Consider the following 42,251-nt stretch of genomic DNA (forward strand, 5'->3'; position numbering starts at 1 on the left):
TTTGTTTTGAAAAAAATCAAAGCCTGTGAAATTTTACTGCTCGTAAAATTTCACAGGCTTTTTAGGTTCTAGGAGGGGTTTTGTCCCAGCCTCTTATTTTTCTTTTATGCTATGCCTGCCTATTGATATAATAGGGGCAAAGACTGAAATTAATGGGGAATCTACATGAAAAAATTATTATCACTCTATCAAAATTCCATCTTTTTTCCCAGCAAGCCGGAAAATCCATCTGAACGCTTCATCTATTTCTGCAATGAATTACAGGATGAATGGATTGGAATCCCTAAAACAGATCTCAATGAAAGGGAAATAAATCTCCTTCAAACATTCTATACTCTAGTGGATTTTCCAAGCTCCACCCTCCATCCTACTGTTAGAGAATGGCATAGTTTCTTATTTTCAAATGGTCCCTTACCTAGTCACTTTCTCGGAAATACGCTTAGAATCATTCAATTTGATATTAGTGGAGGCCGAGCAAATCAACCTGAAATAGAATCTGCTTTAAAAGGATTTTTCACTGAAAATGTGTTGATTATATGGGAAAGTGGTAACCGAGGAATTGTGGTTGAAGCAAAAAATACGTTTTCCCTTTCAGAAGAAGATATCCATTTAATGTCCGAAACATTAGAAAGCGATTTCTATTTAAAGGTTTCTTTTTATATCGGTAAGTATTACCTTGTTTCGGAACGGTTACCCAGCAAATTTCTTCAAGAAAAGGAATATTTTATATTCGCCATCACAAAGTTACACCTGTCAGAAATATATACGTTTGAGCGGGTATTTCCTGCTTATTTAGCCTATCAATTGCCAGCCGATTTACAGAAAAAAGTGAGTCAAGAAATAGTAGGTTTATTCTATGAGGATCATGAAATGTTCTCTTCCATTAAAGTTTTTCTTGAAAACAATTTAAATGCCAGTCTGACTGCCAAAAAGTTATATATCCATCGAAATACATTACAGTATCGGATTGATAAATTTATCGAAAAGACTGGAATTGATCTTAAGGATTTTTATGGAGCTTTTACTGTTTTTTTAGCTTGTCTTCTTTATGAACAACAGAACTGACAACATGCCCAAAAAAGCGTTTTCTTTTTTTGTGCATATTGTCCATATGTAAATGTTTTCATTCCCTGTAAACTAAAGATACAACTTATTCAGGGAGGAAGAGAGAAATGGCTGAATTAAAATTAGATCATATTTATAAAATTTACGATAATAAAGTAACGGCGGTACAGGACTTTAACTTACATATCGAAGATAAGGAGTTTATCGTTTTTGTTGGACCATCAGGCTGCGGTAAATCAACAACACTACGTATGATTGCAGGTCTTGAAGATATTTCTAAAGGCGACTTCTACATTGATGGAAAAAGAGTGAATGATGTAGCTCCAAAAGACCGTGATATCGCCATGGTATTCCAAAACTATGCTTTATATCCTCATATGACTGTTTATGATAACATGGCTTTCGGATTAAAATTACGGAAATTTCCAAAAGACGAAATTGACCGTCGTGTGAAAGAAGCAGCGAAAATCTTAGGTTTAGAAGCATACTTAACCCGTAAACCGAAAGCACTTTCAGGTGGTCAGCGCCAGCGTGTTGCCCTAGGTCGTGCCATTGTTCGTGATGCAAAAGTATTCTTAATGGACGAGCCATTATCAAACCTAGATGCGAAACTTCGTGTAGCGATGCGTGCTGAAATCGCCAAGCTTCACCGTCGTCTTGACACTACTACCATCTACGTTACCCATGACCAGACAGAAGCGATGACAATGGCGACACGTTTAGTTGTAATGAAGGATGGAATCATCCAGCAAGTTGGTTCACCTAAAGAAGTATATGAAAAGCCAGAAAATGTGTTTGTTGGCGGTTTTATCGGCTCTCCTGCTATGAACTTCTTTAATGGCAAATTACAAGATGGAAAATTTGTGATTGGTAATTCTACGATTTCTGTTCCAGAAGGAAAAATGAAATTCCTTCGTGACCAAGGTTATGTTGGAAAAGAAATAATCCTTGGTGTACGACCAGAGGATATCCATGATGAACCAGTCTTTATTGAAGCATCAGTTGGCACAACAATTAAAGCACATATCGATGTTGCTGAGTTAACAGGAGCTGAGTTAATGGTTTACTCTAGTCTCGGCGGTCAAGACTACGTCGCCCGTTTAGATTCACGTGCAGATGTTCACCCTGGAGATACTGTAGAACTTGCCTTTGACTTAAATAAAGCACATTTCTTCGATGTTGATACTGAATCACGAATTAGAACGGTTAATGAAAGATAATTAAGAAAAGCGCAAGCGCCTTGGTCAGCCCCGACAAGCATAAGCCACTCCCAAAAGGAAGGTGCTTTTTGCCTTCATTTTGGGAGTGGCTTTAGACCATCGAGGAGCTAGGCGCTGGAGCTAGACAATTCTCAAAGTCGAAATTAATACTTTCTTATCATTTAAGAAAACGCCCCGTTATCACAAGGTAACGGGGTTTATTCTTTTATAAATATCACTTCATCGTTATGACAAGCGGGACATCTATAAAGATGCGGACATTTTTGACCGCAATTTGTATCAGGATACCCATCCTCCAATTTCATTAAATCAATTTCCATGTACGGACTGTAATCATCAAAAAAATCAATTAATCTGCCTGCTTCCAACAATGGTTCACCACAATGGGTACACAGTAAGTAGACTTCCCTAAGACCATTACAAACTGGGCATATAGACATTTATATTCACCCTTTAATAAAAGATATTATTAGTGTGTGTTAACTTATCCACCATATGTAATGTAATAAATTCCCAATTAGTTTTTTTGAATAGAACTTCAAAATTTAATCATAATAAGATTACAAAGCAACAATTACACCGATGGATGAAACCAACAAACAGGGTAATCCGGTGCAACTCCGGATCATCCAACCAAATGAATTATCTCCAATTACTAATATTCTTTATCAAAGCCATTGATAATATGGGTTAGGCCAGGTGGCAATATTATGGTTCAATTCCATACTGACCCCAAAATTAATAAGAGGAGTGTTATTCAACTATGGCAAGTAACAACAACTCTAATCAACTTTTAGTACCAGGCGTCGAGCAAGCACTTAGTCAAATGAAGTATGAAATCGCTCAAGAATTTGGCGTAAATCTTGGAGCTGACACTACTTCACGTGCTAACGGATCTGTCGGAGGAGAGATTACCAAGCGTCTTGTAGCTATGGCAGAATCTCAACTTGGCGGCGGCTTCTCTCGCTAATCTTTAACAACTTTTAATTGTACAAATTAATAATATGGCTAAGCCCCCTCCTTCAAAGGAGGGGGCTTTCATTTTGTTTATAGAAAAAGACTACAGACAAGTCTCGAGCCTATGATTTCATAAATGTATATCCTATATAATAAGAAAGTATTAAAAAACTACCAATCGCTAAAACCACTGAATATTCCGACATATTCATCCCACCCTCTTATTTTAACTTAAAAATATCATAAAGAGTGGATGCAGAAAGTGATAAACATTACACTTTTTGTGATTTTCATCATAAATTATTTGTTGTCCTACTGAAAATTATGTTTAATTATTCGTTATGGGCTAATTCTTTAAATCGCTGTTTTGTCAGTTTTTCATCAAAGCTTGAGAATATGCGGTAGTTCTGTTCATCTAATATCCGAAAGTGCTTGCTTAAAATATTTTGCTGCAGGATATAACCGTTTTTTTGTGAAATACCTCTCCACCAAACTCGCCCGCCTAGTGTTTTTCTTTTCCGAAGATCGATTCCGTTTAGGGCAACTGTCTCTAATACCTCAAGGGGTTCATTTCCAAATAAAAACTGAACTGTTTCGGTTTCTCGAAATAGGGCACAAATGGAAACAACGGTCGACCAGCCTGCTAAGACTCTGCCTTTTTCTATCTGTACAAGTGTTTTCTTTGAGACCCCAATTATATCCGCCATCTTATCCTGTGTATATCCAGCTTCTGTCCTGATTAAACGAAGCTTTTCAGAAACCATCATAATTATTTCATCCCTGTTCACAGAAAGCCCTTCCTTCAATTTCCTCTAGTGTAATTTTACACAAGTTACTTTAACTATTCAAATTACATGAATAAAAAACTGCTATATTTGACTATAGCAGTTTTGAATACTTTATATTTAATAATTGTCTAGCTCCAGCCTATTGGCTATGGCGCCTATACATTTCGTGGTGGAATGCTGCACTGACTGGAACAAGAATTTTTCAAATCACAGGCGGCGCATTTTCCCTTTTTGGACCTATTAATGAATTTTACTAAAGCCCAAGTGGCGTATCCAAATATTGCCACACCAATCACTATACTGGCAATCATTAACTCCACCCTTTCTTGATGTTACATTAACCCAAACAACTTTCCACCTTGGTAAATAACCAACGATAATACGTAGGCAATGGCGAACGCATAAATCATTGAAAAAGCGGTCCATTTTTTTGAGCCAGTTTCCTTATAAATGGTTGCGGTCGTAGCCAAACATGGAATATATAATAAAATAAAGACCATAAAACTATATGCTGCAAGCGGAGTATAGTAATGAGCTAGTAACCCTTGAAGGCTTGCATCATTAGGAACAAAGTAAATGATATTCATGGTTGAAATAATCGCTTCTTTTGCCAAGAAGCCTGTTATTAAAGAAGCTGCTGCCTGCCATGTTCCAAAGCCAATCGGATTAAAAATAGGTGCTATCGTATTACCGATAAGAGCTAAATAACTATGATCCATATTAACCTTTAACCCATCAGGTCCTGCATAGGATAACAACCAAATAAAGACAGAACCAGCAAAAATAAATGTTCCAGCCTTTCTAACGAATCCCTTCCCTTTATCCCATGTACTTCTCCATAACGATTGAAATTGTGGAAGCCTGTAAGGAGGCAGTTCGATAACAAATAATGATGTTTCTGACTTTAATAATGTTTTTGAAAAGACCTTTGCTAAGGTTAACGCCACTACAATTCCTAACACATATAGGCTTAGGACAACGAAAGCCTTATGTCCTGCAAAAAAGGCTCCAACAAATAAGGCATATACCGGTAGACGAGCTGAACACGACATTAACGGTGTTAAAAGGATGGTCAAGAGTCTCTCCCTAGGAGTTTCAATTGTTCTTGCAGCCATAATCCCGGGAACATTACACCCAAAGCCAATCATCATCGGGATAAATGCTTTTCCATTTAATCCTACTGATTCCATAATACGGTCCATTACAAGGGCCACACGAGCCATATATCCAGAATCTTCTAATAAGGAAATAAAGAAAAAAAGGATAAAAATTTGCGGTACAAATACTAGTACTCCGCCAACCCCTGCAACTAGTCCTTCAATAATAAGTGCATGAATAAAATCTGATGCGTGAATGGCGCTCAAAACTGACTCGAATCCGGTCGTGACTGGTCCCGTTAAAAGAGCATCCAGCGAATCCGATAATGGTGTGCCCAGCCAATCAAATGTCAGCATAAACATCAAATACATGAGCAATAAAAAGATTGGCATTCCTAGAAATCGATTGGTCACAATACCGTCGATTTTTTCAGACAGTGGTAAACCAGAGTCGTTCCTGTTTGCTACTTCAGCAACGATTTTTTCAATGACTTCTTTTCGTTTCGCATAAATAAAATTGGAAAGTGACTTCGCATTTAATCGCGCTTGCAGCTTGTCTTCCAGGTTGTTTAAAATTTCGTCTATTTTTTGAGGATTCGCAATACTGTGAACATAGTTTCGAACATATTGATTTCCCTCAAAATATTGAACGGCAAGAAAACGGCTGGAGTGGATCGTCTTCCCCATAATTTCTCCTGTAAATGACGAAATCGCCTCTTCTACCTCTTTGCCATAGTACACAAGGTGTTTATTAGCAGGCTGAATTGATTTTGTTGAAATTACATCTACCAGCTTGTCACAGCCTTTTCCGCTTCGAGCTACCACTGGCACAACCGGTACACCAAGAACCTTTGCAAGTTTTGAAGCATCAATCTGAATACCGCGATTATTTGCAACATCAATCATGTTTAAACCAATTAGCGCAGGCTTTTCATACTCAAGCAATTGCAGTGTCAAATGTAAATTCCGTTCTAATTGCGAAGCATCTAATATATTTAATAAGCGATCGACAGATTCATTCAAAAAGAAGGAGGTAACAACACCTTCATCTTTTGATAAAGGATTAAGAGTATATACACCAGGTAAATCTATCAATTTACCAATGTTATTCTTGAAAACTCCAACTTTCTTCTCAACCGTCACACCGCTCCAGTTACCAACATACTCATAGGAACCTGTTAGATTATTAAATAATGAAGTTTTTCCAGTATTGGGGTTTCCAATTAAAGCAATTTCCATTATATTCTCTCCACTTCAATATGGACGGCTTCTTTTCTACGAATCCCTACACATTGTCCGCATGATTCGATCATTATAGGTCCACCAAACGGCATCACACATTTCACACATACTTCAGATCCTTCAGTAATTCCTAAATCGAGTAAACGTCTTTGTACGAGGTGACCAACATTTGAAATATCAATAATTTTTCCCTTATCTCCTGCTTTAAAAGAACCAAACATGCCTATCACCCTATCTATGTTAATTGAGAATGATTATCTTTCTAAATGTATTTTATCACTTTTTCTAGATGAAAAGCATAATAAATTTGACAATTGTTCGAAAAAAATTGGCCAGTTGTTTAATTTATGTAAAATTAAAAATAATTTCTTTAAATATAAAAAGGATTTTTTCAATCATCAGCGAATTTTAATCATGATAATCAGTTTGGAAAAACCATAGGGGGAAACAACATGTTTACGGGAGAAGAAACGGATTTAATCGCCTTTTATTCTCAAAATAAAGAGCAATTAGTACAAGAATGGGAAAATGCCATCATGATCCATCATGGTGATCCCTTTAAAGGTAAAATTCGTGAAAATGGAGAAGCATTACTTAATGTCATCTTAACGATGGATCGTATAACAAAAGAAGAATTGTTAGAGATTATCGAAAAAATCGCTATCGATATATCAGAAGAACGAGTGATGGCGGATATTAATATTGGTGATTTTGTCTACAATGTCAATATTGGCAGAACTATTTTATACAGTTACTTAAGTAAAACAGGGTTAGAATGGTCCAAACTGCAGAAGTCGATTAACGATATTAATTTTTGCTTTGATAAGTTTTTATATTATGCTGTATCCCACTACTCTGAGGCAAAAAATAAAATTATTGAAGAAAAGACCATGTTTATTGACTCTACCCACCAAGATCGTTTAACCCTTCTCGGCCAAATGACCTCAAGTTTTATTCATGAATTTAGAAACCCGCTAACATCGGTTCAAGGTTTTATTCAATTGCTTAAAGCTGATTATCCAAATATGAGATATTTAGACATTATTTCAAGCGAATTAGATCAGCTTAATTTTCGCATTTCTCAATTCTTATTACTTTCAAAAAAAGAGCTGATTGGTAAGGAAAAGGTAAACTTCAGTTTAATTCATTTAATTGATGAAGTTTTAAACTTCCTGTACCCTAGTATTCTGGATGGCAAGGTAAAAATTCAAAATCATTTAACTGATGATTTTGAATTAAACGGCTATGCAGATGAAATAAGGCAGGTGTTTATTAACATCATTTTCAATGCAATTGATGTTCTCAATCACCATGAAGTCACAAACCCAACCATTGAGATTAATTGTTTGTTAGAAGATGAAAATACCATCAAAATTAGCATTTCAAATAATGGTCCGGTAATTCCTCACGAATTGCATAAAACCATTTTTGAACCTTTTTTCACTACAAAAAAACTCGGAACTGGCTTAGGTTTGTTTGTATGTAAGGAAATAATTGAAAAGCATAAAGGAAAATTAACCTGTGACTCTTCACATGATAAAACAACCTTTTCTATTTATTTACCATTAGCATCGGAAGCATCCGATGAGTAAGAAAATAATCCAAACACATCAATCCCACTTTATTAAGCAGGGATTTTTTTTCTATTTAAAATTCCTCACTCCCTCTGGCCTATTGTGCATATGATGTAAGAAATCATTGTTCAGGAGAATAGGCCAATGTTTACATTAAAAGTGGATCATGAAATCGAACTTCAATTGTTTCAAAGACAACATGCTTTAACACTCTTCCAACTTATCGAAGAGAATCGTGAACATTTACGGAAATGGATGCCATGGGTCGAAAGTATGACCACCCCTTATCAAATCGAATCCATTATCCCTGTATGGCTTAATCAATTTGCTGAAAACAGCGGATTGAATGTGGGGATCCTTTTTCGCGGGGAACTGGTGGGCTCACTAGGCTTGCACCAAATTGATTGGTATAACAGTATGGCGAGTATAGGTTATTATTTGGCTAAAAAAGCAGAAGGTCATGGGATTATAACTAGGTCAGTTAAAGCCCTGTTGAATTATGCCTTTTTTCAACTCGGTTTAAACAGGATTGAAATTCGCTGTGGAGTAAAAAATAATAAGAGCCGGGCCATTCCTGAGCGGCTGAGATTTGTTACTGAAGGAACAGTTCGGGATGGGGAACATTTAAATGGGCATTATCACGACCTTGTTATCTACAGCATGCTAGCGAGAGAATGGAATCCCATGCAAGCCTAGATGCTGACCCAAAAGGTCGTTGAATAACGACTCTTTTGGGTCAGTTTTTTATTTACTTTCCCTTTTTCGTGCTAATTCGAAAACTGGAATGATTCTAGAGGGATTTTCCCTATATTTTTTTGCTATTTTTGTTTTTTTTGGTACTTCATTAAATTATGTGCAACACAAATAAGACCCCAATCCGTTGTATTTTTGGATAGGCCTCTTTAATACAAACCTCTTTAACTCCTGATTGTGTTTAATTTGTCTAAATACCGGCTTCGAGGTCGATTAGACGCGCAAGATGTTGTTGGGGAATTAATACTTGAATATTCCATTGGAAGAGATAATTGCTTCGTGTTATACTGTTTGTACATAAGAAAATCGTTTCTTTCTCGGTTAGTTGGTTGTGGTGACTTAATTATACCAGAGAGAACGATTTTCTTATTTTTTTTGCATAAAAAAGGGGTGCCCCCCTAAAAATTATACTTTTGGGACACCCACATACACCAAGGTATATATAATAAGGTTTTTAATTAGTTACTGATTGAGTTTTGTTCGAACTTATCTTACACAATTTCATTTTTTTATCGAATAATAACTACCTATATTTAAATATTTCCTCTGAATTCAAGCGTTTCACTTCATAAAAAAATACTTGAATAAATTTTTTGGTATTTACTCGGGTTTGAGATGCATGTATTGTTGTATTTCTTTGCAATTCCTTGATCCTTTGGTGGACGACGGTAAAATCAAAAAATTTTGAAGCATAATTTTCAAACTTCGGATTTGAAAAATCTGTTAAACCCAGAGACGCTAAATGATTTAACGAATGAGTAATGGCCCTGCGAATGCGTTGTTCGGAAGCTTTTATCTCTCGATTGATATCGACTTGTGTAGCTGATAGTCCAAGTTTTTTTTTCGATATTTGTACAAATATATCTTTAAGGGTTGGAAAATGTTGTTCAAAAGTATGAGTAAGTTCATACTTAAATAAATACTGAAGAATTTCTATTAAATCTTTATGACCATTTTCTCCTACGATCCCTAACTCAGCCAAAAGAAATTCCCCGACCTCTAGAATTCTTTTTTCATTTAGAATATTGGATTTGTCAACTTTTGGCTGATTCAAATTTAATAAACTATTTAATGAGGTTTGGATAACATTAATCGATCTTTCTAAATTGATCCGTTCAATAACTTTTCGAATAACTGTTAATACTTCAATACGATTAATTGGTTTGCTAATATAATAATCGATCCCGAGAGAGTAAGCTTCACCAATTAGTTCTTTTGATTCAACTTGTGAAATCATGATAATTTTTCCAGAAAACTCATCTTTTATATGACGAATTGTTTCAATACCATCGCGGATTGGCATTAATAAATCAATAAATAAAATATCAATTTGTTTTAAATTCAAAATGTGTCCTTCTAATAGGCAGCCATCTTCCGCTTCCTCCACCACCTCTCCTACATCTTCGTCTTCAATTATTTGACTTAAGATTGAACGTATAGCTCTATCATCATCAGTTATAAAAAAACGCATGGAACCACCCTTATCCTTTCTGTATCAAATTAATAGTTGGTAACTGGATTGAAAAGACAACGCCGTTGTTATGATTATTCTGAAATAACATCTCTCCCCCAAGGTCTTTCACTACTTCTTTTACATATGAAAGTCCAATCCCTGTTGAAGGTGTTCCTAAATGATCATACTTCGAGGTAAATCCAGGCTGAAAGATAGCATCTTCATATTTTGCAGGGATGCCAGGTCCAGTATCGGAAACTTGAAATTCAACAGTATCGCTAAGTTCACGCAACCTTAAACTAACGCTTCCCTTTTCTATAATTGCTTCCACTGCATTCGCTACTAAATTATTGATGAGAGATAACACGGTATAAACATGATAATTTGGATGCTTCCCTTCTACCGAATATAAAAATTTAATCTCTTTTCCTAGTGAATCGGCATATTTTTCATTTATTCGTATAATTAATTGAATTAAATCAGCAGGATTCATATAGTCTTGAAAACTCTCATTAGTTATTAATTTTGAGAGCCCTGCAAAAATCCGTTGGTTATCTTTTTTAACTTCATGAATTTCACCAGCAATACGTAATAACTTTTGACTAAACTGCTGTTTAAATACATTATGTCGTTTTTCCTGTTCTTTTAAATTGCGATATAAATCATAAGATTCCTTTGTAATATTCTCTGTATTTTTTAATGTTTTTTTTAAATAAATCTTTTCCTCATATAAATTGGAAATAAGCATTAACATATGTTCATTTTGTTTTCTAATTTGTCTTTCCCTCTTCTGTACTTCATACAGTTTCATCATATTAAAAAAGCTTAGAACAATAAAACTGTGGGTAAACGCTATCATGATCATCTCATTTAGTTTTGCGAAGGTTATGGTTGTTTCTAACACGAAATATTGAATAATTAGTTCTACAATGTCGGACACAATTTCAATTAAAAAGCCAATAAATCCAATCATCAAGGGTCTATTTTGAAAGCGGTTGGTCTTCACTAAAAAAAAGAGGAAAGAATAAGTGAAATAATAGAAAAAACTTGGATACTGGGCTTGGAAAGAGGATGTCCAGTCAAAACTCTCCTGCTCAATAAGGTCTAAAAGAATGCGAAAATTAACAACCGCTGTTCCTGTTAAAAAACCTGGTAAAACTGCTGGTGTTTTCTGCAGCAATAACAAAAAAAAGAAAAATGCTGGGGCACCTAAGCTTACTCGAAATGTTTCATTTAAAGGATAAAACTTTATTTCACCTGCTAGTGGAACGGTTAACACCATTAGAACAAGAATATAGACGTCTTTTTTAACTAAAGTACTTAGGCTCAAGGAGTCACCTCCGAGTTTTATTTGAAATCAGTATACAGTCTCATCAACCTCAATACAACGCTTAAATTATTATAAGAAATCTATTAATAAATGGGCTAACCCTATTTTTGAAATATATTTTGTAGTTTTTTTGTAGTTTTCAGTCGGATTATATAGTTCAAATTATAAATTAAAGTTATATTTTTATGGAAATATTGTGTAAGCGCTTAAGTTTTTATGCTTTTTATACCAGTCTATTATTATTTTTTCAGTAGAAGGTATTAAAGGTATGAAGTTTTAATTCAAAAATAAGAGAGGTGGAAGGATATGGTTGAAGAGATGATTAAAGACCAAAACGATAAGCTTTATAGTCAAACGAATGCTTCTTTAGATGAATGGGTTGCACATTTTAAATCTCATGCTATTAAAGGAAAAACCGCCAATTATATTCCTGCTTTAAGAAAGAAAGACTCATCGCATTTAGGCATTTCCATCATAAGACCGGATGGAACAACGATAAAGTCAGGGGATTATGAAGTATCTTTCACATTACAAAGTATATCAAAAGTGCTCAGCTTTATAGCCGTATGCTTGAGCTGTGGTATTTCTTATGTGTTAGAGAGGGTTGATGTAGAACCAACTGGGGATGCCTTTAATTCAATTATTCGTCTAGAAATGCATAAGACGGGAAAGCCGTTTAACCCAATGATTAATGCCGGAGCGATTACCATAGCTTCACTTCTACCAGGAGAATCTTCATACAAAAAATTAGAAGTTCTTTATAAATTAATCGAAAAATTGATAGGGAAACGCCCGGCTATTAACAACGAAGTGTATCAATCTGAGTGGAAAACATCTTACCGAAATAGAGCTTTAGCTTACTATTTAAAGGAAACGAATTATTTAGAATCGGATGTAGAGGTAGCTTTAGAAGTTTACATGAAACAATGTTCGATAGAAGTTAACACAGAAGACATAGCCTTGATTGGACTGATTCTAGCACACGATGGATTTCATCCTATTCGTCAAGAACAAGTCCTGCCTAAAAAAGTAGCTAAATTAGCCAAAGCTTTGATGCTTACTTGTGGAATGTACAATGCTTCGGGTAAATTTGCGGCATTTGTCGGTTTGCCAGCCAAAAGTGGTGTATCTGGGGGCATTATGGCACTAGTTCCCCCAAACGTCAGAAGTGAACTACCTTTTCAAAACGGATGTGGTATTGGTATATATGGACCAGCTATTGATGAATATGGGAATAGCCTAACAGGTGTTATGCTATTGAAGCATTTAGCACAAGAATGGGATCTAAGTATTTTCTAATGGGCATCATGTAGAAACTTTGCTTCTGGTGAGAACTAAAAGGAAGACAATAAGTCGCTAGATTTTTATATTCTGATATCAATCTAATAAACTTTTACTGGAGTGATGAACATGCAACAATTGCATGATATTATTATCTTTTCAAATGATTTTCTATGGTCAAAGTTATTGATTATTATGCTAGTTTTATTCGGTCTTTATTTCACTTTTAAATCGAAATTTGTACAGTTTCGAATGTTGAAAGAAATGGTCCGCGTTTTAATGGAGGGGAGAACTGGTTCTAAAGAAAGCATTTCCCCATTTCAAGCGTTCTGTGTTGGAATGGCGGCACGCGTTGGAACAGGTAATATCACAGGAATTGCAATTGCGATTGCATTAGGCGGTCCTGGAGCGGTATTTTGGATGTGGATTATTTCTATTATTAGCTCAGCATCCAGCTTTATAGAAAGTACGTTAGCACAAGTCTATAAAGTAAAAGATAAAGACGGTTTCCGTGGCGGCCCATCCTATTATATGGATAAAGGATTAAACAAACGTTGGATGGGAATATTTTTCTCCATTTTAATTACACTTTCTTTCGGTCTTGTATTCAATTCTGTACAATCAAATACGGTTACAATTGCTTTTGAAAACGCATTCGGTACAGATCGTTTAACTGTAGGGATTATCATGGCAGTTGTTTTCGCTGCGATTATCTTTGGCGGTGTGAAGAGTATTGCAAAACTGGCTGAATACAAGGTTATGCTTTTAGCTGTGTTATACATTGGTGTTGCATTGTTTGTCATAGCTGCGAACATAACTAAAGTGCCGGAAATTCTTTCTCTTATTGTTAAAAATGCGTTTGGCTTTGAACAAGTGGCAGGTGGTTCACTTGGAGCTGCGCTCATGAATGGAGTTAAACGCGGCTTATTCTCGAATGAAGCTGGTATGGGGAGTGCGCCAAACGTTGCCGCAACAGCAACAACAAGTCATCCGGTAAAACAAGGACTTATTCAAGCATTTGGCGTATTAACTGATACACTGATTATCTGTACAAGCACAGCATTTATTATTTTACTTTCTGATGCTTACAAACAACCAGGGCTAAATGGTATTGCACTTACACAAGCAGCATTAAGTGAACATATTGGTTCATGGGCATCAGGCTGTCTTGCCATCTTTATTTTACTATTTGGATTCGGTGCGTTAATTGGTAACTATTATTACGGGGAAACAAACATTCGCTTTTTACATAAAAGTAAAGCATGGTTGATGCTATACCGAATAAGCGTATTCGCCATGATCATATTCGGTTCAGTTGCAAAGATTCAACTTGTATGGGATTTAGCTGATTTATTTATGGGTTTAATGGTGATTGTAAACCTAATTGCCATTCTTCTATTATCAAAAGTGGCATTTAGTGCATTAAACGATTACATTAAACAGAAAAAGGATGGTAAAGATCCGGTATTTTATAAAGACACTATTAAGAATCATGAGAACATTGAATGTTGGGAACTCTCTCAAGTTGATTCAACCGTAGAAAAGGAAAAGGCCATATAATAATAAGACTTTTATATACATTATAGGCTGATATCTGTATTTTTTCTGGTAGAATCCTGCATATTTATCTAAAACAAATCCACTACTTTGACATTCAAGTAGTGGATTTCAAATTTATTTTTACAATCCTATCAAATTTTTGGTTTATTTTTATGACACCTAAAGCAGAGAACATCATCTTTTTCCTAAACTATCAAAATTAAATAATGAATGGACAAATGAAAGCAAAACTTTGAATTTCGTCCCATTTTCCTTCTAGTGATCATGAAAAGGTTCTTAAACAGCAGCTGAAGTAAAACAATGATCATTAAAATAAATAATCTCGGAAAGAATCTTGTATCCTTTCATATTCTTGAAAGCTTCCCTTGCCTCTTTTTCTGTATCAAATTCGAACATCGACGTTTTTTCGTTTGAATAGAGAGTGATTACCCACATTAAAAATTCCCCCAATAAAAGATTACTGTTCCTCTTTTCTCATTCACTGATAGATTATTCCTAATACTGTAGCTTTAATTTATTATAGGATCTACACAATCATACAGAAGAATACAAAACAACTTAAAACTTTCAAAACATATTAGTGTTATATTAGTCATTAACAAAATCTAAAAATCATCGCCTTCAATGAAGAAGAGTCAGAACAATATTAAGACTCGATACATAAATTCCCTCTATAAGGTAATATTACAAGTCGAGAAATGACTTTTTATTAATGACAATATTTTACAGGAGATGCTCCTTATGTCAGCTGCAGACATGGGATCTTTATTAGGTGATAAATATGTGGACAATGATCGTTTCCTATCTTCCAGACTGGTATGCTTTTATGCAAGCTTTTATTGCGTTTTTCATCCCCTATTCAATCTCGAAATTTTTTAGTTGGATCATTACATTAGAGGAAGAGTGATGAAAATCTGGAAATCAAAGATCAGAAATACAAGAAACCATACAAATGAAAGTGAAAAAAAGGAAGATTATAAATCTTATGGATATCCAATAGGTCATTTTACGGGCGATTTTACCTCGGATTTGGAACTTATTAAGCAAGAAATCAGTCATAACTCGGATGTGCACATTCGGGAGTTTAGGATCGGGCGTACAGGCATTCGGTCGGCCATCATTTTTGTAGAAGGACTGTCCGACAAAGATCTCATCGACAAACATATTATGAAATCATTGATGGCTGATTTTTTCAACGAATTTAAACAGGAACCATCTTATGTAAAAGGAACCTTTTCAAAAGAGTTTATTAAAAATCAAATTCTTTCTATTAGTGAAGTAAAAGAAGTCAATCATATTAAAGAGTTGATAGCAAAAATATTGACAGGTATGACAGCCCTTTTGATTGATGGACTATCAGATGCGTTCATTCTTGGTACAACCAAAGCAAACAAACGGAATATTGAAGAGCCGGTGTCAGAAGGACTGGTCAGAGGTCCACGAGTTGGTTTTACTGAAATCTTAACCGATAATACCGCCCTTTTACGACGACATGGTGAAAACGTGAACTTAGCATTAATAAAATTCCAAATAGGAAAACGGGCAAAAAAAGAATTGGCCATCGTCTATATGAAAGAGATTGCTGACCCGGAATTAATAGAAGAAGTAAAGAAAAGAATTCAGAAAATCGATATTGATCATGTACCGGAATCAGGCTATGTAGAACAACTGATCGAAGATAATTTCCTTAGTCCCTTTCCTCAAGTACAAAGTACAGAGCGTCCTGACCGTGTAATTAGCGCATTGATGGATGGACGAGTGGCAATCTTATTAGACGGAACACCTTTCGCTTTGATTGCACCTGTTACGTTTAGTATGTTATTGCAATCGCCGGAAGATTATTATGAACGATGGATTCCTGGCTCCCTCTTCCGTCTTTTACGGTTTGGAGCAGCTCTTCTTACGTTGTTTGCACCTTCACTTTATATTTCTTTTATCTCGTTTCATCCGGGATTAATCCCAAGTAAGTTAGCCATTTCAATTACAGGAACTAGGGAAGGTGTTCCGTTCCCCTCACTAATAGAAGCACTGTTTATGGAAATAGCTATTGAAATTTTACGGGAAGCTGGGCTGCGCTTACCTAAACCCATTGGCCCAGCGATGGGAATTGTTGGCGGACTAATCATCGGTGAAGCAGCCGTCCAAGCAGGGATTGTTAGTAATATTATGGTTATTGTAGTAGCAATAACCGCCATTTCTTCCTTTGCCATTCCTAGTTACAGTGCAGGCATCCCCTTGCGTATTCTTCGCTTTGTAGCCATGTTTGCTGCTGCATTGTTTGGATTGTACGGAGTCATTCTGTTTTTCCTCTTACTTTGCAGTCATTTGGTGAAACTGAAGAGTTTTGGTGTACCTTATACCAGTCCTGCTGTACCTTATCGATTAAGTGACTTGAAAGATTTCATGGTCCGCATGCCTATTCAGATGATGAAACGTCGTCCGAAGATGATACATACGAAAGATCAATTTCGTAAAGAATAGCCTACTTCGAAGGAAGTGAACCCGAGATGACTCTTGGTCCCAAAGACCGAATAACCACTCCCCAAGCAGCCGTTATCGTCATCAATTTTATTCTTGGTACAGGGATCCTCACACTGCCCAGGGCATCTGTAGAAAAGGTAAAAACACCTGATGTTTGGATTACCGTTATTTTAGGCGGACTAATCGCGATAATAGCTGGGGTTATGATTGTGAAATTAAGCCAACTGTTTCCCGAAAAAACCTTTTATCAATATAGTCGTATAATCGCAGGGAAATGGGTAGGCGGGCTTCTCAGTGTTCTTATTATATGTTATTTATTATTAACTGCCGGGTTTCAAGTCCGTGCCATGGTGGAAGTAACAGGGGTATATTTACTGGAAGGCACCCCTAATTGGGCAATCACTATGTCATTTATTTGGGTAGGTCTCTATTTGACCACTGGAGGCATCAACCCAATGGCCCGGCTGTTTGAAATTATTTTTCCTATAACAGTTATCCTTTTTTTGCTGGTTGCCTTTATGAGTTTCGGAATATTTGAGATGGATAATCTCCGTCCAGTATTAGGATTGGGAATCATACCTGTATTAAAAGGGGTAAAGACAACGGCTCTCGCATATACAGGTTTGGAAATCATGTTGTTCCTTCCGGCATTTATGATACATCCGGATAAAGCAGTAAAAGCTGTAATAGTCGGAATTACCATACCCTTAATTTTTTATGTAATAACCGTCATTATGGTGATCGGGGCGTTATCCGTCGATGGAGTGGTCACAAGAACGTGGCCGTCCCTTGATTTGATAAGAAGTTTTGAAATCCCCGGCTTAATCTTTGAAAGATTTGAGTCCTTGTTACTCGTAATATGGATCATGCAAATATTTGCTACATTTACCATCGCCTACTATTCGGCTGCTTTGGGTCTGGCTCAACTCTTGAAAAAGAATATTCATCCATTTTTGTATGGATTACTTCCGGTTATTTACATCATTACGGTTATGCCGAAAAATATTAATGACCTATTTAAACTCGGCGATATGATTGGCAATGTCGCGTTATATTTATTTGGTTTACTACCGTTGCTGCTTCTCATTGTTTCAAGATGGAAGGTGGGAAAGCATGAAGCAAAGCAATAACAATATACGGTCCCTTAAGGGTATACTTTCCATTCTACTACTCCTGTTTCTTACAAGTTGCTGGAGCAGTAACGAAATTGAAGAAATAGGTTTAAGTGTAGGTTTGGCATTAGATAAAGGAAAAGAGTCAGCTATTGAGAAAGAATTAAAGCAACAAGGAGGAGGATATAACTCAACAGAAAAAATAACCATGACTTTTCAAATTGTTAACCCACAAGGAACAGGTTCAGAGAATAAAGGCGGGGGATCACAACAAAAACCTTACTTGAATATTTCTGAAACCGGTGATTCCATCCATCAAATGAGTCGCGAATTTTCTTTGAGAAGTGATCGCCCCATATTCAGCCCACACCTTAAAGTTATTGTTATTAGTAAGGATCTTGTACGTAAGTATAGATTGGAACAATTAGTTGATCAATTACTTCGTGATAATGAAATTAGACCAAGCTGTCTTGTGTTCATTAGCAAGGGGCGCGCAAATGAGACACTAGAATCAAAAGAATCAGGAAAAATTCCAGCGTTCCGTTTGATTGGAATTTCAGATAATGAATATCGAACAACAAGGATTTTGGCCCCTATGTCACTTGCCAAATTAGAAGGCAAGATGCATTCAGGATCTAGTTTTCTTTTACAAAATGTTATTCCGACGAATGGAGAAGTTAAATTTTCAGGAGCTGCCGTGATTAGAGGAAAGACAAAAAAGCTTCTTGGTTTTTTGAATGAAGAGGAAATGGAAGGCTTAACGTGGATAACTGGAAAGGGAAAAGGTGGTTTGGTCAAAAGCTTTGATGCAGCGACAAAACAGCCAATCATTTACGAAATAAAAACAATGAAAAGTAAAATTACACCTCACGTTAATGGGAACAACATCTCTTTTGATGTAAAAATTGAATCAGAAGGGAGCCTTTCTGAAAATTGGGTAATTTCGGGGGAAGGTTCTGAAAATAAATTTTTAAAAAGAGCTGAAAAAGCCGCTGAAGAAGAAGTAAAACGATTGATAAATACTACAGGAGAAAAAATGCAAAAGGATTACCAAGTCGACGTTGCCGGCTTCGGAAACCGATTGAGAATTGAACATCCTAAAGTATGGGAAAAAGTCAAAAAAGATTGGGACCACATATTTAGTGAAGTTCCAATCGAATACAACGTGAAATTAACTATTATGGATTATGGATCAAACTTTAAAAATTGAGATTTGTTGAGATTAGCAATAGGTTAGAATCAGAAAAAAGTCTGATCCTAATTTTAATGTGTACCCGTTGTAAAGGACATTTTCAAAAAAATCCTAGGCAGATTTAAGAAGATGATCTCTGTATTGTGGCTCTTTTTCATCAGTTTCTCAAATTCCAATACGATATGATAGTTACCAGCAGCGTCCCTCACCGATTTGGTAACCGGGTGATCTCCGGAATGGTTGGTAACGATGAGATAGTTCCCGCTTCGGTCGGTCGTCACATAGGAAGCAAGCAGGGCGTATGTAGGTTTATGATTGATCTCGACAAGGTCCCCCGATTCCGAATTAATGGCTAGGGCATATACTCTCCCACCGCCTCCATGCCCAAAATCAGGATGGTGGGAGCGTTCGTCCGTACAGTAGAGGATATTCCTCTTTTTATCTAGGTAAGTAGCACCTATGCATATCTCTGGAAATACGTTTTTTTGGTACTCTAGCTCGCCCCGCTTCTCATCGTACTTACAAATCCCGAATCCGCATGAACTACCATTATTTTTCCAGTTACCGATATATACAAATGTATCGTTGACCATAAATGTTTGCACCTTACCTCACCAAGCTTTGCATCATATTATCCACGCAGGTAGGCATAGAGAGCTTCTCCTCCTGGTCCAGGAAAAATCTCATCTAGTTTTTTTCATTACATCTGCAGGAAGTTCGATTTCGACTGCCCCACAGGGATTCTTCCATCTGTTCAAGCGTTCTTGGTCCGATAATTGGAGCCGTCACGGCTGGGTTAGCCAGCACCCAGCCAATGCGACATTGGACTCGCTCTCCCCCTATTCCCTGCACAGCTTGCCATATGCATCAAGCTGTGCAATCTGGGTATCGCTCAATTCCCGACATACTTTGCGGACGTTGTTTTCCTTCTACAGGTTTCAGTTCACTTCCGCTGAGCAGCCCCATTGCTAGTGGGCTGAAGGTAACGACACCCATGCCAAGATCCAGCGCAGCAGGGAGCAACTCCAACTCAGGCAGCCTGCACATCAGGTCGTATTTGTGTTGCAAGTACACCAAACCTAAGAAATGGTGTTTTTCTGCTGCTGCCTGGGCATATGCGAGATGCCGCGCACCAAAGTTGCTGGGGTGATATTTTACTGCCACGAATATCTTCAAGCTTCTTTTCGCTCATTTTGATTAACGACTCACCATGAAAATACCCTGTTGATTGGAGCGGAAATCAACGGCCTAATATAACAGAGCCATTTATTAAGTTCCCTAATTTGCTTATAGGTTTCTTTTTTGAAATAATAAAAGAATGGTTAGAAAAAAAGTTAGAAGATTGGATTTACAGGGAATAATGTTTACATAGAGTAAAAAGTAAGTGAGGTGGCATGCCTTACCAAATGTAAGGCGCTAAATGATTTGGATGAACGTTTTAATTATAGCAATCCTTATTACCTTTACTGCATTTTTTGTTGCATCAGAATTTGCCATGGTAAAAGTTAGGACAACAAGAATAGATCAATTAATTTCAGAAGGTAACAAGAAAGCAGAGGCAGCCAAAAAAGTCATTTCAAATTTGGATGGTTATTTATCGGCCACACAGGTTGGTATTACGATTACCTCCCTCGTTTTAGGATGGCTAGGTGAGCCAACCATCCGTACTGTGTTACAACCTATATTTGAATGGATACAAATACCCCAATCATTAAAACAAATTCTCTCATTTATTCTGGCTTTTGCGATTATCACCTTTTTTAACGTAGTCATTGGTGAATTAGCACCAAAAACGTTCGCAATCCAAAAATCAGAACAAATTATTATGCTGTTTGCAAAACCACTGATTCTTTTTTACAGGGTCATGTATCCTTTTATTTGGATTCTTAACCGTTCTGCCCGATTTGTGACGGGACTTTTCGGTATTAAACCAACTTCTGAACAAGAGATGGTCTTATCTGAGGAAGAACTTCGTTTAATTCTTTCACAAAGCTACGAAAGCGGCGAAATTAATCACTCCGAATACAGTTATATGAATAATATTTTTGAATTTGATGATCGAATTGCAAAGGAAATTATGGTACCAAGGACAGAGGTAGTCACCCTTTCAAAAGATGCCACAATGGACGAAATTATCGCAATTGTCCGCGAGGAAAAATATACCCGGTATCCGCTTATTGACGGAGATAAAGATAATATTCTAGGAATTGTTAATATTAAAGAAGTTTTAACAGATTGTATACAGGAAAAATGTACAGGAGAACAACCCCTGAGTCCTTATATTAAACCGGTCATTCATGTTATTGAAAGTATTCCGATTCAAGAATTGTTAGTAAAATTACAAAAAAGCCGCACTCATATGGCGGTTTTATCTGATGAATATGGTGGCACAGCTGGTATTGTTACGGTAGAAGATATTCTGGAAGAAATTGTCGGTGAAATTCGTGATGAATTTGATTTGGATGAACTTCCGCTAATCCAGAAAAAAGGTGATTACCATTATATTTTAGATGGCAAAGTACTGATTGGCGAAGTAAATGATCTCCTTGGAACCACCCTTGAAGAAGAGGAAGTTGATACCATTGGCGGTTGGTTTCTAACACAAAAGTTTGATATTAAAAAGGGCGATTCTATTGAAAAGGAAGGATTCACCTTTCAAATTAAGGAAAACGAAGGACATCATATTGAATATATTGAAGTAAGAAAGATGGAAACAGTAGCCTCCGAGTAACGGAGGCTTTGTTTTTTATATTTTTTGTAATATTTTGATTTTTATACACATACTTATGGGATTTCCCCATAAAATATGTATAACAACTACTATTCAAACTAGAACGTTTGACTGTACAGTTTAAATTATTTATAATTATTATTAATTTTCAAATTAAAGAGGTGATATGATGGGGCTGTCTATCGAATTGGTGAAATAGCTGAAATGGCGCATGTGTCAAAACGAACCATTGATTACTATACGTCTATTGGCTTATTAAATGCAGATCGCTCAAAGTCAAATTACCGTATTTATTCAGATGAAGCATTGGTTGATTTGAAATTTATTGAAGAATGTAAAAGTCTGCACTTTCCTTTAGATGAGATTAAAAGAAAACTAGAAATGCGCAAAGCAAAACACTTACGTGAATCAGAAGTTGAAAAGCATGTAAGTGCTGTAACTCAGCAAATGAAGCAGCTGCACAGCGACTTGTTTGACCTCATCCCCATTATAGAAACATTAGATGAGGAACAGAAACAAAAGCTGACCAGCAATCTTAGTTTGCTTCGTACCACTCTAATGCAATCACTTTTGAGTGTTACGACTTAATTTTTTTAAATAACTGGGAGGTGACACCTTACCTGTTTAACAACGGGATAAGGGAATTTATTTGGACATATTTAACTTGGTTATTATAGCCATTTTAATTGCCTTAACTGCCTTTTTTGTAACTTCTGAATTTGCAATTGTTAAAATTAGAAGTTCAAGAATTGATCAGTTAATTGAGGAAGGAAATTCGAAGGCTGTAGCAGCAAAAAAAGTAATATCGAATTTAGATGAGTATTTATCTGCCTGTCAATTAGGTATTACGATTACTGCCTTGGGTTTAGGTTGGATTGGGGAGTCCACGATTGAGCATATTTTAAGCCCGCTTTTTCTATCAATTAATATCCCTGAGAGTGCAACACAAATAATATCCGTTGGCCTTGCGTTTGCTCTCATTACCTTCCTGCATGTTGTAGTTGGAGAACTGGCTCCTAAAACACTTGCTATTCAAAAGGCAGAGCTGATCACCTTGATTGTGTCACGTCCGCTTATCATGTTCTACAAAATGATGTATCCTTTTATTTGGGTATTAAATGGATCAGCACGAATTGTCTCAAGTATTTTCGGGCTTAAACCAGTTTCAGAAAATGAAATTGCCCATACTGAGGAAGAACTTCGAATTATCCTATCTGAGAGCTATAAGAGTGGCGAAATTAACCAATCCGAGTTTAAGTATGTAAATAAAATTTTTGAATTCGATAATCGGATTGCCAAGGAAATCATGGTTCCAAGAACAGAAATGGTTTCTTTATCAAAGGACGATTCTTTAGAGACATTTCTTCAAATCTTACGCGAAGAAAAGTTTACTAGATATCCAGTAATTGATGGCGATAAAGATCATATTATCGGATTAATCAATATTAAAGAAATAATGACTGATTTAATAGGCAATGAAAATCTTTCATCGCAAACACTAGCAAACTATACTCGCCCAATTATTAGAGTTATTGAGACCATTCCTATCCATGACTTATTGGTGAAGATGCAAAAAGATCGTGTTCATATGGCGGTTTTAATGGATGAATATGGCGGGACATCTGGACTTGTTACAGTTGAAGATATCCTGGAGGAAATTGTCGGTGATATTCGAGATGAATTTGATATGGATGAGGTTCCGGAAATTCGCAAGATTAAAGAAAATCATTATATTATCGATTCAAAGGTTTTAGTAAGTGAGATTAATGATTTATTAGGTGTTGAAATCGATGATGAAGATATCGACACTATTGGCGGTTGGGTTCTTACCGAAAATTACGAGGCAAAAGAAGGCGACATCATTCATCATGAAACATTTACCTTTAAAATTCTCGATATGGATGAACATCATATAAAGTATATTGAAGTCACTAAAAATGCCACTAATAATGAACCAAATTCTCCACAAGTCACTGTAACTAAATCTGAAGTTCTTTCATAGAATAGGATATTAATAAAAATAGACCGAAGCTTTCGGTCTATTTTTTGTCTGCTCTTTATGCCCGATTTTTACCAAAAATAAATGACTGCAAATGATTCCAATGTCATGTTAAAAGTAACCTTGATTTGAAAAGTTCTATTCAAAATTTTTTAAACTTGCCAAAATGTGTGAATTTTATCATATTCATTCCAATCTAAAAATTATATTCTTTGATTATAAGGAAATCATTTCTACCCTTATAATGCATAATTACTTTTGAAGGTTGGTGTAAAAATATGTTCATATCAATCGACGAAAAAGCAGCTTCATGGTTTACGAAAGAATTTGAGAATAGTTATCCAATCGGTATTCGCCTTTATCCCCAATATGCAGGCTTTGGAGAAAAGAATAGAGGTTTTAGTCTTGCTTTTTCAGTTGAGCAGCCTGCAAATATAGGTTATGCACAGAAAATGAACGGAATCACCTTTTATGTGAATGAAAATGACACTTGGTTTTTTGAAGAAACAGAAACATATTTATCTTTTAACGAAGATATGAAAGAAATTCAAATCAGTTTTAGAGAAACATGCGTTCATTAGATTTTATAGAAGAAACCAGCCGGCACACTGGCTGGTCTTTCCAATTTTATGTATAATAAAGATGACATAAGTTACCCTCTTACTCTAGGATTCTATCCATTTCCAATCTCTTCAAGAAAGGAGTTGGACATCAAAGAATATACGAGACCTCAAAGACAGTTAGTTCATTTTTTAAGTAAGCTAAAAGATAAAAAATCTATTTCTCAAACTGCTTCGGGCATTCCTCCAACTATTGATGTTACACTCGAGGAAGTACGTAAAGCTGTAAGGAAATTTTCAGACAGTCTGCCTAAAGGAGTTTTCCGAACAGTCTTGGTTCAGGAAGACAATAGCATCGACTTTGAGAAGCTTGTACCGCATCTTGGCGGAGTCCCATGCAAAAAATTTTATATGTCTAGGGAGACTTACGATTTGTTCGATGAAAATGACAAACAAATTCCAACTGAGATGGATCTGGTTCAAAAAGCAGTGGACCTATATGTTCAGAATCACAAAGAATACCCCATGTTAAATTTTGACCCCCAACACAAGGTTAATTACTATTTGCTCCTTAAGGAACATTACTTAAAAAAAGCACCTGATACACAATTTTATATAACAGACCTAGATGGTTTAATCACTCATATAAAACCAAAGAATTAGAAATCCTTTCACTCCTGAGAGGATTTTTTTATATTTGAGGAAGTTTTTTTTGCTTTTTTTTCAACTATACTGAGATAATAGACTAACAATGAAATATATTTTATAAACGAGGGATACAAAGATGGTAAAACAGAAAAATAAATCGCGGTATTTGGCGACTATTTCTCTTATAATCATGGGAATCGGATATATTGCTACTATGCCATTACAGCACTCATTTTGGGGGAATATTCTCCAAGGTGGTTTTGAAGCAGGTCTTGTCGGAGGGTTAGCAGATTGGTTTGCCGTAACAGCTCTTTTCCGACACCCGCTCGGCATACCCATTCCACATACGGCACTACTGCCTAAGAACCGGCAAAGAATTACGACTGGAATCATTACCATGCTTGAGAATGATTGGCTTACGAAGGAAAGTATTCGAAAAAAAATTGGTTCGTTTGAAATTACCAATAAATTAGTAGACATTATCACCACTCAAGTTAGCTCAACAACAGTGCAAAAGAATTTCATACTACTCATTCAACACTTAATCAATAAGGTAAACATAGCGAAACTTACACCCATTATTGAACAAGAGCTAAAAACTAAATTAAATGATTGGGATATCAAAAAGTACGTTCCCTTGCTTATTGATCAAGTCACAGAACGAAAATATGAGGAAAAAACACTCGATTACATTCTGAAAGAAATTGATGATTGGGCTGCGAAAGATTCAACAAAGTACAAGCTTGGCGGAATGGCCGTAGATGCAGTGGAAAACATTAAAGCAGATGGTTTTATGCAGTTTGCTTTGAAATCGTTTAGCAACTTGGTTAACGAAGAAAAATTGGGAAACATTATTCAGAGTCTTATTCAAAAAGGAGTAGCCAGTTATCGAGATCCCTACAATCCTAATAGGAAGACTTTATTACTTCATATCGGGCACAAGCTTGAATCCATTAAGAGTGATGAAAAAGTATATACTGAGCTTTCCAATTTAAAGGCTCATTTGATTACCAAGTGGGAACCTCATGAGCAAATAGATAACCTATTACAAGAGTTAAAGGAAAAAGCCATTCATTATGTTTCAGAACCAGCTTTTTTAAATAACTTCTTAATTCCGTTTACACTTGACAGCCTAAATGAATTGAAGAACAACACAGAAAAAGTAACCGCTTTTGATACATGGATGAAATCGCAGCTTTCAGACTTTGTTGAAAAAAATCATTCTAAAATCGGAAAACTTGTAAGAGAAAATTTAGATAGACTCGATGACAAAACTTTAATTAACATGGTCGAAACAAATGTCGGAAAGGACCTGCAATGGATTCGTGTCAATGGGGCCGTATGCGGATTTTTGATTGGGTTAATTTTAGTTGGTATTAGAGCTTTCTTTTAAGATGCCTTAGTTCATAAGGCATCTTTTTTTGCACGAAATAGGAACTTGAAAATTGGTTCTTTTTTAGGCCCCCTCCTCATATTTAGTATTATAGTCATTCTTTTTATCACATAAGGGGGCATGAAAATGGCTGTTAAGCTTATTAAGATTTCTGTAATCTATTTTGTGATTGGGGTACTTCTTGGCATGTACATGTCAATGACGGAATCCTTTGACTTCACACCTGTTCACGTTCATATTAATTTATTAGGTTGGATGTCTTTGGCACTTGCTGGTTTGATTTATGCTGTATTTCCCAATGCCGCTGAAACCACCCTTGCAAAAGTTCATTTCTGGCTTCACAATATTTCGCTCCCTATTATGATGATTGGGCTTGCCTTGTTGGTTTCCGGTGTGGATAGTGCCGGTCCTGCAGTAGCCGTTGGCGGAACTTTAATGGTTTTAGGGATTATCATCTTTGCCATTAACATTTTCAAAAATGTAAAACAGTAACCTGTCATTATAACATTCTTTTTGCTAAGCGAAGACACCTGATATGGTGTCTTCTTAACATAAGTTCATACTGTCACTTATCACCTATGGATTTGTAAAAATTTCTTTCTTAGCCTGTCTTTTTCTTCATTGCTTTTTCTATAATTGTAATCATAAATGGCTCCCTCCCAATCACCATACATTGGGTTTGGAAAAACAATCAGCTTCCGGCCAAACTCATCCCTTCGTTTATTTACCTCTGATGTTCTTTCTGATACTGTTAATCCATCAAAACCGCTAAAATCTCCTAAATTATCGCCAAAGTATAAGAGAATTTCATGCGTTTTTGATACGTATTTTCGTCGTGTCTCCTTTCCCTTCTCACCTGGTTGTTGAAGTAATATGTGCTCGTAATTGACCTGCGGAGCTCCCACAAGCTGTAGATTTTTGGCTGTCGCTTCTTTTTGGGCCTCATCTCTATTTGAAATATAGTAAATATCGACTCCCCTGGCATTAGCATACTGCAAAAATTCAATTGCTCCAGGTAATGCCTTTGCTGTTCCGCGATTAAACCACTCATTCCAGTTAAAGGGAATTCCTTGTCCATGTAGGACAAACCATGCTTGATGTGGACTGTTATCAAGAATCGTTTCATCAATATCAAGGACTACGGCAGGCTTTAAGACAGCTGTTTTCGATCGGTTTTTTAACAATTCATCTAATCGCATCCTGCCAAGGTTATACCCTTGGTAATATAATGCTTTTGCCTCGGCTGAGCTTTGAAACCAAAGCACGGACATAGTGTTTTGCTCATACAAGTTTAACGAAGGGCTCCCTTGTGTTTCAGCCTTTACTGATACACCATTAAGTAAAAATCCAACTAAAACAAGGACCACCCATTTAGTCTTCCTTATCATTTCCAATACCCTCCTTCATGTTTGAACAATATTAGTATGTGAAAGAAGGATAAAACCTAGGTATTTTAGATTGGTGATCAAATAAAAAAGAGCACAAGTCAATCTGACTTGCTGCTCTTTTCATTTTAGATAATTCGTTTTTTTACTTTGTTTCCGATTGAGCCCCGCTTATGAAACCCTTTGATATAGTAAACAGCTACTAGGAAAACTAGGAATAACGGCCCAATCACCAAGGCAATTCTTGTATCAGGATTATAAGCCATCAAACCAATCACAAATGCTAAAAAGGCAAGAGACAGATAAGATGTATACGGAAATAATGGCATTTTATATTTTAGCGTCTTTAGTTCCTTCTGATTTAAGGTTTTCCGATAGCGTATTTGTGATAACAGAATAACCCCCCAAGTCCAAATGGCCCCGAACGTTGCAATACTAGTTACCCAAGTAAAGACCTTTGCAGGAACAATATAGTTAAGGACAACTCCAACCAATAAGGCACCAGCAGAGGCTAATACAGCCATACCTGGAACCCCGCTTTTCGACACTTGTCCAAATTTTCTTGGTGCTTCTCCATGTTCTGCAAGATTAAATAACATCCTTGCGGTACTGAAAATCCCACTATTACAAGATGAAAGTGCAGCTGTAAGAACTACAAAGTTAATAATGCCAGCTGCTCCTGGAATGCCAATTTTTTCAAAGGTGAGGACAAAGGGGCTTCCTTTGGTGCCAATTTCCTCCCAAGGATAAATAGACATAATGACAAACAATGCCCCCACATAGAATAAAAGAATGCGCCAAAAGACTGTATCAATGGCTCTAGCAAGAGTCTTTTGCGGATTTTTCACCTCTCCTGCCGTAACCCCGATCATTTCAATACCCAGGTAGGCAAACATAACCATCTGTAAGGATAAGAAGACACCTTTTATTCCATTCGGGAAGAAACCGCCGTGTTCCCATAAATGATGAATGCCAGTGGCAATTCCGCCATTACCAAAGCCAAAGAAAATCATTCCAGCACCAACGGCAATCATCGCAATAATCGTAATAATTTTAATTAAAGCAAACCAGAACTCTAATTCCCCATATGCTTTAACAGCAAGGAAGTTTACTGCCCCCATTATGATAAGTGCTGCCAAGGCCCATACCCATCTAGGAACAGATGGAAACCAGTATTCCATATAGATACCAATCGCTGTAATCTCTGCCATACAGGTTACAACCCATAAAAACCAATAATTCCAACCTGTTATGTACCCCGCAAGCGGTCCTAAATAATCACGTGCATACTTACTAAATGATCCTGCTACAGGTTTTTGGATTGCCATTTCCCCTAATGCTCTCATAATAAAAAACATGATTAACCCACTAAAGGCATATCCGACCAATATCCCCGGACCTGCCATCTTAATCGCTGATGCTGAGCCTAAAAATAATCCTACCCCGATAGCTGCACCAAGAGACATTAGTGTAATATGCCGTTCTTCTAAACCGCGATGAAGTTCTTTGTTCTGAGTGTCTTTACTCATATTTATCTCCCCTTGATAAAAAAACTTCTAACCCATCCAACTCTTCAAGCCTTTTAATTTTTTAAAATAGTTTACAAATTAATATAATACTACTATCAATCATATAATGCGATAGTTCACTCTCCTTATTTTGTATTGTGAACGCTTTCAAATTTTAGTAATATAATTATGAACTACTTTAGACAATATTTTAACATTTTTGTGAATATATTTTTTTGTAAATTTACAAGAAAATTAATGCTGTTTTTTGTAGAATTAAACTAAAGCAAAACAATTTCTTGTAGTGAGATGTGTGGAGGTTTTTATTTTGGATACTAGACAACATGATCCTTTTAAAACTGCTTTTGATAGTTTAGAAGAATTTGCTGATTTCATAAGCCAAGTATTAAATTGCCCAATAACGATTGAGGACGTAAACCATAGATTGCTTGCTTACAGTACTCATGATGAACGGACAGATCAAGCAAGGATCTCGACTATTATTGGACGTAGAGTTCCTGAGAAGGTAATAAATCAATTATGGAAAGAAGGAACCATTCCCGCTTTACTTCAAACCCGCGAACCCATTCGTGTGAAGAACATGGATGATATTGGACTGAAGTCAAGAGTGGCTATTTCTATTTGGAAGCAAGATGAAGTACTGGGTTTTATTTGGGCAATAGAAATGAATAAAATCTTACAGGAAGAAGAATTTGAACTACTGAAAAAAGCAGCAAACTCGACAGCAAATAAACTATTGCAGCTGCAAACAAGGAAAAATAAAAACGAAGAACATTCGCAGGAATTTTTCTGGAAACTGTTAACAGGACATTTGCAGGGTGAAAAAGAGATTTATGATCGCTTTCTTGCATTGAAAATTACACCTTCTCCTTCCTATGCCATAACCGTATTTCAATTTCCAGAAAACATTACAAGGAAAGTGGAACAAAATATATCGTATTTATTAAAAACCAGTCAACTAGCTAAAATTATGCTATATACAATCGACTGTAATCAGCTCATTGTTTTAGTTTCTGCTGCTAATATAAAAGACCCCTTTAAACAATTTAACCTATTTGTTCAAACCTTTGTATACCAAATGGAAGAACGTTACCATATGAAAGGGATTATTCCTGTGTACAGCAGCATTTATGATGATTATCAAAAAATCTCCCATGCATATAAGGAAACATTAGCGGTCCTATCCATTAAAGAAAAGTTTCCTATTGAGACGAAAGAAATCTTCAATTACCAAAAGCTTGGAATATATCAATTATTTGAAGTGATTTTAGAAAAAAGAAAAAACGAGGGATATGAAAATTTCTCATTAAAAAAACTGCAAGAATATGATCAAAAACACAATAGTAATCTGGTCGAAACGTTAGAGGTCTATTTAAATAGAGATAACAATATAAATGATACCGCAAAGGAACTAAATGTCCATGCCAACACACTCAATTATCGGCTAAAACGGATTTCAGAAATCGGAGATATTAATTTAAAAGATCCTAACCAGAAGATGATGCTATACTTTGACTTAAAACTTGAAAAATGTAATTAAATATGAACATTTTGTGTATTTCCCCAAAAAGGATAAAAACTTTTCTCCTTTCTTAACAAAGAATTTCTCTGTTAATCATTCTATACTTTATTCATAGCAAAGAAATACTTTCATGTTAGGGGAGGACTTCAGATGTATATTGGTGTACCTAAAGAGATTAAAAATAATGAAAATCGTGTAGCACTTACTCCAGCTGGTGTAGTGTCACTAGTCAAGGCGGGGCATACTTTATTAGTCGAAAAGGACGCGGGCATCGGAAGCGGTTTTACTAATGAAGATTACTTAAAAGCGGGCGCTGAAATCATCGAAGATGCTAGTAATGTCTGGTTACAATCAGAAATGATTATGAAGGTAAAAGAACCATTAGCAAGTGAATATCAATATTTCCGTCAAGGGCTGATTTTATTTACTTATTTACATCTTGCAGCTGAACCTGCTTTAGCACAAGCGTTAAAAGAAAAAGGGGTCTTTGCAATTGCCTATGAAACAGTGGCTGTCAACAGGAACCTTCCACTTCTTACGCCGATGAGTGAAGTTGCAGGCCGCATGAGCGCACAGATTGGCGCACAATTTTTACAAAAGAATAACGGCGGACAAGGAATCCTTTTAGCTGGGGTACCGGGAGTTAATCGTGGAAAAGTAACCATTATCGGTGGTGGTATCGTTGGAACCAATGCAGCTAAAATGGCAATCGGTTTAGGTGCTGATGTGACCATTATCGATTTAAGTGCTGACCGCTTACGTCAGTTAGATGACATCTTTGGAAATCAAGTAAAAACCTTAATGTCTAATCCATATAATATTGCAGAAGCCGTGGCCGAAGCCGATCTTCTAATAGGGGCAGTCTTAATTCCTGGTGCCAAGGCACCCAAGCTTGTAACAGAAGAAATGGTGAAATCAATGAAACCAGGTTCTGTCATTGTCGATGTTGCGATTGACCAAGGCGGTATTATAGAAACTAGTGATCAAGTTACAACCCATGATAACCCTATTTTTGTCAAACATGGTGTGGTTCATTATTCGGTTGCCAATATGCCTGGAGCAGTTCCAAGAACATCCACTATTGCTCTTACAAACGTTACCGTGCCATACGCTTTACAAATTGCCAATAAAGGGGTTATCAAAGCCATTTCAGAAAATGCTGCCTTAAAACTTGGTGTAAATGTGGTCAATGGCGAAATTACTTATGAAGTAGTAGCAAGGGATCTCGGACTTGTATATGTACCGCTAGAAGAAGCATTAGCAAAAGAACTAGCTTCCATCTAATGTGGAGTATTCCCTAAAAGGAAATTATATAAAAATGTAAACAAAAAAGGTAGCTCTGATAGCTACCTTCAGATTGTCGAGAAAGGGTATTTTTCTCGGCAAATTTTTTATTTTGTCAGTATCTAAATACCTAAATGATGGATTGCCACACAATTGGGCCTGTTGATTTCCGCTCCGGACACTCGCTTTCCGCGGGGAGGTCCTGGAGCCTCCTCGGCGCTTTGGCGCCTGCGGGGTCTCCAGTGACCTCTACATCCCACAGGAGTCGAGTGTCCTCCGCTCCAATCAACAGGGAGGCAAATCAACCTAATGTATTGCAACTCACTTTTTCTAACTTGGCCGAGTGTGTTGCAATCTTTTTTATATTTTGGCAGGCTGCAGTAAGAAGAGCCTGTTCACTTGCGTTCTTCAATCCCCTTAACCGGCAATAGCGAAGCCCGTACAGCTCTTTCTTTATTTAATTCCTCAAAATATTCCCGAGTCTCTACTTCTACCTCTTCTTTTGTAAACTTATGTTTATTTGCGTTTGCATTTAATTGAGTTGAATCTGTAAATAAAACACGCCCCCAACCATTTTGTGATTCATTCCCTAGGAAGACAATTTCATCAAAAATATCCTGAAAGATATTTGTATCTTTAAAACGGCGTTGACGATTCCAACTAATCGTAGAATGATGTGGGACTGGATTATGAAATCTCAATCCTAAGAACCAGCGGTACGCAATGTTCATTTTTATTCTCTTTCTAATTGTCGCTCAGATCGAATTCTGTAAATATAACCAATAAACATCATTTTAAATAGAATAAGGGGGTCAGTAGGGCGTCCGTTATTATCACTATAATATGGACGGATTTTTTTAAGAAGAAAAAAAAATAATTGTAAACACTCTGTTGATTGGTGCGGAAGGCACGAAGACTCCTGCGGGAGTAAGGGGCAGGGGAGACCCCGCAGAAGCGAAGCGACGAGGAGGCTCCCCGGCACGCCCGCGGAAAGCGAAGTGCCTGGAGCGCCAATCAACAGACTTGTTGAAAACCCGAAATATATTAACAATATTATAATAAATTAACGCGGTGAATTATTAAGTAAATGAATAAAATAATTGGCTGTCGAGAGTTTTTCGACAGCCTGAAGGCAGCTGTGATAGCTGCCTTTCCACTTTATAAATACTTTCGATGAACACCCTTCCCGTCATACGTAAACAGCATATTTCTTTCTTCAATGGTGGTTTCCATGTGAACCGGTCTGCCCCAAAGCTGATGAATATAAGGAAGAACTTTTTCTAAGTACTTAACATCTAATTCAACACCCTCATACCAGTGCTTCAAGTATAGCTCTCCGTTTTTCAAGAAATCACCATCATTGACGGTAATATAAGGAAACCCTCCGTTTACCCGCATATTGACTAATTGATCACGGACATGCTCCCATTCTTTATCGACAATTTTATAATCTCTTCCTTGCTTTTGGAAAAGATACATATCCTCTCTCATAACAAGATCTTTTGTTAAATAATTGCGAAGGAATGAAATATCGGATTCTATTTCCCTAACCTCGAACATTTTTTCCCGTCCTGATCCAGGCTGAACTCCTCTTCTTTTCATCTCTTCCGTTGGGTTATTATATCTTTCTTCAATATCCTCAAAGATTTTTATACCAAGATAGTAAGGATTGATACCCGTTTTTGATGGCTGAACAACACCGGCATTTAGTTTTGCAAATTCAATTGCTTCTCCACTTGTTAATTCCATTTCTCGCAATATCCGTTGATGCCAAAAAGAGGCCCATCCTTCATTCATAATTTTCGTTTCAAGCTGCGGCCAGAAATAAAGCATTTCCTCACGCATCATGGTTAAGATATCACGTTGCCAATCCTCTAGTTCCCGGCTATAGGTTTCAATAAATAATAATAAATCTTTCTCAGGCTTTGGCGGAAACTTCTTTTTCTTCTGGGTAGAAGTAACTGGTTTATCCTTTTCATCAAGATTCCATAAATCATCGTATGGGGTTACACTCCGCTGCTCATCACCACTTTCCTCTTCATCTGATATGGACCATGAAAGTTTCGGTCTCATTAATGAAGGATCAATGTGCTCGTCGATGGCCAAGACAGCATCTAAAAAGGTTTCAACTTCCCTTTTTCCATATTGAATTTCATACTTATGAATTCGTTCTGCTGTAGCTGCCATGCTTTCAACCATGTCCCTTTTGGTATTTTGAAAACGGACATTATTTTTGAAGAAATCACAATGCGCTAAAACGTGAGCAACAATTAACTTATTTTGAATAAGGGTGTTAGAATCAAGCAAAAAAGCATAGCAAGGATTTGAGTTTATTACCAGTTCATAAATTTTACTTAGACCTAAATCATAGTGCAGTTTCATTTTGTGGAATTGCTTTCCGAAGCTCCAATGTGAAAATCGTGTTGGCATACCATATGCACCAAATGTATAAATAATTTCAGCTGGGCAAATTTCATAGCGCATTGGGTAGAAATCTAGTCCAAAACCTTTGGCTATCTCGGTAATTTCACTAATGGCATATTCAAGCTGCTTACGATCTTCTATGTTCATTCCTCACTCCCCCTTTTCCTCTTAAGACAATGTATGAAGAAAAAGTAAGAATGATGAGAAAGATAGCCAAAAAACAGTAGCAAGCCTTTTTGTTTATTGATTCTTTTTTCCTTCTAGCTTTTTCGCTTCTTTGGCAAGAACGAGACCTACATATTTGTTACGTTTCCATTCTCTTGAAAAAACCGAAAGAGGCGGGCTTGTTTCTCCTACCAAGTAACTAACTTCAATCGTCAAGGCTGGTTTGTGATAAGTTGTAATAAACCAATCAGTAAATCCACCGCCAACTGCTTCTGGGTCTGGCTTCGATAATTTATAGTTTGTTATCCTCGAAATACTTTTGGCAATTTTATAATCTCGCTTGAGATGTTTACCATTTTTATAATGCCAGAAAATTTCTCTTCCTGCTGTATGGTAGGCAACAGCAATAGAGGGATTTATTTCGTTAATAAAACGGGTTAGGGCTGCAGTTTCTTTCGATTCAAGAGGTTTCTCACCTTTATAATAGGCGTAGCTTGGATTTGACGGTTCGGGGTTTAAACTTTTCCAGCCTGCGGGGTATTGTCTGTTTAAATCCACTCCCACCCCATTTGCCTTCCATCTTTTAAAATTCTTTGAACCTTCATTCATAATGAATAATTGATTCTGGTGAGCTTTAGAAAAGGATGCTAGGTTATTTTGCTGTATATTCACACCATCTGGATTTAACATAGGTATAAACCAGATTGACACTTGATTTAATATATCTGTTGATCTAAATCCGACTCTTTTACCTTCCTGATAGGCTTCCGCATAATTCTCAAGCATGTTCATTAAAAGGGCACTCGTCAGCCATTCGCGTCCATGGTGAGCACCAATCAATACAATATTATTTTCCCCCCTTCCTAGCTTAATACCCCAAATATCCTTACCAAAATGAGTGGTTCCAATTGATTTAATTTCAAGTTCTTCATTATATATTTTTTTGACTTCCGTTAAATCATGTACAAGCCTTTCATATGAGTATGGTTTATTCACTTTAACTATTTTGGCTTCTGCAGTACTAGTTAAAAAAAAAAAACTCAAAATGACAGAGACCAGTTTTATCAAAGAAACACCTCTTTCCTTTAGTACTCTATTTTATACAGGTAAATGTTAAAAACAGCGTAAACATCAGGTGTCAACATTTTCTGTGAAAGATATCTAGAGGATTGTCATAAAATAAAGTCAACTCCTAATAAGGAGGAGGGCATAAACAAATGAATAAATTGGATTACGACCGAGCGTTATATTATACGCACAGATCAGAATGGGACAATTTGCTAATCTTAATGGTTCGGACAAAGGACCAATTTTTATCAAAGAAAATAGAACAATTCCTGCATGCTTACAATTTTGAACGTGACTACTCCGTAATTGAAACAAAATTATATAATCTTCTTCGTTACATTGACCATGCTAATGAAGCTCTGGATCCTGATGAAAATGGCTTACCGATGTATAGTCTTTCCTGAAAAAAAATGTGAATACCTTTTTATTGAGAATTAAATTTAATTACCGGAAAAAGAATTCCACCAAAAAAACGGTCTCCATTCGTGGAGACCGTTTTTCTTATTCTAAATTTGCTTTATACAGCTTGAATCTTTTTTAACTTTTGATCAACTAAATCCATAAAGTCTTTTTCAACACTTTGAAGCTTTTGCTTGCTTTCAGCAAGACTTGGACTATTTACTCCGAAATAGAACTTAACTTTTGGCTCTGTTCCAGATGGTCGTAAGCAAACCCATGACCCATCTTCAAAGATATATTTTAAAACATTTGATTTAGGCAATTGAATGGAAACTTCGCCATCTTTCGCTGTCCTAATGCTTGTTTTGTAATCCTCTTGCGCTAAAGTGGTAAGGGCACCCAAGCTCGTTAAAGGCTCATTACGGAACGAAGCTAATAGGCTTTGTATCAATTCTGCCCCTTCTTTTCCTTTCAACGTTAAAGAGCGAAGTCCCTCTTGATAGAAACCATATTTTTCAAATACGCCTAACAGTCCTTGATAAAGGGTTAAGCCTTGTCTTTTATAATAAGCACAGACCTCCGTAGCAAGAAGTGCTGCTTGAATGGCATCTTTATCACGTGCAAAGTCGCCAATTAAATAGCCGTATGATTCTTCATACCCAAATAGGTAGGTATGCTCACCCGTTGTTTCATATTCCTTGATTTTTTCAGCGATAAATTTAAAACCAGTTAATACATCAACTGTCTCTAAATCGAAAGCTGCAGCAATTTTTCGTCCTAATTCTGATGTTACAATCGTTTTTAGTACAACCCCGTTTTTAGGAAGGGTTCCTTTTTCTTGTTTCTGTGTAAGAAGATAATCCAATAATAAAGCACCCGTTTGATTACCAGTTAAAACAACATATTCTCCCTCGTCATTTAATACGGCAATTCCCAGACGGTCAGCATCAGGATCGGTAGCAATTAAAATATCTGCTCCGACTTTCTTTCCATCTCGAATCGCTAATTCAAATGCTGCATGTTCTTCTGGATTAGGGCTCTTTACGGTGGAAAATTGAGGGTCAGGCAATTCTTGTTCTTTGACAACTGAAACATTTTGATAACCTAATGCTGCAAGACCTGAACGGACTAGTTTATTGGCTGTCCCGTGTAATGGTGTAAAGATAATCTTAATATCTGTTTCTTCAGCAAGAGCTGGATTTTCGGAAATCGTTTTTAAATTTTCAATATAGACTTGATCAATTTCCACCCCGATTGTTTTAATCAAACCTTGGCTTCGTAATTCTTGCTCACTCTTGACTTGAATTAATAATTCATTATCGATGTCATTTACTTTAGCAATCACTACGTCAGCAGCCTCTGGAGGAAGCTGACCGCCATCAGATCCATAAACTTTATATCCATTATATTCTGGTGGATTATGGCTTGCTGTTACAACAATTCCGGAAAAAGCCCCTAAGTGTCTCAAAGCAAATGATAGTTCCGGGGTAGGACGTAACTCATCAAATACGTATGTTTGAATTCCCTTTGAGGCAAGAGTCTTGGCTGCTTCCAACGCAAATTCAGGTGATTTATGACGTGAATCATAGGCAATTACCACCCCGCGCTTTTTCGCTTCTTCACCATTCTCTTCTATGTATGCAGCTAACCCTGCGGAAGCCTTACGAACGGTATAAATGTTCATTCGATTTGTTCCAACACCAATTTCGCCGCGCATTCCGCCAGTACCAAACTCTAAGTTCTTATAGAAAATTTCTTCGAGCTGTTTCTCATTTTCCTTTAATGCTTCCAATTCATTCTTTAACTCATTGTCTAACTCTGAAAACTCCAACCAATTATTCGCAATTGCTTTCCAATCCATAGATGTGTTCCCTCCTATTTCTGTCCATACAATAATTCTAGTTTATAACTATTATTCCTCTAAAAACAACAGTATAAAAACCGACAATTTTTGCAGATTCCATGAAAGCTCTTTACTATAATACCTCAAAAAAGATAACAATAAGAGCAGAAATTAAAATAAGCCTGTAAAAAATACAGGCTTATTTTATATTATCTTATATTATTAGCTCATTGTCAGCTTTGGTATAAATACTGAGCATTGAACTTTTCATGCTTTTCCCATCGACAAATTGCTCAAAATCGAATGGGAAAAAGAAGCCATACTCTTTAAGAGTAGCTACGTTTTTATTAAACACCGTTTCATATTGTTCATCTAATGGTGTTGATTCTAAAATGGAAATAACGGTTTGAATGCTGGTCATGATTTGAAAAGCGTCTTTTAATGTATTAAAATCCAAAGACGTATCCAAGACCTTTAATTCCTCAAATTGATTAATTTCTTCATCATTAAAATATAGAGGAAAAATATTAGAATAAAAGTACCTCACCAGTTCATTAATTTCTTCTTCTTGACTTGGTGTCGAGGCAAAAACAATTTTCACGTATTAACCCACCTTTGCCGTCGCTTATTTCTGTCGTAATATATATCATAAGAATAACATAATTTAGCGTAAATATTGGTGGTAATTATCACCACAGCTTGAAGCTATAAAGGAGAAAAAAATGATTAATACAAAACGTACGGGTCAGTGGCTGCAAATCGTGGTTCCACGTGAATGGGATGGTTTGACGGTGAATCAACTTTTCCGAGAAACGTGGCAGGCTCCCAAAAAATTGACCCATCAATTCAGAACCGAAAATAAGATACTATGCGAGGGCAATCGGGTTAATTGGAATTTACCACTTACTTTAGGTACCACACTGCAGCTCCATCTTTTCGAAGAGGAAGCTCCACAGTTTCAGCCTTTTTATCAAGAGTTAAGCGTGTTATTTGAGGATGAACATGTATTAATTGTAAATAAACCGCCCTTTATCAATACACATCCAAATGATCCTATTAATGAAAACAATACTCTTATTAACGCTGCTACCTTTTATTTGTTAACAAAAGGAGAATCAGCCAACGTTCGGCAAATCCATCGATTGGACCGTGATACCTCAGGTGCGATTCTTTTTGCAAAACACGCTTTAGCAGGTGCTATTTTAGATAAGATGCTAGAGCAACGTAAAATAAAAAGGACCTACATCGCTGCTGTACATGGATTACTGAAACAGAAGAAAGGCACTTTAAACATGCCTATTGGTCGTGACCGCCATCATGCTGTTAGACGCAGAGTATCACAATCGGGACAAGCTGCGATAACTCATTTTCAGGTAATCCATGAAAATAAACAAAAGAAAATATCTTATCTCAAATGCTGGCTAGAAACTGGAAGAACCCATCAGATTAGGGTTCATTTGAGCCACTTCGGTCACCCTTTAGTTGGAGATACATTGTACGGCGGGGAGCCAATCATAAACAGACAAGCATTGCATGCCGCAAAACTTGAATTTTTTCATCCATTTACTCAGGAATTCATTGAAATTCACGCACCATTTACAGATTTACCAGAAATATCCAAGATGATTGATATCTCAAAAATGTAGAAAGGGTGTCTTTTTTTTAGACACCCTTTCTCGTTTTTTTATTTTAATCAGCTTTTCTAAAGGCACGCATGATAAAGCTTAAAAGAAGAACTAATACGGCAGCACCGATTATGGCAGGTATAATCGCGAAGTCAGCCACTTCAGGTCCCCAATCTCCTAAAACTGCTCTTCCAAGCCATGCACCCACAAAACCTGCGATGATATTACCAATAATGCCCCCCGGAACATCTCTCCCAACGATTAGACCTGCTAACCATCCAATAATCCCGCCAATAATTAATGCCCAAATGAAACTCATTTAGAACACTCCTTTTTAGAATCCTTAATTGCTTTTTTTGCATTCCTTAGACAGTTAAGATTCCGATTTTGGTCTTGGATAACTGCCTGTACGTATAAAGTACCCTTATTTTTTATTTATACTCATCAAAATTTTAATCAGGATTGGTTTTTATCTAAAATGAAATCGAAACACATAAATGTGGTTTGTTAGGCAAAAGTAAAAAAGATTATATAAACACCTTAGATATTTTTTCTGAAAATTCTAATGTTAAGTTTTTGTAAATTTATCGTAAATTTTTTCTTTTTTCGACATTTTTTAGATAAACTTATTTGAGTCAGAACAAGCAAATATTTATTTTTGGTTAATTATTGGAGGTAATAGCAAATGGCTAAAAAAGTAGATAAATTTTCAGCATTATTAAGCAATATTGCATCAAATCTTGATGAGAGTGTAGATTTCTTTACAGATTATAAATTAAAAAATATCAGTGATTTAAAAATCTTTTCTGAGAAAATGAAAGAGTATGAATCTAAAGGCGATACCTTCGTTCATGAAGTTATCAAAGAATTAAACGATGCATTTATCACTCCAATTGAACGCGAAGACATTCTACAACTTGCGATGAGTATGGATGATGTACTAGACGGACTTGAAGCATGTGCTGCTCTCTTTGAAATGTACTCCATCACAGACGCGGATGAGTATATGTTAAAGTTTGTGGAGGCCATTCAGGGAAGTTGTCATGAAATTCAAATAGCAGTTGATTTGCTTTCCAATAAAAAATTATCTCAAATTAGAGAACATGCCATTAAGATTAAAGACTTTGAATCAAAATGCGATAACATTTTAAGACAATCCATTAAAAACTTATTTACTGTTGAAAAGGATCCAATCCGCATTATTCAATATAAGGAAATTTACGAAGATCTTGAGGATATCGCTGACTACTGTCAAACGGTTGCCAATACCCTTGAATCCATAATCATGAAAAATGCATAAGGAGCAAAAAAATGAGTCTTGTTTTTATTTTAACCATATTAATTGTCATTGGTTCCCTTGCATTTGACTTTATTAATGGTTTTCATGATACAGCAAATGCAATTGCAACATCCGTTTCAACCAAAGCTTTAAAACCACGTCAAGCGATTTTGCTGGCAGCAGTCATGAACTTTGTGGGTGCCTTAACTTTTACTGGAGTAGCCAAAACAGTTTCTAAAGATATTGTTGACCCATTTACTTTACATAACGGGTCAGTTGTAATATTAGCAGCTTTAGTTGCAGCTATTTTTTGGAATTTACTTACGTGGTACTACGGGATACCAAGCTCCTCATCACATGCTATTATTGGCTCTATTGCTGGTGCAGCCATTGCAGCAGAAGGATTCAATGCTCTAAACTACGGTGGATTTATAAAAATTATTGAGGCGCTTATTATTTCACCCATTTTAGCTTTTGTCGTGGGTTATATTGTTTATAGTATCTTTAAAGTGTCATTTAAGAATTTCAACTTAGCAAAAACAAACAAAAGGTTCCGTTATATCCAAATTGCGACGGCAGCATTACAATCCTATTCACATGGAACAAACGATGCGCAAAAATCAATGGGGATCATCACCCTCGCGCTTGTTTCTAGTAAATATCTATCACCAGATGCTGGTATTCCTTTTTGGGTACAAGCCTCCTGTGCACTTGCAATGGGTCTAGGTACGTCTATTGGTGGATGGAAGATTATTAAAACTGTCGGTGGTAAAATTATGAAGATTCGTCCTGTTAATGGGGTTGCTGCTGACTTAACTGGAGCTGCAATCATTTTTGGTGCGACCTATATTCATTTACCTGTTAGTACTACACATGTCATTTCTTCTGGTATCCTTGGAGTAGGTGCTTCACATCGTCTTAAGGGCGTTAAATGGGATACTGCAAAACGGATGTTAATTACTTGGGTAATTACTCTCCCAATTACGGCACTTATTGCATCCCTTGCTTTCTTTATCTTAAATTTGTTCCTTTAAGAAAAGCGCAAGCGCCTTGGTCAGCCCCGACAAGCACAAGACAAACCGGCCGAAAGGTTGCATTTTAACCTTTTGGACGGATTGGCTTGTGACCTCGAGGGGCTAGGCGCTGGAGCTGGACAATTCTCGAAGTCAAAATTTATACTTTCTTATCAGTTAAATGAAGAGGCTGGGACATAAAAATTATCTATAAATAAAAAACGTGAAATTGCAGCCGCAATTTCACGTTTTTTATTTTTTTCTTATCTAAGTGGGCAA

At 36.5% G+C, this 42,251-nt stretch carries 40 protein-coding genes and 2 pseudogenes; 23 read left to right on the forward strand and 19 right to left on the reverse strand.

Going from position 1 to position 42,251, the window contains the following annotated elements; all coding sequences use genetic code 11:
* Positions 1-165: 165 nt before the first annotated feature.
* Both JOC76_RS27195 and JOC76_RS27200 read left to right on the forward strand, forming a co-directional pair.
* Complete coding sequence (locus tag JOC76_RS27195; protein ID WP_205181938.1) at positions 166-1,065, forward strand: PucR family transcriptional regulator; 900 nt, start codon at positions 166-168, stop codon at positions 1,063-1,065.
* Positions 1,066-1,172: 107 nt separating this feature from the next.
* Complete coding sequence (locus JOC76_RS27200; protein WP_205181939.1) at positions 1,173-2,285, forward strand: ABC transporter ATP-binding protein; 1,113 nt, start codon at positions 1,173-1,175, stop codon at positions 2,283-2,285.
* A 197-nt stretch (positions 2,286-2,482) separates the two neighbouring features.
* On the opposite strand, the gene JOC76_RS27205 is transcribed toward JOC76_RS27200, so the two are convergent.
* On the reverse strand, positions 2,483-2,725 hold the full coding sequence (locus JOC76_RS27205; RefSeq protein ID WP_205181940.1) for a hypothetical protein: 243 nt from the start codon (positions 2,723-2,725) through the stop codon (positions 2,483-2,485).
* Positions 2,726-3,048: 323 nt separating this feature from the next.
* Between JOC76_RS27205 and JOC76_RS27210 the strand changes: the two genes are divergently transcribed.
* Positions 3,049-3,255, forward strand: a complete 207-nt coding sequence (locus JOC76_RS27210; protein WP_205181941.1) for an alpha/beta-type small acid-soluble spore protein — start codon at positions 3,049-3,051, stop codon at positions 3,253-3,255.
* Between the two features lie 319 nt (positions 3,256-3,574).
* On the opposite strand, the gene JOC76_RS27215 is transcribed toward JOC76_RS27210, so the two are convergent.
* The 4 genes from JOC76_RS27215 to JOC76_RS27230 form a co-directional block, all read right to left on the reverse strand.
* The gene (locus JOC76_RS27215; RefSeq protein ID WP_205181942.1) at positions 3,575-4,030 is read right to left on the reverse strand and encodes a helix-turn-helix transcriptional regulator; all 456 of its coding nucleotides are present in this window, start codon (positions 4,028-4,030) and stop codon (positions 3,575-3,577) included.
* A gap of 155 nt (positions 4,031-4,185) precedes the next feature.
* Complete coding sequence (locus tag JOC76_RS27220) at positions 4,186-4,341, reverse strand: FeoB-associated Cys-rich membrane protein (RefSeq protein WP_205181943.1); 156 nt, start codon at positions 4,339-4,341, stop codon at positions 4,186-4,188.
* A 21-nt stretch (positions 4,342-4,362) separates the two neighbouring features.
* Positions 4,363-6,366 carry a ferrous iron transport protein B gene (gene feoB / locus JOC76_RS27225; protein WP_205181944.1) on the reverse strand — a complete coding sequence of 668 codons (2,004 nt, stop codon included), beginning with the start codon at positions 6,364-6,366 and terminating at the stop codon, positions 4,363-4,365.
* The gene (locus JOC76_RS27230; RefSeq protein ID WP_205181945.1) at positions 6,366-6,590 is read right to left on the reverse strand and encodes a FeoA family protein; all 225 of its coding nucleotides are present in this window, start codon (positions 6,588-6,590) and stop codon (positions 6,366-6,368) included. Before JOC76_RS27230 ends, feoB begins: the two co-directional genes overlap by 1 nt.
* Before the next feature lie 231 nt (positions 6,591-6,821).
* On the opposite strand from JOC76_RS27230, the gene JOC76_RS27235 reads away from it, so the two are divergent.
* Together JOC76_RS27235 and JOC76_RS27240 are read left to right on the forward strand one after the other, a co-directional pair.
* Complete coding sequence (locus tag JOC76_RS27235; protein ID WP_205181946.1) at positions 6,822-7,961, forward strand: histidine kinase N-terminal domain-containing protein; 1,140 nt, start codon at positions 6,822-6,824, stop codon at positions 7,959-7,961.
* Positions 7,962-8,087: 126 nt separating this feature from the next.
* Positions 8,088-8,639: a GNAT family N-acetyltransferase gene (locus JOC76_RS27240; protein WP_205181947.1), complete on the forward strand. Its 552-nt coding sequence runs from the start codon at positions 8,088-8,090 to the stop codon at positions 8,637-8,639.
* Between the two features lie 122 nt (positions 8,640-8,761).
* On the opposite strand, the pseudogene JOC76_RS31000 reads toward JOC76_RS27240, so the two are convergent.
* The 3 genes and pseudogenes from JOC76_RS31000 to JOC76_RS27250 all read right to left on the reverse strand — a co-directional run.
* Positions 8,762-8,900 (reverse strand): annotated as a pseudogene (locus tag JOC76_RS31000) (transposase); the annotation flags it as partial.
* A gap of 319 nt (positions 8,901-9,219) precedes the next feature.
* The gene (locus JOC76_RS27245; protein WP_205181948.1) at positions 9,220-10,167 is read right to left on the reverse strand and encodes a response regulator; all 948 of its coding nucleotides are present in this window, start codon (positions 10,165-10,167) and stop codon (positions 9,220-9,222) included.
* A 10-nt stretch (positions 10,168-10,177) separates the two neighbouring features.
* Entirely contained in the window at positions 10,178-11,431 is a 1,254-nt protein-coding gene (locus JOC76_RS27250) for an ATP-binding protein (RefSeq protein WP_205181978.1), read from the reverse strand.
* Between the two features lie 366 nt (positions 11,432-11,797).
* On the opposite strand from JOC76_RS27250, the gene JOC76_RS27255 reads away from it, so the two are divergent.
* Together JOC76_RS27255 and JOC76_RS27260 are read left to right on the forward strand one after the other, a co-directional pair.
* A complete protein-coding gene (locus JOC76_RS27255) occupies positions 11,798-12,778 on the forward strand; it encodes a glutaminase (protein ID WP_205181979.1) in 981 nt (326 codons plus the stop codon).
* A 111-nt stretch (positions 12,779-12,889) separates the two neighbouring features.
* A complete protein-coding gene (locus JOC76_RS27260) occupies positions 12,890-14,320 on the forward strand; it encodes an alanine/glycine:cation symporter family protein (protein WP_205181949.1) in 1,431 nt (476 codons plus the stop codon).
* Between the two features lie 276 nt (positions 14,321-14,596).
* Here the strand turns inward: JOC76_RS27260 and JOC76_RS27265 are convergent, their stop codons facing one another.
* A complete protein-coding gene (locus JOC76_RS27265; RefSeq protein ID WP_205181950.1) occupies positions 14,597-14,755 on the reverse strand; it encodes a hypothetical protein in 159 nt (52 codons plus the stop codon).
* A gap of 471 nt (positions 14,756-15,226) precedes the next feature.
* On the opposite strand from JOC76_RS27265, the gene JOC76_RS27270 reads away from it, so the two are divergent.
* Genes JOC76_RS27270 through JOC76_RS27280 form a run of 3 tightly spaced genes read left to right on the forward strand, consistent with a single transcriptional unit; the run spans position 15,227 to position 19,123 of the window.
* Positions 15,227-16,801, forward strand: coding sequence for a spore germination protein (locus JOC76_RS27270; protein ID WP_205181951.1), 1,575 nt, complete (start codon positions 15,227-15,229; stop codon positions 16,799-16,801).
* Positions 16,802-16,827: 26 nt separating this feature from the next.
* On the forward strand, positions 16,828-17,931 hold the full coding sequence (locus JOC76_RS27275) for a spore germination protein (RefSeq protein ID WP_205181952.1): 1,104 nt from the start codon (positions 16,828-16,830) through the stop codon (positions 17,929-17,931).
* The gene (locus JOC76_RS27280) at positions 17,915-19,123 is read left to right on the forward strand and encodes a Ger(x)C family spore germination protein (RefSeq protein WP_205181953.1); all 1,209 of its coding nucleotides are present in this window, start codon (positions 17,915-17,917) and stop codon (positions 19,121-19,123) included. The genes JOC76_RS27275 and JOC76_RS27280 overlap by 17 nt, the downstream gene beginning before the upstream one ends.
* A gap of 53 nt (positions 19,124-19,176) precedes the next feature.
* Here JOC76_RS27280 and JOC76_RS27285 read toward each other — a convergent pair whose 3' ends face one another.
* Both JOC76_RS27285 and JOC76_RS27295 read right to left on the reverse strand, forming a co-directional pair.
* Positions 19,177-19,698: a beta-propeller fold lactonase family protein gene (locus JOC76_RS27285; protein ID WP_205181954.1), complete on the reverse strand. Its 522-nt coding sequence runs from the start codon at positions 19,696-19,698 to the stop codon at positions 19,177-19,179.
* A 274-nt stretch (positions 19,699-19,972) separates the two neighbouring features.
* On the reverse strand, positions 19,973-20,269 hold the full coding sequence (locus JOC76_RS27295; protein ID WP_205181955.1) for an aldo/keto reductase: 297 nt from the start codon (positions 20,267-20,269) through the stop codon (positions 19,973-19,975).
* A gap of 256 nt (positions 20,270-20,525) precedes the next feature.
* Here JOC76_RS27295 and JOC76_RS27300 point away from each other — a divergent pair, with 256 nt between their 5' ends.
* The 7 genes from JOC76_RS27300 (at position 20,526) to JOC76_RS27330 (ending at position 26,928) form a co-directional block, all read left to right on the forward strand.
* Positions 20,526-21,836, forward strand: a complete 1,311-nt coding sequence (locus tag JOC76_RS27300; RefSeq protein WP_205181956.1) for a hemolysin family protein — start codon at positions 20,526-20,528, stop codon at positions 21,834-21,836.
* Between the two features lie 186 nt (positions 21,837-22,022).
* Entirely contained in the window at positions 22,023-22,424 is a 402-nt protein-coding gene (locus JOC76_RS27305) for a MerR family transcriptional regulator (RefSeq protein ID WP_307784777.1), read from the forward strand.
* Positions 22,425-22,485: 61 nt separating this feature from the next.
* Positions 22,486-23,838 carry a hemolysin family protein gene (locus tag JOC76_RS27310; RefSeq protein WP_205181958.1) on the forward strand — a complete coding sequence of 451 codons (1,353 nt, stop codon included), beginning with the start codon at positions 22,486-22,488 and terminating at the stop codon, positions 23,836-23,838.
* 275 nt (positions 23,839-24,113) lie between these two features.
* Entirely contained in the window at positions 24,114-24,416 is a 303-nt protein-coding gene (locus JOC76_RS27315; protein WP_205181959.1) for a HesB/YadR/YfhF family protein, read from the forward strand.
* 48 nt (positions 24,417-24,464) lie between these two features.
* Positions 24,465-25,058, forward strand: a complete 594-nt coding sequence (locus tag JOC76_RS27320; protein ID WP_205181960.1) for a DUF3939 domain-containing protein — start codon at positions 24,465-24,467, stop codon at positions 25,056-25,058.
* 121 nt (positions 25,059-25,179) lie between these two features.
* A complete protein-coding gene (locus tag JOC76_RS27325) occupies positions 25,180-26,436 on the forward strand; it encodes a DUF445 domain-containing protein (protein ID WP_205181961.1) in 1,257 nt (418 codons plus the stop codon).
* 126 nt (positions 26,437-26,562) lie between these two features.
* Complete coding sequence (locus JOC76_RS27330; RefSeq protein ID WP_205181962.1) at positions 26,563-26,928, forward strand: cytochrome-c oxidase; 366 nt, start codon at positions 26,563-26,565, stop codon at positions 26,926-26,928.
* 80 nt (positions 26,929-27,008) lie between these two features.
* Here JOC76_RS27330 and JOC76_RS27335 read toward each other — a convergent pair whose 3' ends face one another.
* Together JOC76_RS27335 and alaP are read right to left on the reverse strand one after the other, a co-directional pair.
* Positions 27,009-27,824: a 5'-nucleotidase, lipoprotein e(P4) family gene (locus tag JOC76_RS27335; RefSeq protein ID WP_205181963.1), complete on the reverse strand. Its 816-nt coding sequence runs from the start codon at positions 27,822-27,824 to the stop codon at positions 27,009-27,011.
* 125 nt (positions 27,825-27,949) lie between these two features.
* Complete coding sequence (gene alaP / locus JOC76_RS27340; protein ID WP_205181964.1) at positions 27,950-29,350, reverse strand: alanine permease AlaP; 1,401 nt, start codon at positions 29,348-29,350, stop codon at positions 27,950-27,952.
* A gap of 307 nt (positions 29,351-29,657) precedes the next feature.
* Between alaP and JOC76_RS27345 the strand changes: the two genes are divergently transcribed.
* Together JOC76_RS27345 and ald are read left to right on the forward strand one after the other, a co-directional pair.
* Positions 29,658-30,890, forward strand: coding sequence for a PucR family transcriptional regulator (locus tag JOC76_RS27345; RefSeq protein ID WP_205181965.1), 1,233 nt, complete (start codon positions 29,658-29,660; stop codon positions 30,888-30,890).
* 132 nt (positions 30,891-31,022) lie between these two features.
* Positions 31,023-32,156, forward strand: a complete 1,134-nt coding sequence (gene ald / locus JOC76_RS27350) for an alanine dehydrogenase (protein ID WP_205181966.1) — start codon at positions 31,023-31,025, stop codon at positions 32,154-32,156.
* Between the two features lie 452 nt (positions 32,157-32,608).
* Here ald and JOC76_RS27355 read toward each other — a convergent pair.
* The 3 genes and pseudogenes from JOC76_RS27355 to JOC76_RS27370 all read right to left on the reverse strand — a co-directional run.
* Positions 32,609-33,030, reverse strand: a pseudogene (locus JOC76_RS27355) (transposase); the annotation flags it as partial.
* Positions 33,031-33,314: 284 nt separating this feature from the next.
* A complete protein-coding gene (locus JOC76_RS27365) occupies positions 33,315-34,727 on the reverse strand; it encodes a SpoVR family protein (RefSeq protein ID WP_205181969.1) in 1,413 nt (470 codons plus the stop codon).
* A gap of 93 nt (positions 34,728-34,820) precedes the next feature.
* A complete protein-coding gene (locus JOC76_RS27370; RefSeq protein ID WP_205181970.1) occupies positions 34,821-35,789 on the reverse strand; it encodes a M14 family zinc carboxypeptidase in 969 nt (322 codons plus the stop codon).
* Between the two features lie 173 nt (positions 35,790-35,962).
* Here JOC76_RS27370 and JOC76_RS27375 point away from each other — a divergent pair, with 173 nt between their 5' ends.
* Complete coding sequence (locus JOC76_RS27375; protein ID WP_205181971.1) at positions 35,963-36,217, forward strand: YhdB family protein; 255 nt, start codon at positions 35,963-35,965, stop codon at positions 36,215-36,217.
* A gap of 113 nt (positions 36,218-36,330) precedes the next feature.
* On the opposite strand, the gene JOC76_RS27380 is transcribed toward JOC76_RS27375, so the two are convergent.
* Complete coding sequence (locus JOC76_RS27380) at positions 36,331-38,073, reverse strand: phospho-sugar mutase (RefSeq protein ID WP_205181972.1); 1,743 nt, start codon at positions 38,071-38,073, stop codon at positions 36,331-36,333.
* A gap of 196 nt (positions 38,074-38,269) precedes the next feature.
* A complete protein-coding gene (locus JOC76_RS27385; RefSeq protein ID WP_205181973.1) occupies positions 38,270-38,656 on the reverse strand; it encodes a DUF5365 family protein in 387 nt (128 codons plus the stop codon).
* A 121-nt stretch (positions 38,657-38,777) separates the two neighbouring features.
* On the opposite strand from JOC76_RS27385, the gene JOC76_RS27390 reads away from it, so the two are divergent.
* Complete coding sequence (locus tag JOC76_RS27390) at positions 38,778-39,701, forward strand: RluA family pseudouridine synthase (RefSeq protein ID WP_205181974.1); 924 nt, start codon at positions 38,778-38,780, stop codon at positions 39,699-39,701.
* Positions 39,702-39,744: 43 nt separating this feature from the next.
* On the opposite strand, the gene JOC76_RS27395 is transcribed toward JOC76_RS27390, so the two are convergent.
* Entirely contained in the window at positions 39,745-39,999 is a 255-nt protein-coding gene (locus tag JOC76_RS27395; protein ID WP_205181975.1) for a GlsB/YeaQ/YmgE family stress response membrane protein, read from the reverse strand.
* A 366-nt stretch (positions 40,000-40,365) separates the two neighbouring features.
* On the opposite strand from JOC76_RS27395, the gene JOC76_RS27400 reads away from it, so the two are divergent.
* Complete coding sequence (locus JOC76_RS27400) at positions 40,366-40,980, forward strand: DUF47 domain-containing protein (RefSeq protein WP_205181976.1); 615 nt, start codon at positions 40,366-40,368, stop codon at positions 40,978-40,980.
* Positions 40,981-40,991: 11 nt separating this feature from the next.
* A complete protein-coding gene (locus tag JOC76_RS27405; protein ID WP_205181977.1) occupies positions 40,992-41,993 on the forward strand; it encodes an inorganic phosphate transporter in 1,002 nt (333 codons plus the stop codon).
* The last annotated feature ends 258 nt before the right edge of the window (positions 41,994-42,251 follow it).

The organism is Neobacillus cucumis (genome assembly GCF_016908975.1).
GTDB classification, from domain to species: domain Bacteria; phylum Bacillota; class Bacilli; order Bacillales; family Cytobacillaceae; genus Neobacillus; species Neobacillus cucumis.

Coding starts and splice junctions, on each gene's coding strand:
- JOC76_RS27255 (WP_205181979.1), top strand. CDS start 11,798: ATGATTAAAGACCAAAACGATAAGCTTTATAGTCAAACGAATGCTTCT.
- JOC76_RS27200 (WP_205181939.1), top strand. CDS start 1,173: ATGGCTGAATTAAAATTAGATCATATTTATAAAATTTACGATAATAAA.
- JOC76_RS27390 (WP_205181974.1), top strand. CDS start 38,778: ATGATTAATACAAAACGTACGGGTCAGTGGCTGCAAATCGTGGTTCCA.
- JOC76_RS27330 (WP_205181962.1), top strand. CDS start 26,563: ATGGCTGTTAAGCTTATTAAGATTTCTGTAATCTATTTTGTGATTGGG.
- JOC76_RS27240 (WP_205181947.1), top strand. CDS start 8,088: ATGTTTACATTAAAAGTGGATCATGAAATCGAACTTCAATTGTTTCAA.
- JOC76_RS27265 (WP_205181950.1), bottom strand. CDS start 14,755: ATGTGGGTAATCACTCTCTATTCAAACGAAAAAACGTCGATGTTCGAA.
- JOC76_RS27195 (WP_205181938.1), top strand. CDS start 166: ATGAAAAAATTATTATCACTCTATCAAAATTCCATCTTTTTTCCCAGC.
- JOC76_RS27400 (WP_205181976.1), top strand. CDS start 40,366: ATGGCTAAAAAAGTAGATAAATTTTCAGCATTATTAAGCAATATTGCA.
- JOC76_RS27205 (WP_205181940.1), bottom strand. CDS start 2,725: ATGTCTATATGCCCAGTTTGTAATGGTCTTAGGGAAGTCTACTTACTG.
- JOC76_RS27320 (WP_205181960.1), top strand. CDS start 24,465: ATGTATAATAAAGATGACATAAGTTACCCTCTTACTCTAGGATTCTAT.
- JOC76_RS27220 (WP_205181943.1), bottom strand. CDS start 4,341: ATGATTGCCAGTATAGTGATTGGTGTGGCAATATTTGGATACGCCACT.
- JOC76_RS27380 (WP_205181972.1), bottom strand. CDS start 38,073: ATGGATTGGAAAGCAATTGCGAATAATTGGTTGGAGTTTTCAGAGTTA.
- alaP (WP_205181964.1), bottom strand. CDS start 29,350: ATGAGTAAAGACACTCAGAACAAAGAACTTCATCGCGGTTTAGAAGAA.
- JOC76_RS27395 (WP_205181975.1), bottom strand. CDS start 39,999: ATGAGTTTCATTTGGGCATTAATTATTGGCGGGATTATTGGATGGTTA.
- JOC76_RS27210 (WP_205181941.1), top strand. CDS start 3,049: ATGGCAAGTAACAACAACTCTAATCAACTTTTAGTACCAGGCGTCGAG.
- JOC76_RS27270 (WP_205181951.1), top strand. CDS start 15,227: ATGAAAATCTGGAAATCAAAGATCAGAAATACAAGAAACCATACAAAT.
- JOC76_RS27375 (WP_205181971.1), top strand. CDS start 35,963: ATGAATAAATTGGATTACGACCGAGCGTTATATTATACGCACAGATCA.
- JOC76_RS27335 (WP_205181963.1), bottom strand. CDS start 27,824: ATGATAAGGAAGACTAAATGGGTGGTCCTTGTTTTAGTTGGATTTTTA.
- JOC76_RS27315 (WP_205181959.1), top strand. CDS start 24,114: ATGTTCATATCAATCGACGAAAAAGCAGCTTCATGGTTTACGAAAGAA.
- JOC76_RS27405 (WP_205181977.1), top strand. CDS start 40,992: ATGAGTCTTGTTTTTATTTTAACCATATTAATTGTCATTGGTTCCCTT.
- ald (WP_205181966.1), top strand. CDS start 31,023: ATGTATATTGGTGTACCTAAAGAGATTAAAAATAATGAAAATCGTGTA.
- JOC76_RS27250 (WP_205181978.1), bottom strand. CDS start 11,431: ATGGTGTTAACCGTTCCACTAGCAGGTGAAATAAAGTTTTATCCTTTA.
- JOC76_RS27275 (WP_205181952.1), top strand. CDS start 16,828: ATGACTCTTGGTCCCAAAGACCGAATAACCACTCCCCAAGCAGCCGTT.
- JOC76_RS27230 (WP_205181945.1), bottom strand. CDS start 6,590: ATGTTTGGTTCTTTTAAAGCAGGAGATAAGGGAAAAATTATTGATATT.
- JOC76_RS27235 (WP_205181946.1), top strand. CDS start 6,822: ATGTTTACGGGAGAAGAAACGGATTTAATCGCCTTTTATTCTCAAAAT.
- feoB (WP_205181944.1), bottom strand. CDS start 6,366: ATGGAAATTGCTTTAATTGGAAACCCCAATACTGGAAAAACTTCATTA.
- JOC76_RS27365 (WP_205181969.1), bottom strand. CDS start 34,727: ATGAACATAGAAGATCGTAAGCAGCTTGAATATGCCATTAGTGAAATT.
- JOC76_RS27300 (WP_205181956.1), top strand. CDS start 20,526: ATGATTTGGATGAACGTTTTAATTATAGCAATCCTTATTACCTTTACT.
- JOC76_RS27325 (WP_205181961.1), top strand. CDS start 25,180: ATGGTAAAACAGAAAAATAAATCGCGGTATTTGGCGACTATTTCTCTT.
- JOC76_RS27245 (WP_205181948.1), bottom strand. CDS start 10,167: ATGCGTTTTTTTATAACTGATGATGATAGAGCTATACGTTCAATCTTA.
- JOC76_RS27260 (WP_205181949.1), top strand. CDS start 12,890: ATGCAACAATTGCATGATATTATTATCTTTTCAAATGATTTTCTATGG.
- JOC76_RS27280 (WP_205181953.1), top strand. CDS start 17,915: ATGAAGCAAAGCAATAACAATATACGGTCCCTTAAGGGTATACTTTCC.
- JOC76_RS27285 (WP_205181954.1), bottom strand. CDS start 19,698: ATGGTCAACGATACATTTGTATATATCGGTAACTGGAAAAATAATGGT.